At 70.2% G+C, this 56,470-nt stretch carries 56 protein-coding genes and 1 pseudogene (2 of these 57 running past the window's edge); 27 read left to right on the top strand and 30 right to left on the bottom strand.

The genetic code is table 11. From position 1 onward, the window contains the following. From mltG to SD37_RS14540, 5 genes are all read right to left on the bottom strand, one after another. A protein-coding gene (mltG, locus tag SD37_RS14560; RefSeq protein WP_236725366.1) for an endolytic transglycosylase MltG crosses the window boundary here: on the bottom strand, positions 1–548 show its start. 1,252 nt of this gene lie to the left of the window's left edge; only the first 548 of its 1,800 coding nucleotides appear in the window; the start codon lies at positions 546–548; the stop codon falls past the left edge of the window. Further along, the gene (gene ruvX, locus SD37_RS14555) at positions 545–1,048 is read right to left on the bottom strand and encodes a Holliday junction resolvase RuvX (RefSeq protein ID WP_037305990.1); all 504 of its coding nucleotides are present in this window, start codon (positions 1,046–1,048) and stop codon (positions 545–547) included. The genes mltG and ruvX overlap by 4 nt, the downstream gene beginning before the upstream one ends. Then, positions 1,041–3,704 carry an alanine--tRNA ligase gene (gene alaS / locus SD37_RS14550; protein ID WP_044850418.1) on the bottom strand — a complete coding sequence of 888 codons (2,664 nt, stop codon included), beginning with the start codon at positions 3,702–3,704 and terminating at the stop codon, positions 1,041–1,043. The genes ruvX and alaS overlap by 8 nt, the downstream gene beginning before the upstream one ends. A gap of 100 nt (positions 3,705–3,804) precedes the next feature. Beyond that, positions 3,805–4,116 (bottom strand): hypothetical protein, encoded by a 312-nt coding sequence (locus SD37_RS14545; RefSeq protein ID WP_037305987.1) that lies wholly within the window; start codon positions 4,114–4,116, stop codon positions 3,805–3,807. Further along, positions 4,113–4,511 (bottom strand): DUF948 domain-containing protein, encoded by a 399-nt coding sequence (locus SD37_RS14540; protein ID WP_044850419.1) that lies wholly within the window; start codon positions 4,509–4,511, stop codon positions 4,113–4,115. Before SD37_RS14540 ends, SD37_RS14545 begins: the two co-directional genes overlap by 4 nt. 193 nt (positions 4,512–4,704) lie before the next feature. On the opposite strand from SD37_RS14540, the gene SD37_RS14535 reads away from it, so the two are divergent. The 4 genes from SD37_RS14535 to SD37_RS14520 all read left to right on the top strand — a co-directional run bounded on the left by SD37_RS14535 (position 4,705) and on the right by SD37_RS14520 (position 11,117). Beyond that, complete coding sequence (locus SD37_RS14535) at positions 4,705–6,768, top strand: phosphocholine-specific phospholipase C (protein WP_044850420.1); 2,064 nt, start codon at positions 4,705–4,707, stop codon at positions 6,766–6,768. Positions 6,769–6,829: 61 nt separating this feature from the next. Next, positions 6,830–7,516: a VOC family protein gene (locus SD37_RS14530; protein ID WP_044850421.1), complete on the top strand. Its 687-nt coding sequence runs from the start codon at positions 6,830–6,832 to the stop codon at positions 7,514–7,516. A gap of 167 nt (positions 7,517–7,683) precedes the next feature. After that, complete coding sequence (locus SD37_RS14525) at positions 7,684–8,604, top strand: hypothetical protein (RefSeq protein ID WP_236725365.1); 921 nt, start codon at positions 7,684–7,686, stop codon at positions 8,602–8,604. Positions 8,605–8,729: 125 nt separating this feature from the next. Further along, positions 8,730–11,117: a chitinase C-terminal domain-containing protein gene (locus tag SD37_RS14520; protein WP_044850422.1), complete on the top strand. Its 2,388-nt coding sequence runs from the start codon at positions 8,730–8,732 to the stop codon at positions 11,115–11,117. A 122-nt stretch (positions 11,118–11,239) separates the two neighbouring features. On the opposite strand, the gene SD37_RS14515 is transcribed toward SD37_RS14520, so the two are convergent. The 11 genes from SD37_RS14515 to SD37_RS44105 form a co-directional block, all read right to left on the bottom strand. Then, the gene (locus SD37_RS14515) at positions 11,240–12,832 is read right to left on the bottom strand and encodes a purple acid phosphatase family protein (RefSeq protein WP_044850423.1); all 1,593 of its coding nucleotides are present in this window, start codon (positions 12,830–12,832) and stop codon (positions 11,240–11,242) included. 205 nt (positions 12,833–13,037) lie between these two features. After that, complete coding sequence (locus SD37_RS14510) at positions 13,038–14,447, bottom strand: replication-associated recombination protein A (RefSeq protein ID WP_044850424.1); 1,410 nt, start codon at positions 14,445–14,447, stop codon at positions 13,038–13,040. A gap of 43 nt (positions 14,448–14,490) precedes the next feature. Continuing rightward, positions 14,491–15,336 (bottom strand): SGNH/GDSL hydrolase family protein, encoded by an 846-nt coding sequence (locus tag SD37_RS14505; protein ID WP_044850542.1) that lies wholly within the window; start codon positions 15,334–15,336, stop codon positions 14,491–14,493. Positions 15,337–15,423: 87 nt separating this feature from the next. Continuing rightward, a complete protein-coding gene (locus SD37_RS14500) occupies positions 15,424–16,605 on the bottom strand; it encodes a hypothetical protein (protein ID WP_044850425.1) in 1,182 nt (393 codons plus the stop codon). Between the two features lie 79 nt (positions 16,606–16,684). Next, positions 16,685–17,626 (bottom strand): DUF389 domain-containing protein, encoded by a 942-nt coding sequence (locus tag SD37_RS14495; protein WP_044850426.1) that lies wholly within the window; start codon positions 17,624–17,626, stop codon positions 16,685–16,687. Beyond that, the gene (aspS, locus tag SD37_RS14490; protein WP_044850427.1) at positions 17,626–19,398 is read right to left on the bottom strand and encodes an aspartate--tRNA ligase; all 1,773 of its coding nucleotides are present in this window, start codon (positions 19,396–19,398) and stop codon (positions 17,626–17,628) included. The genes SD37_RS14495 and aspS overlap by 1 nt, the downstream gene beginning before the upstream one ends. A 128-nt stretch (positions 19,399–19,526) precedes the next feature. Beyond that, positions 19,527–20,108, bottom strand: a complete 582-nt coding sequence (gene merB, locus SD37_RS14485) for an organomercurial lyase (protein ID WP_044850428.1) — start codon at positions 20,106–20,108, stop codon at positions 19,527–19,529. 271 nt (positions 20,109–20,379) lie between these two features. Next, positions 20,380–22,290: an intein-containing Rv2578c family radical SAM protein gene (locus SD37_RS14480; protein ID WP_201788884.1), complete on the bottom strand. Its 1,911-nt coding sequence runs from the start codon at positions 22,288–22,290 to the stop codon at positions 20,380–20,382. A 131-nt stretch (positions 22,291–22,421) separates the two neighbouring features. Next, the gene (locus SD37_RS14475) at positions 22,422–23,369 is read right to left on the bottom strand and encodes a sucrase ferredoxin (protein ID WP_044850429.1); all 948 of its coding nucleotides are present in this window, start codon (positions 23,367–23,369) and stop codon (positions 22,422–22,424) included. An 85-nt stretch (positions 23,370–23,454) separates the two neighbouring features. Continuing rightward, a complete protein-coding gene (locus SD37_RS14470) occupies positions 23,455–24,636 on the bottom strand; it encodes a cupin domain-containing protein (RefSeq protein WP_065912834.1) in 1,182 nt (393 codons plus the stop codon). Next, entirely contained in the window at positions 24,637–24,768 is a 132-nt protein-coding gene (locus tag SD37_RS44105) for a hypothetical protein (RefSeq protein ID WP_005157133.1), read from the bottom strand. Between the two features lie 170 nt (positions 24,769–24,938). Between SD37_RS44105 and crcB (SD37_RS14465) the strand changes: the two genes are divergently transcribed. Both crcB (SD37_RS14465) and crcB (SD37_RS14460) read left to right on the top strand, forming a co-directional pair. Continuing rightward, positions 24,939–25,349 (top strand): fluoride efflux transporter CrcB, encoded by a 411-nt coding sequence (gene crcB / locus SD37_RS14465; RefSeq protein ID WP_044850431.1) that lies wholly within the window; start codon positions 24,939–24,941, stop codon positions 25,347–25,349. Then, positions 25,346–25,717, top strand: coding sequence for a fluoride efflux transporter CrcB (gene crcB, locus SD37_RS14460; protein WP_044850432.1), 372 nt, complete (start codon positions 25,346–25,348; stop codon positions 25,715–25,717). Before crcB (SD37_RS14465) ends, crcB (SD37_RS14460) begins: the two co-directional genes overlap by 4 nt. A gap of 1 nt (position 25,718) precedes the next feature. Here crcB (SD37_RS14460) and SD37_RS14455 read toward each other — a convergent pair whose 3' ends face one another. After that, complete coding sequence (locus SD37_RS14455) at positions 25,719–26,144, bottom strand: MarR family winged helix-turn-helix transcriptional regulator (protein WP_044850433.1); 426 nt, start codon at positions 26,142–26,144, stop codon at positions 25,719–25,721. Positions 26,145–26,230: 86 nt separating this feature from the next. Here SD37_RS14455 and SD37_RS14450 point away from each other — a divergent pair, with 86 nt between their 5' ends. Further along, positions 26,231–27,307, top strand: a complete 1,077-nt coding sequence (locus SD37_RS14450; protein WP_044850434.1) for an NAD(P)/FAD-dependent oxidoreductase — start codon at positions 26,231–26,233, stop codon at positions 27,305–27,307. An 81-nt stretch (positions 27,308–27,388) separates the two neighbouring features. Here the strand turns inward: SD37_RS14450 and SD37_RS14445 are convergent, their stop codons facing one another. From SD37_RS14445 to SD37_RS14435, 3 genes and pseudogenes are all read right to left on the bottom strand, one after another. After that, entirely contained in the window at positions 27,389–28,342 is a 954-nt protein-coding gene (locus tag SD37_RS14445; RefSeq protein WP_044850435.1) for an LLM class F420-dependent oxidoreductase, read from the bottom strand. Beyond that, entirely contained in the window at positions 28,339–30,453 is a 2,115-nt protein-coding gene (locus SD37_RS14440; RefSeq protein ID WP_044850436.1) for a S9 family peptidase, read from the bottom strand. Before SD37_RS14440 ends, SD37_RS14445 begins: the two co-directional genes overlap by 4 nt. A gap of 20 nt (positions 30,454–30,473) precedes the next feature. Then, a pseudogene (locus SD37_RS14435) lies at positions 30,474–31,328 on the bottom strand (PPK2 family polyphosphate kinase). A gap of 156 nt (positions 31,329–31,484) precedes the next feature. Here SD37_RS14435 and rocD point away from each other — a divergent pair. Together rocD and SD37_RS14425 are read left to right on the top strand one after the other, a co-directional pair. Continuing rightward, on the top strand, positions 31,485–32,687 hold the full coding sequence (rocD, locus tag SD37_RS14430) for an ornithine--oxo-acid transaminase (RefSeq protein ID WP_044850437.1): 1,203 nt from the start codon (positions 31,485–31,487) through the stop codon (positions 32,685–32,687). 31 nt (positions 32,688–32,718) lie between these two features. Further along, on the top strand, positions 32,719–34,080 hold the full coding sequence (locus SD37_RS14425; protein ID WP_044850438.1) for a DUF2252 domain-containing protein: 1,362 nt from the start codon (positions 32,719–32,721) through the stop codon (positions 34,078–34,080). A gap of 105 nt (positions 34,081–34,185) precedes the next feature. On the opposite strand, the gene SD37_RS14420 is transcribed toward SD37_RS14425, so the two are convergent. After that, positions 34,186–35,067, bottom strand: a complete 882-nt coding sequence (locus SD37_RS14420) for an FAD-dependent oxidoreductase (RefSeq protein ID WP_044850439.1) — start codon at positions 35,065–35,067, stop codon at positions 34,186–34,188. Between the two features lie 70 nt (positions 35,068–35,137). Here SD37_RS14420 and SD37_RS14415 point away from each other — a divergent pair, with 70 nt between their 5' ends. Beyond that, positions 35,138–35,746: a phosphatase PAP2 family protein gene (locus SD37_RS14415; protein WP_044850440.1), complete on the top strand. Its 609-nt coding sequence runs from the start codon at positions 35,138–35,140 to the stop codon at positions 35,744–35,746. On the opposite strand, the gene zapE is transcribed toward SD37_RS14415, so the two are convergent. Beyond that, a complete protein-coding gene (zapE, locus tag SD37_RS14410; protein ID WP_044850441.1) occupies positions 35,700–36,734 on the bottom strand; it encodes a cell division protein ZapE in 1,035 nt (344 codons plus the stop codon). The genes SD37_RS14415 and zapE overlap by 47 nt on opposite strands. Before the next feature lie 98 nt (positions 36,735–36,832). On the opposite strand from zapE, the gene SD37_RS14405 reads away from it, so the two are divergent. The 10 genes from SD37_RS14405 to SD37_RS14360 all read left to right on the top strand — a co-directional run bounded on the left by SD37_RS14405 (position 36,833) and on the right by SD37_RS14360 (position 43,572). Further along, positions 36,833–37,579 carry a pyrimidine reductase family protein gene (locus SD37_RS14405; RefSeq protein WP_044850442.1) on the top strand — a complete coding sequence of 249 codons (747 nt, stop codon included), beginning with the start codon at positions 36,833–36,835 and terminating at the stop codon, positions 37,577–37,579. Further along, positions 37,576–38,133 (top strand): RNA polymerase sigma factor, encoded by a 558-nt coding sequence (locus SD37_RS14400; protein ID WP_037303778.1) that lies wholly within the window; start codon positions 37,576–37,578, stop codon positions 38,131–38,133. Before SD37_RS14405 ends, SD37_RS14400 begins: the two co-directional genes overlap by 4 nt. Next, a complete protein-coding gene (locus SD37_RS14395) occupies positions 38,133–38,558 on the top strand; it encodes an Asp23/Gls24 family envelope stress response protein (RefSeq protein WP_044850443.1) in 426 nt (141 codons plus the stop codon). Before SD37_RS14400 ends, SD37_RS14395 begins: the two co-directional genes overlap by 1 nt. Before the next feature lie 133 nt (positions 38,559–38,691). After that, positions 38,692–39,153 carry an Asp23/Gls24 family envelope stress response protein gene (locus tag SD37_RS14390; protein ID WP_044850444.1) on the top strand — a complete coding sequence of 154 codons (462 nt, stop codon included), beginning with the start codon at positions 38,692–38,694 and terminating at the stop codon, positions 39,151–39,153. Next, positions 39,153–39,329: a hypothetical protein gene (locus SD37_RS14385; RefSeq protein ID WP_005157087.1), complete on the top strand. Its 177-nt coding sequence runs from the start codon at positions 39,153–39,155 to the stop codon at positions 39,327–39,329. The genes SD37_RS14390 and SD37_RS14385 overlap by 1 nt, the downstream gene beginning before the upstream one ends. Further along, entirely contained in the window at positions 39,326–39,691 is a 366-nt protein-coding gene (locus tag SD37_RS14380) for an Asp23/Gls24 family envelope stress response protein (RefSeq protein WP_044850445.1), read from the top strand. Before SD37_RS14385 ends, SD37_RS14380 begins: the two co-directional genes overlap by 4 nt. A 14-nt stretch (positions 39,692–39,705) precedes the next feature. Then, the gene (locus SD37_RS14375; protein WP_044850446.1) at positions 39,706–40,242 is read left to right on the top strand and encodes a DUF6286 domain-containing protein; all 537 of its coding nucleotides are present in this window, start codon (positions 39,706–39,708) and stop codon (positions 40,240–40,242) included. Continuing rightward, a complete protein-coding gene (locus SD37_RS14370; protein WP_044850447.1) occupies positions 40,239–40,826 on the top strand; it encodes a hypothetical protein in 588 nt (195 codons plus the stop codon). Before SD37_RS14375 ends, SD37_RS14370 begins: the two co-directional genes overlap by 4 nt. Before the next feature lie 28 nt (positions 40,827–40,854). Next, positions 40,855–41,934 carry an ATP-dependent DNA ligase gene (locus tag SD37_RS14365; RefSeq protein WP_044850448.1) on the top strand — a complete coding sequence of 360 codons (1,080 nt, stop codon included), beginning with the start codon at positions 40,855–40,857 and terminating at the stop codon, positions 41,932–41,934. A 72-nt stretch (positions 41,935–42,006) separates the two neighbouring features. Then, the gene (locus SD37_RS14360; protein ID WP_044850449.1) at positions 42,007–43,572 is read left to right on the top strand and encodes an alpha/beta hydrolase; all 1,566 of its coding nucleotides are present in this window, start codon (positions 42,007–42,009) and stop codon (positions 43,570–43,572) included. A 136-nt stretch (positions 43,573–43,708) separates the two neighbouring features. Here the strand turns inward: SD37_RS14360 and SD37_RS14355 are convergent, their stop codons facing one another. Beyond that, positions 43,709–43,951: a DUF2630 family protein gene (locus SD37_RS14355; protein ID WP_044850450.1), complete on the bottom strand. Its 243-nt coding sequence runs from the start codon at positions 43,949–43,951 to the stop codon at positions 43,709–43,711. A 90-nt stretch (positions 43,952–44,041) separates the two neighbouring features. Here SD37_RS14355 and SD37_RS14350 point away from each other — a divergent pair, with 90 nt between their 5' ends. Then, positions 44,042–44,398, top strand: a complete 357-nt coding sequence (locus SD37_RS14350) for a thioredoxin family protein (RefSeq protein ID WP_037303795.1) — start codon at positions 44,042–44,044, stop codon at positions 44,396–44,398. Between the two features lie 87 nt (positions 44,399–44,485). On the opposite strand, the gene SD37_RS14345 is transcribed toward SD37_RS14350, so the two are convergent. Next, a complete protein-coding gene (locus SD37_RS14345) occupies positions 44,486–45,415 on the bottom strand; it encodes a proline dehydrogenase family protein (protein WP_044850451.1) in 930 nt (309 codons plus the stop codon). An 18-nt stretch (positions 45,416–45,433) separates the two neighbouring features. Then, positions 45,434–47,071: an L-glutamate gamma-semialdehyde dehydrogenase gene (gene pruA / locus SD37_RS14340; RefSeq protein ID WP_044850452.1), complete on the bottom strand. Its 1,638-nt coding sequence runs from the start codon at positions 47,069–47,071 to the stop codon at positions 45,434–45,436. 159 nt (positions 47,072–47,230) lie between these two features. Here pruA and SD37_RS14335 point away from each other — a divergent pair, with 159 nt between their 5' ends. Further along, positions 47,231–48,802, top strand: a complete 1,572-nt coding sequence (locus SD37_RS14335; protein WP_174567907.1) for a PucR family transcriptional regulator — start codon at positions 47,231–47,233, stop codon at positions 48,800–48,802. Positions 48,803–48,876: 74 nt separating this feature from the next. Here SD37_RS14335 and SD37_RS14330 read toward each other — a convergent pair whose 3' ends face one another. From SD37_RS14330 to SD37_RS14320, 3 genes are all read right to left on the bottom strand, one after another. Beyond that, positions 48,877–49,113, bottom strand: coding sequence for a S1 RNA-binding domain-containing protein (locus tag SD37_RS14330; RefSeq protein WP_044850453.1), 237 nt, complete (start codon positions 49,111–49,113; stop codon positions 48,877–48,879). A gap of 154 nt (positions 49,114–49,267) precedes the next feature. Continuing rightward, positions 49,268–50,308, bottom strand: coding sequence for an LLM class flavin-dependent oxidoreductase (locus tag SD37_RS14325; protein ID WP_044850454.1), 1,041 nt, complete (start codon positions 50,306–50,308; stop codon positions 49,268–49,270). A 6-nt stretch (positions 50,309–50,314) separates the two neighbouring features. Beyond that, positions 50,315–50,707, bottom strand: coding sequence for a DUF6221 family protein (locus tag SD37_RS14320; protein WP_044850455.1), 393 nt, complete (start codon positions 50,705–50,707; stop codon positions 50,315–50,317). A gap of 362 nt (positions 50,708–51,069) precedes the next feature. Between SD37_RS14320 and SD37_RS14315 the strand changes: the two genes are divergently transcribed. Beyond that, complete coding sequence (locus SD37_RS14315; protein WP_044850456.1) at positions 51,070–51,927, top strand: phosphotransferase family protein; 858 nt, start codon at positions 51,070–51,072, stop codon at positions 51,925–51,927. 19 nt (positions 51,928–51,946) lie between these two features. Here the strand turns inward: SD37_RS14315 and SD37_RS14310 are convergent, their stop codons facing one another. Next, the gene (locus SD37_RS14310) at positions 51,947–52,966 is read right to left on the bottom strand and encodes a DNA polymerase domain-containing protein (RefSeq protein WP_044850457.1); all 1,020 of its coding nucleotides are present in this window, start codon (positions 52,964–52,966) and stop codon (positions 51,947–51,949) included. Between the two features lie 28 nt (positions 52,967–52,994). Further along, the gene (locus SD37_RS14305; protein ID WP_037303805.1) at positions 52,995–53,552 is read right to left on the bottom strand and encodes a GNAT family N-acetyltransferase; all 558 of its coding nucleotides are present in this window, start codon (positions 53,550–53,552) and stop codon (positions 52,995–52,997) included. 24 nt (positions 53,553–53,576) lie between these two features. Between SD37_RS14305 and SD37_RS14300 the strand changes: the two genes are divergently transcribed. From SD37_RS14300 to msrB, 4 genes are all read left to right on the top strand, one after another. After that, positions 53,577–54,263 (top strand): TVP38/TMEM64 family protein, encoded by a 687-nt coding sequence (locus tag SD37_RS14300; RefSeq protein WP_044850545.1) that lies wholly within the window; start codon positions 53,577–53,579, stop codon positions 54,261–54,263. Between the two features lie 180 nt (positions 54,264–54,443). Further along, on the top strand, positions 54,444–56,051 hold the full coding sequence (locus SD37_RS14295; RefSeq protein WP_065912833.1) for a serine/threonine-protein kinase: 1,608 nt from the start codon (positions 54,444–54,446) through the stop codon (positions 56,049–56,051). Positions 56,052–56,124: 73 nt separating this feature from the next. Further along, a complete protein-coding gene (locus SD37_RS14290) occupies positions 56,125–56,430 on the top strand; it encodes a hypothetical protein (RefSeq protein WP_044850459.1) in 306 nt (101 codons plus the stop codon). 19 nt (positions 56,431–56,449) lie between these two features. Then, on the top strand, positions 56,450–56,470 hold the beginning of the coding sequence (gene msrB / locus SD37_RS14285) for a peptide-methionine (R)-S-oxide reductase MsrB (protein ID WP_037304420.1). 402 nt of this gene lie beyond the right edge of the window; the window shows 21 of its 423 coding nt (coding positions 1–21); it begins with the start codon at positions 56,450–56,452; its stop codon lies beyond the right edge, outside the window.

Genomic DNA, 56,470 nt, shown 5'->3' with positions numbered 1-56,470 from the left:
CCGAAGATCTCGTCGTACTCCTCCTCGCTGCCCTGGGGCGGCGGAGGAGCAGCGCCGGGGCGCCGGGCCAGCGGCGCCTCCTGGACGGCGGGAAGGATGTCGGTCGGCCGCTCGTCCGGCTGCGGGCCGTCGTCCTCACGGCGACGGCGGCGGCCGGGACGCGGCTCGTCCTGCGCGTAGGCGGGCATGCCGAGACCGCGGTCACCCGGCTGGAGGGACCGCCGGGGCGGTGCGGGAGGCGGCGGGGGCACCGCGGGCTCCGGGGCCCGTCCCGGCGGGACCGGACGTCGCGCGCGGGGCGGAAGCGGTTCCTCGGCGGCCGCCCGGCGACCGCGGGACGGCGGTTCCTCGGCGGCCCGGCGGCCATGCGGGGCGGGCGGCACGGGCGGGGCCTCGGGGGCATCGTGGCGCAGGTGCCGGGTCCGGGACGGCGGCTGGGGTTCGGGCCGTCGACGGGGCGGGGCCGGTGGCTGGATGCTCTCCTCAGGCTCCCGCAGCCGTCGTCTACCGCCCTGCCGGGGTTCGGGCCGGCCGTGGGGCTCGGTCATGTGTCGCCCTTCCGTGCGCGATGTGCCGCTACCGCGTCGATCCAAGCCTGCAGGATCTCGACCGCGGCCGCCTGATCGACGACGGCACGCTGCTTACGTCCCTTCACCCCACGCTGCGACAGCATCCTGGATGCCGTCACCGTGGTCAACCGCTCGTCGGCCAGCCGCACCGGTACCGGAGCGATCCGGGCGGCGACCTTTTCGGCATAGTCGAGCGCCGCTTCGGCCGCCGGGCCGTGCCGGTCCTTGAGGGTCCTCGGCAGACCGACGACGACCTCGACCACGTCGTGTTCCGTGACGAGTTCACTGAGCTGGTCGACGTCCTTGTCGCCAGTCGCGTCGCGAGTGAGGGTAACGAGCGGACTCGCGAGGATGGGGTCGGGATCGCTGAGGGCGACCCCGACCCGGACGGATCCGACATCCACGCCAAGCCGCCTACCGCGCCCCGGATCGGATTCCCCTGGCCGATCCGGGCGCCGCTGGGGGGCGTCGTCAGCCAACTTGGGCGACCGCCGCGCGGAGGGAGGTGATGGCCTGCTCGGCCCCGGCGGGGTTGGTGCCGCCGCCCTGGGCCATGTCCGGCTTGCCACCGCCGCGGCCGCCGATCGCCTCGGCGAACGACGGGACGAGCTTGCCGGCCGCGATGCCCTTCTCCTGCGCCGCCTTGGTCGTCGCGACGACGAAGGCGACCTTCTCGCCCTGCGGCGCGAAGAGCGCGACGACGCCGGGGCGCGTCCCGAGCCTGCCTCGGATGTCGGAGGCCAGTGCGCGCAGGCCGTTCGAGTCGACGCCCTCGCCGAGCTTCTCCGCGACGACCGCGATCCCGCCGATGTCCTCGGCCTTGTCCGCGAGCGAGCCCGCCGAGCCGAGCACCTGCTGGGTGCGCAGCTGCTCGATCTCCTTCTCCGCGTTCTTGAGCCGGGTGAGCACGTCGTCGATCCGCGACGGCAGCTGGTCCGACGGCACCTTGAAGGTGCTCGCGAGCTGCGAGACCAGCAGCTGCTCCTTGCGGACGTACTTGAGCGCGTCCGAGCCGACGAGCGCCTCGACGCGGTGCACACCGGAGCCGATGGACGAGTCGCCCACCAGCTTCACCAGGCCGAGCTGGCCGATGCGGTCGACGTGGGTACCACCGCAGAGTTCGCGGGAGTACTCGCCCATGTCGACGACACGGACGTCGTTGCCGTACTTCTCGCCGAACAGCGCGACCGCGCCCAGTTCGAGGGCCTTGTCCTTCGTGGTGACGAAGGTGTTCACCTCGACGTTGGTCTGGAGGTAGTCGTTGACCTCCTCCTCGACCTCGGTCAGCACGTCGGCCGAGACCGAACCGGAGGTGGTGAAGTCGAACCGCATCCGGCCCGGCGAGTTGAGCGAACCGGCCTGCGCCGCGCGCTTGCCGTACGCGCCGCGCACGGCCGCGTGGACCAGGTGCGTCGCGGAGTGGGAGCGCTCGATCGAGAGACGGCGGTGCTGGTCGACCGAACCGGTCAGCGCGCTGCCGATGCCGACCTCGCCGTCGAGCACCTCGACGCGATGCACGAACAGGCCGGGCACGATCTTCTGCACGTCGTGGACCTTGAGTTCGACGCCGTCGCCGAGCAGGACGCCGGTGTCGGCGACCTGGCCGCCGCTCTCGGCGTAGAACGGGGTGCGGTCGAGGATCAGCTCGGCCTTCTTGCCCGCGCCGACGCTGCGGACCGGGACGCCGTCTTCGAGCAGCGCGACGACCTTCGCGTCGGCCTGCAGGTCGCTGTAGCCGAGGAATTCGGTCTCGCCGTGCTGCTCGAGCACCTTGCGGTACTCGGACAGGTCGCCGTGGCCGGTCTTGCGCGACGCCGCGTCGGCCTTCGCGCGCTGCCGCTGCTCGTTCATGAGCGTGCGGAAGCCCTCTTCGTCGACGGTCAGCCCCTGCTCGGACGCCATCTCCAGGGTCAGGTCGATCGGGAAGCCGTAGGTGTCGTGCAGCTGGAACGCCTTGTCACCGGCCAGCAGCGAACCGCCGGACCGCTTCGTCTCCTCGGCCGCGAGGTCGAAGATGCGCGAACCGCTGGTGAGCGTGGAGAGGAAGGCCTCCTCCTCGACGCGGACGACGTCCTCGATGCGGTCGAAACCGGAGACCAGCTCGGGGTAGGTCGGGCCCATGGTGTCGCGGACGACCGCGGCGAAGGCGGGCAGCACCGGCTCGTGCACGCCGAGCAGGCGCGCGGAGCGGATGATGCGGCGCAGCAGGCGGCGGAGCACATAACCGCGGCCGTCGTTGCCCGGGGTGACGCCGTCGCCGATGAGCAGGACACCGGTGCGGGCGTGGTCGGCGATGACGCGGAAGCGGACGTCGTCGGTGTGGTCGGAGCCGTAGCGACGGCCGGAGAACTCCTCGGCGCGGCCGATCACCGGGCGGACGAGGTCGGTCTCGTAGACGTTCTCGACACCCTGCAGGATCGTCGCGACCCGCTCGACACCCATCCCGGTGTCGATGTTCTTCTTCGGCAGCTCACCGATCGGCTTGTGGCCGTGCTTCGGGCTCTTGTCGCCCCGCACGTCCTGCATGAAGACGAGGTTCCAGATCTCGATGTAGCGGTCCTCATCGGCGACCGGGCCGCCCTCGCGGCCGTACGCGGGGCCGCGGTCGTAGTAGATCTCCGAGCAGGGGCCACCGGGACCGGGTACGCCCATGTCCCAGTAGTTGTCCTTGCCGTCACGGGCCTGGATGCGCTCGCCGGGCAGGCCGGTGAGCTTCTTCCACAGGCCGGCCGCCTCGGAGTCGTCCTCGTAGACGGTCGCCCAGATGCGGTTCGGGTCGAGGCCGTAGCCGCCTTCGCTCTGCGGCTTGGTGATCAGCTCCCAGGCCGCCTCGATGGCGCCTTCCTTGAAGTAGTCGCCGAAGGAGAAGTTCCCGGCCATCTGGAAGAACGTGTTGTGCCGGGTGGTCTTGCCGACCTCGTCGATGTCCGGGGTGCGGACGCACTTCTGGACGCTGGTGGCGCGCGGGTACGGCGGCGGGACCTCGCCGAGGAAGTACGGCTTGAACTGGACCATGCCTGCGTTGACGAACAGCAGGTTCGGATCGTCGAGGATCAGCGGGGCGCTCGGGACGCGGGTATGTCCCTTGCTCTCGAAATGGCTCAGAAAACGCTGGGTGATTTCGTGTGTTTCCACGGGTTCGTCCTTGGATGCGGGCTCGCGCGAAAGGCGCGGGGATCGAGGGCAGGCGGGAACGGCGGAGGGCTGGGGGTCTCCCGGTCGCGGACGCGACCGATCAGCCCTCCGCCCGGCGAGCTCGCCGGGCCGGGCGCCGCGGCGACGCCGCGTGCCTGCCCGCAGGGCCGTCGGCGGCCGTGCTCAAACCGGTGCGTTCGGACACCATGTCGTGCAGCTCCTGTTCCCGTTCGCTCATCCCGGCGCGGACCTCCGCGCCGAACGAACCGACGGCGCCCGCGAGTTCCCGCACGGCGTCGCCCAGGTTCGAGGCTAACCCCGCGGGCGTGGCCTGGCGAGCGGTTTCGGTCGCTTTGCGTGACAGGGCGACGCCGGCGACCACGCCGACGCCGAGCCAGAACAGGCGCTTCATTTCCGGCCCCGCTTCCGTGCCGGGCGTGCCGCCTTCGCCTCCGCCTTCTTGCGGCGGGCCTTGATGGCCTTGCTGAGGCCGTACGACAGCGCGGCGGTCTTGACCAGCGGCCCGCCGAGGGTCGCGGTGAACACCGACGACAGCGCGGACACGTTCCCGGTGACGGCCTGCGCGTTCGCGGTGATGCCGTCGACCCGCTCCAGCTGCGCGTTGACGTGCGTGATCGTCTCGTTCGCGCCGATCAGCAGCGGGTCGGTGTTCTCATGCGCCTTGCGGATGGCGATCGTGGCCTCGTCCAGGGTCCGGCCGAGCTTGAACAGCACGATCGCCAGCAGCACGACGAGTACGACGAATGCTCCTGCGGCGATCAGCGCGGCGATCTGCCCTGCCGACACGGGCCCTCCTCAAGGGTCTGCGGTCTTTGGTGTCCGTGAGGTTACCGCCCCGCCAGCCGTTCGGCGGTGTCACCCCGCCGGACCGTCACTCAGCGCAGTGAAGTGGGCCGGGAAGCGTGGCGAACGATGTTCGCCCTCAGAACGACCCGTTCGGTTCTTATGCCGTTCACGTTGCTCGGCCAAGGTCGCGCGCATGCCTGAACTGTCACGCCGTACGTTGCTGGGCGCCACCGGCGCCGCGGCCGCCACCACCCTCCTGCCCCCGTCCGTGCACGCCGCGATGGCCGAACCCATGCGGCGCGGCGGACTCGACGCCGTCGAGCACGTCATCGTGCTCATGCAGGAGAACCGGTCGTTCGACCACTACTACGGCAGCCTGCGCGGCGTCCGGGGCTTCTCCGACGGCCATCCGCTGGAACTGCCGTCGGGAAGGTCGGTGTTCGAGCAGCCTAACCCCGCCGGTGGCACGGTGCTGCCGTTCTCGGTGCGGAAGGCGGCCGAACTCGCCGGCCGGAAACCGGACGACATCCAGTACCTCGGCGACCTCGACCACAGCTGGAACGGCAGCGGCAAGGCGTGGGCGCGCGGCTGGAACGACGGCTGGATCGCGGCGAAGACCCCGGCCACCATGACGTACTACGAACGCCGCGACATCGCGCTGCAGTACGAACTCGCGGACACCTTCACCATCTGCGACGCCTACCACTGCTCGATCTTCGGCTCCACCAACCCGAACCGGAACTTCCTCTGGACCGGCACCACGGGTTTCGAACCGGGCGGCACCGCCCGCGCGGTCACGAACGCGGCGTACTCCTACGACCACAAGGGGTACGACTGGACGACCTACCCCGAGCGTCTCGAAGCGGCCGGGGTGCCGTGGCGGATCTACCAGGAATGGGACAACTTCACCGACAACGCGGTCGAGTACTTCCTCCCGTTCAAGAAGATCGGTACGAAAATCCTCGCCAAGGTCGACGGAAAGTTCCGTACCACCGAAGAGTTCTACGACACCCTGCCCAAGAAGACGCCTGAGGAGCGGAAGAAGCTGCAGGCGCAGTTCGACGCCGGGGTCGCCGCGCTGAGTCCCGCCGAACGGAACCTGTTCCAGAAGGCGATGTACCGCAGCGAACCGGAGACGCTGGTGACCCGGCTGAAGGCCGACATCCAGGCGCGCCGCCTGCCCGCGGTGAGCTGGCTGGTGCCGTCGGCGGTGGATTCCGAGCACCCCGGCGCGTCCACCCCGGTCGGCAGCGCGAACCTGATCTACCGCGTGCTCGACGCCATCGCCTCCGACCGCGAAACCTGGTCGAAAACGGTGCTGCTGATCAACTTCGACGAGAACGACGGTTACTTCGACCACGTCCCGCCGCCCGTTCCGCCCGGCGGCGCCGCCAACGACGCGGACCACTTCAACGGTCAGCCGCTCGGTTTCGGCCCGCGCGTGCCGATGACGGTCGTCTCGCCGTGGTCCATCGGCGGCCACGTCGACTCGACCGTGTACGACCACACCTCGGTGCTGCGATTCCTGGAGCGCTGGACCGGCATCGCCGAACCGAACATCAGCCAGTGGCGCCGGACCGTCGCGGGTGACCTCACCGGCGCCTTCGACTTCTCCCGCGCCGGTCGCCCGCCGCGCGTGACCCGGCCCGGCCCGGTACCCGCGCCGATCAGCCGCTGGCGCCCGTCCGCGCCGTCGGAGCAGGCCCTGCCCGTGGCCGAACCGGGCGACCGTCCCGCGCGTCCACTGCCGTATCAGGTTTCGGTGTCCGGCTCGGTGGACAAGTCGGGCAAGCTGGCACTGTCGCTGGTGAACAGCGGCTCGTCGTCGGCGCATTTCGCGCTGTACCCCTACAAAGGCGAATTCGCCGAGCCCGCGCACCGCGATGTCCGGGGCGAGGCCGCCGAGACCGTGGCGCTGCCGGGCGACGACTACCGCGTCGTCGTCCAGGGGCCGAACCGGTCCTGGTGGGAACTGCGCGGGAACCGCAAGGGCGCGGCGGCGGGCGTCGACGTGCGGACCCGGTTCCTGTCCTGGCGTCCGGGTGTCGAGTTCAAGCTGACGAACTCGGGCTCCTCGGCGCTGACGCTGCGGCTCTCGTCGGCGCGGCTCACGCGCGTGGTGCGGATCGGGGCCGGACGTTCGGCCACTGTGGACTGGCCGGTCTCGCAGGGCTGGTACGACGTGAAGGTCACCGCGGATGAGGACGGCGCGTTCCTGCGTACGTTGACGGGCAAGGTGGAAAACCGGAGGCGCTAGAGACTCGTGAGTGGTAATGATGGTTCTAACCGTCATTACCACTCACGAGGTGGCCCCACTTATGACCCTCACCCTGCACGCCGTCTGTTTCGACGCGAACGACCCGCTCCGCCTCGCGAAATTCTGGGCGGGCGTCCTCGGCTGGACACCGGACGGCGAAACGCTCCTGCCTGCCGACGACACCGGGTTCCGGATCCGTTTCGTCCACACGGCAGAAAAGAAGTCCGTCAAGAACCACGCGCATTTCGACCTGACGAGCACCTCTCTCGAAAACCAGCGGGAAACGGTCGCGAAGGCCCTCGAACTCGGCGGCGGGCAGATCGACATCGGTCAGGGTCCGGAAGAGGAGCACGTGGTGCTCGCCGATCCCGAAGGCAACGAGTTCTGCGTGATCGAGCCGGGCAACGATTTCCTGGCCGACTGCGGTTTCGTCGGAGCGCTCGCCTGCGACGGCTCCCAGGAGGTCGGGTACTTCTGGAGCAAGGCGCTGGAGTGGCCGCTGGTCTGGGATCAGGACCAGGAGACCGCGATCCGTTCCCCGCACGGCGGCCCGAAGATCACCTGGGGTGGCCCGCCTTTCGATGCCAAGACCGAGAAGAGGCGGGTGCGGTTCGCTTTGCGCGGCCTTCTCCCGGACGTCGATCGGCTCGTCTCGCTCGGCGCGACCCGGCTCGGCACCGGGGGAGACGGACAGGTGGAGATGGCGGACCCCGACGGCAACGAGTTTTCTGTCGTGGTGTCCGGCTAACGTCCGCGTCATGGACATGAGAGCCGTGGCCGAAGCCCTCGTCGCCGGGGAACGCTTCAGCGTCTGGGACCTGGACAAGGCCGGGCCGGACGACCTCCCCGAACTCCGCGAAATCCGGCGAACCGGGAATCCGGCGCTGCGCAACGCGGCGCGCGCTGCTGTTCGCCTTGGGCGGCCCGGAAGCACTCGGCGGGTACGACCTCGCGCTCTTCCGCCGTCTGATCCGGAGCAAGATCGACGGCGAGGTTCCGGTCGCGATGCGGGGTTGCGAGTTCTGGTACGCCCTCCCGACCACCGACCAGGCGGCCGTCCTCGACGCGTTCGGCCTGTCCGATCCGGAACCGGTGACCATGTCGCTGGGCACCGAGATCTGGAACCAGCATTACCTCGGCCCGGGGCATCAACGATGCGCCCGGGTCTACGTCAGCCCGGCCCTCGACGGATGGACGCTCGTCTTCGGCAGGCCGTCGGATGATCAGCACCCCGCGGACATCACCGAAGAAAGTTCTTGGAGCGTCGAGCCGCGCGAGCAGTATCAAGCGATGCTCGCGAACGAAAAGGTCCGGCGCGGGGTGGACCGTGAGCGCTGCGTCGAGCTGAGCCGCCGGTTCGGCGCCGCGCACCAGTACTTCCGCAGCTATGGCGACTCCATGACGTCGTGGTGCGTCGCCGAAAAGGGCGAGCTGGTCCGGTTCTACGACAACGCCGCCCCCGAGGAATCGGCCGGTGAACTCGCCGCCGAGAACGGCTATCTCCTCCCCCATGAAGACACCCCGTTGCCCGAAGGCTGGGCCGACGACATCCCCCACACCGAGAATCCCCTGGACTGGCAACGCGAATGGGTCCGGCGTTACCGGCGCCTGAAGGCGGAACTCGAAATCCCGGACCACTGCGACGCGGACACGATCGCCGAAGCCCTTTCGGTGCACCCCGGCAAGATCGGCCCGCACACCCGCGTTACGGGAAACGGCGTCATAGCACTGACAGGATGTGGCCGGGAGTATGGCCATCCGCGAACGTTGTTGAAGGGCTTGACTTACACACCGGCTCCCGAACGACCCTCGCTTCTCGACGAAGACCAGACCTGACGAAGCACAGGTACGTCCGGCAGTGCGGCACAGGATGGAAATTGGTCTACACCTATTGACGCGCGGCAGGTCAGCGGCTCAAGCTGCTGAGACCGAGGGCCATCTTCCACTGTCGGAGGTTCGGCGTGCCAAGGAGAACCAGGAAACTACTCCCCCTGCTGGCGTCGCTCATCGCGCTGGCCGGACTCATGATCGTCGTCATCACCCCGTCCACGTCGAGCGCGGCAGGCCATGAGGACTGCCGTCCCGACGGTCTCTACCGGACGCCCGGTGTCGACACCCCCTACTGCACCGTCTACGACACGACCGGCCGGGAAACGCTGGGGGGCGGGCATTCCCGCCGCGTGATCGGCTACTTCACCAGCTGGCGCACCGGGAAGAACGGCGCGCCGGCCTATCTGGTCAACAACATCCCGTGGTCGAAGGTCACCCACCTCAACTACGCGTTCGCCCATGTCGACGCGCAGAACAAGGTTTCGGTCGGGGCCCCGGGCGCGGCCAACGAGTCCATCGGCATGGAATGGCCGGGCGTCCCCGGCGCCGAGATGGATCCGTCGTTGCCCTACAAGGGACATTTCAATCTGCTGACCAAGTACAAGAAGCAGAACCCGAACGTGAAGACGCTGATCTCGATCGGCGGCTGGGCCGAAACCGGCGGCTTCCTGAACCCGGACGGCACGCGTAACGCCTCGGGCGGGTTCTACAAGATGACGCAGACCCAGGCGGGCATCGACGTCTTCGCCGATTCCGTCGTGCAGTTCCTGCGCACCTACGGCTTCAACGGCGCCGACATCGACTACGAGTACGCGACGTCGGCCAATTACGCCGGAAACCCCGACGACTACTGGATCGCGCAGGCCAACCGCGGGACCCTCTGGGCGGGCTACGAGAACCTGATGCGCACACTGCGCGAGAAGCTCGACCGGGCCGGCGCCGCCGACGGCAGGCACTACCTGCTGACCGCGGCCGTGCCCGCGTCCGGCTGGCTGCTGCGCGGCCAGGAGGTCTACGGCGTCACGCGGTATCTCGACTACGCCAACATGATGAGTTACGACCTGCACGGCGCGTGGAACCAGTTCGCCGGGCCGAACGCCGCGCTCTACGACGCCGGGAACGACGCGGAACTCGCGCATTGGCAGGTGTACACGACACCGCAGTACGACGGTCAGGGCTATCTCAACACCGACTGGGCGTATCACTATTTCCGCGGCGCCATGCAGGCGGGCCGGATCAACATCGGGGTCGGGTTCTACACCCGGGGCTGGCAAGGTGTTTCCGGCGGGACGAACGGCTTGTGGGGCAAGGCACCACTGCCGGACCAGAAACAATGTCCACCGGGCACCGGCTCCCAGGTCGGCTCGACGGTGCCGTGCGGCAACGGCGCCATCGGCATCGACAACCTCTGGCACGACCTCGGCCTGGCGGGCGGCGAGGTGCCCGCGGGCGCGAATCCCATGTGGCACGCCAAGAACCTCGAGAACGAGATCACGCCGGACTATCTGGAGGCCTACGGGCTCACGCCCAAGACCGACCCGACCGACCGGATTTCCGGCACCTACAACAGGTTCTACGACAACACGATGGTGACGCCGTGGCTGTGGAACAACGACAAGAAGGTGTTCCTGTCCACTGAGGACGAAGCGTCGATCGCCACCAAGGCCAAGTACGTCGCCGACAAGGGCATCGGCGGCATCATGATCTGGGAACTGGCCGGCGACTACGCCTTCGACGACGCCAAGGGCCAGTACTTCATGGGCGACACCCTGCTCACGAAGATCAACGACGGCCTGCGCGGCGCCGCCCCCTACGGCAACGCCAAGTCGCCGCGTCCCGCGCCTTCGTCGGTGCTCGACGTGAACGTCAACCTGACCGGGTTCGCGCTGGGCGACGCGAACTACCCGATCACCCCGCGGATGCGCGTCACCAACAATTCGGCCACCACCATCCCCGGTGGCACGAAGATCGAGTTCGACTACGGCACGAGCGCGCCCGGCAGCATGTCCGACCAGTCCGGCTTCGGCCTCGCCGTCACCAGCAAGGGCCATAGCGGACCCAACGTCGGCGGCCTGAAGGGAGACTTCCAGCACGTCGCGGTGACCGTGCCGACCTGGCAGACGATCGCGCCGGGCGCCACGGTCGAGATCCGGCTGAACTACTACATGCCGATCGCGTCGCCGTCGAACTTCACCTTCACCTTCGGCGGGACGACGTACGCGATCGCGTCGGACCACCCCCGAGGCGGTGGCGCCCCGCCGACGACCACCACCACACCCACCACCGGCACGACGACCACGACACCCACGACCACGACCAGTCCGACGACGACCCGGACGACCACCACGACCCCGACGACGACCACCTCGGCCCCGTCGGGCACCTGGGCGCCGAACACCGACTACGCCACCGGTGCCCGGGTGACGTACAACGGCGCTTCCTACGTCTGCCGTCAGGGCCACCGGTCCCTGCCCGGCTGGGAGCCGCCGAACGTGCCCGCCCTCTGGGCACCCGCCTGACAGACCCCGACAGCGCGCTCGTGAGTGGTAATGACGGTTCTGACCGTCATTACCACTCACGAGCCTTGACCGGGATCCGCAGGGGTCGGCGCACCCTGCGGAGGAGTATAGGTCGTTATACGTCAGGCATCGCCCGGATCGGCACCGAGCACCGAGGCGGCGGCGTGCCGCGAACGGTGGAGACCGGCGGTGCGACGGAGGGTGAATCGGTCGATCTCCGCGCCGTCGTTGCGCAGGGTCCGCACGGTCAGCGTCGTCCGTTGCCCGAACCAGGCGGGTTCGACGTCGATCGCGAGGAAGGAGTACCCGGTGTAGCGCACCCGGGACCACGGCACCGTTTCGGTCACCTTCTCGCCGCCCTTGACCCAGTGGTAGGACTGGAACTCCCCCGCGAACGTGTCGGGCACCGGGAAGCTGTAGAGGCTCTTCCCGCCACCACCACAGGTCGCGTACACGGTGCCGTCGCGGTCCGGCTCGACGGTGTCGCCGATCTTGACCTCGCGGGTCACCTTGCCGCCGCGAAGCGCGTCGGTGCGTTCGTAGATGTGGTTGTGCCCGTTGATGACGAGGTCGACCTGGTACTCGTCGAACAGCGGCACCCACTGCTCGCGGACACCGCCCTCGGACGCGTGCTGATTGGTCGTCGAGTAGGCGCAGTGGTGGAAGAACACCACGACGAAGTCGACGTCCGGCTGCGAGCGCAGATACCGCAGGCGCCGCTTGAGCCATGCCGTCTGGGATCCGTGCGAATACCCGAGGTTCGCGGGGATCTCGTAGGAGACGTCGTTGGCGTCGAGCGAGATCACCCCGACGTTGCCGTAGATGAACGAGTACACGCTCGGGCAGTCGTGCGGCCCGCTCTCGGGGAAGTCCCAGCGCTTGAGCTGGCCACCGTAACCGTCCGGCGAGTAGAGGGCCTCCATGTCGTGGTTGCCGGTGGTGACCATCCAGGGCACTGAAGCCGCGACGCCCTCGATCTGGCGGTAGTAGGCGTCCCAGACCTTCGGATCGAACAGGTCGTGGTCCGCGTCGGGTTTGGACCCGGGCGGTTTGCCCGCGCCACTCGGGTCGGCGTAGGCGATGTCGCCCGCCAGCAGGTGGAACCGAGGGTTTTGGCGCGCGACGGCGCCGTCCTGCGCGAGCGCCGTCGTCGAGACGCCCTGGTCGCCGAACGCGGTGAAGGTGAACTTGCGCGCCGGGACGCCTCGGGCGGGCGCGGTGGTGAAGGTCGAGATCGCGGCGGGACCGCCGTCACCCGACGCCGGGTCGAAACCCTCGTGCCCGACGGCGTACCGGTAGGTGCGGCCGGGCCACAGGTGATCGGCCTCGGCGTGCAGGTAGTACTGGTCGTACGGGGCGATGACGCCGTCGACCTCGGAATGCAGCACGCGGACCTCGGCCGGGATCCGGTGACTCCAGCCGCCGTGGCGGTCGGCGATGCGCAGGAACGGCTTCCGCACCGGCGCCGGCACCTGCCAAGCGACCCGCATCGACGTCCGCGGGTTGCGGCCGAACGCGAGATGCCGCCCCGCCGGGACGACCTTGTCGCCGTCGGCGTACGCGGTGCCCGGCAGCAGGAGCGGGCCCGCGGCGAGCAGCGCGCCCCCGGCGGCGGCACCCTTGAGCATCGAGCGGCGGCTCAGGTATTCGTGTTGTTCGGCCATCGACAGACGCGAGGCCAGCGCGTCGGGGACACCGACCCTGGGGATTTCCATGCGCGCGATACTCGCTCACGGATGTGCCCGGCTCGCGACGGTGAGGCGAACGGAGGCCGTCGAGCTGCCCAGGGCGGGCTCAAGGGCGGCTCAAGACGCCTTTACCGACGGCTCCGGCATACCGACGGTCGGCGTGCCATGAAAGGTCCTTTCCTGGCAAATTTTGCAAGGAAAGGACCTTTCATGGCACTGGGCCTGCCGGATCTCAGCGCTCTCCCCGGATCGTGCGGCGCAGCTTCGGCACCCGCTCGTGCAAAGTCCGCTCCGCGCCTCGGGCGGTCGGTTCGTAGTAGTCCCGCCCGACCAGCTCGTCCGGCGGATATTGTTGCGGCAGAACACCTTCCGGCGCGTTGTGCGGGTAGCGGTAGCCCTGGGCGTTGCCGAGTTTCTCCGCTCCCGCGTAGTGCCCGTCACGCAGATGCGGCGGCACCGTCCCGATCCGCCCGGAGCGTACGTCGCTGAGCGCGGCGTCGATCCCGGTGATGATGGCGTTCGACTTCGGCGCGGTCGCCAGGTGCACGGTCGCCTGCGCCAGCGCGAGACGGCCTTCCGGCATCCCGATGAACTGCACCGCGTGCGCCGCGGCCACGGCCGATTGCAGCGCCGTCGGATCGGCCATGCCGATGTCCTCGCTCGCGTGCACGACCAGCCGCCGGGCCAGGAACCGCGGGTCCTCCCCCGCCTCGATCATCCGCGCCAGGTAGTGCAGCGCGGCGTCCACATCGGACCCGCGGATCGACTTGATGAACGCGCTGATGACGTCGTAGTGCTGATCGCCGTCGCGGTCATAACGCACCGCCGCCTTGTCCACTGTGGACTCGACGATGGCGAGGTCGATCGTCTTGGCCTCGGTCGCGCCCGCCGCGTCCGCGGCCGCCTCCAGCGCGGTCAGCGCGCGCCGGGCGTCACCGGAGGCGAGCCGCACCAGATGCGCCCGCGCGTCCTCGGTCAGTATGAGTTCGCCGCCGAGGCCGCGTTCGTCGGTCAAGGCGCGGTCGATCAGCGCGACGATGTCCTCGTCGGTCAGCGGCCGCAGCTGCAGCACCAGCGACCGCGAAAGCAGCGGCGAGACGACGGAGAACGACGGGTTCTCCGTGGTGGCCGCCACCAGCAGCACCGTCCGGTCCTCGACGGCGCCGAGCAGGGCGTCCTGCTGCGTCTTGGAGAACCGGTGGACCTCGTCGATGAACAGGACGGTGTTCTCGGCGTTGTAGTTCCGGCGGCGCCGGGCCTCCTCGATGACGCCGCGCACCTCCTTCACCCCGGCCGACAGCGCCGACATCGCCACGAAGCGGCGTCCGGTCGCGGCCGAGACGAGGTTCGCCAGCGTGGTCTTGCCGGTCCCCGGCGGTCCGTAGAGCAGCACGGAAGCGGGCGCCGCGCCTTCGACGAGCCGCCGCAGCGGCGCGCCCTCACGCAGCAGGTGCTGTTGGCCGACGACTTCGCCGAGCGACCGCGGCCGCATCCGCACCGCCAGCGGTGAGCCCGCAGGAACAGCAGTGTTTTTCCCGCCCCCCTCTCCGAGGGACCCACCCCCCTTGAGCTCCCTCGGCTCGGCCTGCTCCGGCGGCGGCCCGAGATCGGGGTTCACGGTGAAGAGTTCGTCCTGTGCCACGGTGTCGACGGTAGCCGTTGCCACCGACGGTTCCGGCCACAGGTCAGCGCAGCCGCTCCCGGAACGAATGCCACATGATGACCGCGGCGTACGGCACGAACTCGCGGCCCCGCCGCCACACCCACGGGACGCCCTTCAGCACCAGCCAGCCGACATGCCCGGCGGTACTCGGCTCGACACCTCCCGAGCAGGTCAGGCTGACCGGACGCGGCACCGCGAACCCGGCCTCCGCGAGCCGTTCGGTGAACCCGGCCGCCAGCATCCGGTGCCCTAGTTCCGACGGGTGCAGCCGGTCGACGCTCCACGCGGTCAGGTCGTAGGCGCCGGGCAGCAGTTCGAGGTCGAGACACGGGACACCCTCGCGCTCGACGACGCCGTCGATGGCGGCGTTCAGTTCGGCCACCCGTTCGCTCAGCGCCCGCCGCAGCGATCCCGGCAGCCGGAACACCTTGCCGTGGTCGTGGTAGCGCACCGGCACCACGGTCGTGCCGACGGCGGCCAGCGAGCGGATCACCTCGGTGAGGTCCGCGGCGATCCGTTCGGCGCTGAAATCGGGCCGCAGCGTGTCGTTCATCCCCGCCACCACGAGCGCGACGTCCGGGCGATGCGCCACCGCCGCGGGAAGCTGCTTCGTCAGCACGCAGCCCATCCGCGCTCCGGTGAACGACGGGTTCAGGTAGCCGTCCGGTTCGACGCCCAGCGCCTCGGCGACGAGCGGGCCGACCCCGCGCCAGCCGCCCCGGTTCGGCAGCGGGTCACCCAGGCCCACCGCGGTGGAATCGCCGAGCACGACCAGTCTGCGGGCGGACCGGGGCACACCGGTGAGCGGCGGGAGGAGGGATTGGTCGGGTTCGGGACTCGGAGTGACTTCGACACTGATCACGGTCACGATGGACACCCTCGGCCACGCAGACTCACCTGCGGTGATGCCTGGGTAACGCGACGAGGACGGTCGAGCGAAAAGTCCGTGCGGCGGTTACCGGAACGCGGGATAGAACGCGAGATCCGCGTGCGGTCCCAGCCGGGCGCCGAGCGCCGCGGCGACCCGGGTGGCGTGCTCGGAGATGTCCGTCAGGCGGGCCCGCAGCGAGTGTTTGGCCAGCTCGCGCCACCAGGTCACCAGCGCGGCCTCCCGGCTGATCGGCGTGGCGTGCCGGTCCAGGTCCAGCTCCGGGAGGATCTCCCAGGTGATGAACCACAGCAGCAGCAACTGACCGTCCATCAGGTGTTCGGCCAGCGCGTCCTCGTCCGCGAGGGCGGGCCACACCGACACGACCTCGGCCCGCCAGGCCGCGATCATCGCCTCGCTCATCCCCGGCGGCAGCGCCAGCGCGTCCGGGCAGGACGCGAACGGCAGCCGCAGATATGCCGCGTCCATCAGCGTGCTGCGCACCCGGCCGCGTTCGAAATCAAGGAAACGCACCCCGCCGCTGGTCACGAGGTTGTTGTCCGGGCTGAGGTCGACCGGGCTGAACGCGCGATAGGACGGCGAACCGGCCCGCTCCGCGACCTCCATGACCCGTCTCTGCACCGGCTCCGGCGTCTCGACGTCGAGCAGTTCCTCCAGCAGCCCCGGGAGTTGCGCGCAGACCGCGGACAGCGGCACGTCCTCGTTCTTGACCGGGCCGCCGAGACGGCGCAGCAGCGCGTTGAAATCGGCCTCACGGCTCGCGGTGCTCGCGTGCAGCCTGCCGAGCGACCGGGCCCAGGACAACAGCGCTCGTTCGGCGCCGCGGGCGTCACGGGCATGGAGTTTGTCGTGCAGCGTCGGGACGCCGCCGAGATCCTCGATCACCAGGACGCGGTCGCGGCCGTCGTGCGCCAGCAGTTCCGGGCACATCCGGTCCTCCGGGGCGAGCGCGGTGAACAGCTGGTAGCTGACCGCCTCCTGCGCGAAGGGATCGGGCCGCCCGGCTTCGGGCGGGTCGGGGTAGTGCTTGATGACCAGGGTGCGCGGCAGCGCGAACGGCGATGTCGCCACCCGCGCCCGCACGACCGTCGCCGGCCCGCTGCCGGCGAGGTCTTCCGGGGCGACGAGGGTGATCGCGCTGCCGAAACGGCGTGAAAGAACCGCCTCACCGGCAGCGACCGCCGCCGCGACGCCCAGGGTTTCGGCTCCGACTGTCGAATCATCGGCAGAGGAGGTATCGACTGTCATTGCCACCGACCCTACTCGTGACTGAGCAACCATGACCACTGAGATCCGGGCAATCGCGCGCATTGACGCGATCTGGGACTCATCCGCGTGAAAGCGGACGTTCCGTCACCCTCGAACGTTGCCCACGACGGCGCAATGTCAGCACAATGGCCGCAGCTGCAACGATTCCGATGAGATTGACCAGCAGCTGACCGGCCGAATAAAGGCACCGTTCCCACTGACCGGCAACCGCGGCGACCACCGCGTAACCGGCCGCGGGCACCGTGGTCACCGAGATGAACACCCCCACGAGCGCGGCCGATTTGGCCGACGTCATGGAAAGCATCCCCGCCGCGCCCGCCAGCAGCGCGACGACCAGTGACGCGATCCCCACCTTGTAAACGAAATCGACTTCGTGGTTGTCCGCGAGCGTGCTCACCTCGAGCACTCCGGTCGCGTTGCCCACCAGCACCACGCCGAGCGTGATCACCATCGCGATCGGGAACCCGCCGAGCAGCGCGACCCCGCCCTGCTTCACCAGATCTCCCCGGCGCAGCACCAGCCCCACCGCGATCGCGGCCAGTGGGCCGAATTCCGGGCCCACCACCATCGCGCCGACGATGGTGACCGCCGAGTTCGTGATCACCCCCACCGACGCCAGCAGGCATGCGATGGCCAGGAACGCCTGGAAGGTCCAGGTGAGCCGGGACTCCTCGCCGCTGCGGCCGACGAGTTCCTGCCACACCACCGCGTCCGCGCCCTCACCGGGCGCGTCCTCCTCGGCCCTGTCCGCGGCGTCGGACACCGCGGTGTCCAGCGCTTCCAAGGTGATCCCGCCGGTGTGGTCGAGGTCGAGTCCGCACAGCGATTCGATGATCTCGTCGGTCGCCTCACGGGCGATGTCCGCCTCGATCAAGTCACCCTCGGGCGCGATCGCCACCCCGGGATGCACGACGAGATGCGCGGTGCCCGAATGCGCCCGCAGGATCCGGATCGCTTCCGCGGTCCGGTCCGGCGGGCACACGGCCCTGAGGTGGAGCATCAGTTCTTCACGGGCGGCACGGGCTTGGCGTCGATGCCCGCCTCCTTGCGCTGCTCCGGCGTGATCGCGGCCGGGGCCGCGGTCAGCGGGTCGAACCCGCCGCCGGTCTTCGGGAAGGCGATCACGTCACGCAGGGAATCGGCCTTGGCCAGCAGCATGACGATCCGGTCCCAGCCGAACGCGATGCCGCCGTGCGGCGGCGGACCGAAGGCGAAGGCGTCGAGCAGGAAGCCGAACTTCTCCTGCGCCTCCTCCTCGGACAGGCCCATCAGCTCGAAGACCTGCTTCTGCAGCTCCTGCTGGTGGATACGGATCGAGCCGCCGCCGATCTCGTTGCCGTTGCAGACGATGTCGTAGGCGTAGGCGAGCGCGCCGCCCGGGTCGTCGGCGAGCTTGCCGATCCACTCCGGGGTCGGCGAGGTGAAGGCGTGGTGCAGGGCCTTCCACTTGCCGCTGCCGACGCTGACGTCGTCGGACTCCTCGGCGGAGATGAACATCGGGAAGTCGACGACCCACACGAACGACCAGGCGTTCTCGTCGATCAGGCCGAGGCGGTTGCCGATCTCCAGCCGGGTGGCGCCGAGCAGCGAACGCGCGTCGGCCGGCTTGCCCGCGGCGAAGAAGACGCAGTCACCGGGCTTGGCACCAGCGGCTTCGGCGACGGTTTCCCGCTCCTTCTCCGACAGGTTCTTCGCGACCGGCCCGCCGAGCGTGCCGTCCTCGTTGACGAGGATGTAGGCGAGCCCGCGGTGACCGCGCTGCTTGGCGAAGTCCTGCCAGGCGTCGAGGGTGCGGCGCGGCTGGTCGGCCCCGCCCGCCATCACGACGGCGCCGACGTACGGCGCCTGGAACACGCGGAACGGCGTGTCGGCGAAGAACGCCGTCATGTCGGTGAGCTGGAGGTCGAAGCGCAGGTCCGGCTTGTCCGAGCCGTACTTCTCCATCGCCTCGGCGTAGGTGATGCGCCGGAACGGCCGCGGGATCTCGGCACCGACCAGCTTCCACAGCGCGGTGACGATGTCCTCGCCGAGCGCGATGACGTCGTCCTGCTCGACGAAGCTCATCTCGATGTCGAGCTGGGTGAACTCCGGCTGCCGGTCGGCGCGGAAGTCCTCGTCCCGGTAGCAGCGCGCGATCTGGTAGTACCGCTCGAGCCCGCCGACCATGAGCAGCTGCTTGAACAGCTGCGGTGACTGCGGGAGCGCGTACCAGGAGCCGGGCTTGAGGCGGGCCGGGACCAGGAAGTCGCGGGCGCCCTCGGGGGTGGAACGGGTCATGGTCGGGGTCTCGACCTCGACGAAGTCCTGCGCGTGCAGCACCTCACGGGCGGCCCGGTTGACCTCGCTGCGCAGGCGCATCGCGGCGGCGGGGCCGCTGCGGCGCAGGTCGAGGTAGCGGTGCTTGAGGCGCACCTCCTCGCCGACGTCGACCCGGTCGTCGATCGGGAACGGCAGCACGGCGGCCTCGGACAGCACCTCGAGTTCGGTGGCCAGCACCTCGATCTCGCCGGTGGGGATCTCGGTGTTGGCGTTGCCCTCGGGCCGCTTCGACACCTCGCCGACGATGCGGACGCAGTACTCCGACCGCAGCTGGTGCGCGCGCTCGGCCATCTCGCCCTCGCGGAAGACGACCTGGCTCACGCCGCTGGCGTCGCGCAGATCGATGAAGATGACGCCGCCGTGATCGCGCCGCCGGGCCACCCATCCGGTGAGGGTGACCGTCTGACCGGCGTGCTCGGCACGCAAGGTGCCGGCTTTGTGGGTGCGAAGCACTGCGGGTGCTCTCCTTCGGCATCACGTTCTGCGATTCGGCGGCGCCGCGGTTCGACTGCTCTTCGCCGACGTCAAAGGCTAACGAATCGTCCCCGCTGCCTCGCGACCAGGTACAAACCCGGCGCCGCTCAGATCGTCGGCCAGGCCTCCAGCGCGGCGACCATGCGCCGGGTGTGCGCCAGATAGTCGGGGACGGACAGGACACGGCCGTCGATGTTCTCCAGCAGCCAGCCCGCCGCGGCCTCCTTGGAAGCGAAGAACTGCGTGCAGACCAGCGCCTCGACGTAGTCCGGGCCGAGGGTGAGATCGATCCCGGGCAGCCTCGACGCGGCGACGACGGCGTGCGGCGGATCGACGCTCAGCACCCTGTCCCGGGTGAAGTGGACGCGGACGCGCGCGCCCGTCGCCGGGCAGACCGAATCCGCGTGCACGGGTTCACCGGTGGCGATGGCCAGCAGGAACAGGTCCACCCGGTACCGGTCGGAGGCCGGGCGGTCCGCCGAACCGGGACGCGGCCCGCGGTCCATGAGCACCAGGCCGTCGCGGATGACGAAACCCATCAGATCCATCAGCCGGTGTGCCTCGCCGGGATCGAGGCCGACGGTCGCGGCGAGTCTGCCGATGGCGATGGGATGCCGTCCCGCCCTGGTCAGCTTGGTCGCGGCCCAGGCGAGGCGAACAGCGGCGGTGCGATCCGTCCGGGTGGTCACAGGCACCTCCTCGCCTTCGTCCCTTCGAGATTAAGCACGAAAGGGAATTCCGCCAAGTGACTAAGCCGAACGGCCGAATTCGTTGGGAGAGAGGGAAATCTCGGTTGACAGGCTCTGTTGCGGAGGGGTGGCCATGGGTCGGGCGTGGCTGAAGGGGCCTTTCCTCTCATCGCATGCGGCGAAGGGCGCTTTCCCCGCATGCGATGAGGGGAAAGCGCCCTTCAGCCCCCACCGAAACCTCAGGGTGACAAAGGCTCAGGGGACAAAGGCGTCAGTGGAGTTTGAGCTGTTCGGCGGCCGGGGCGATGCTCCCGGGCTCCTCGGCTCGCTGCACGGGCATCGACACCTGCATCCGCTCGTCGTCCGGACGGGACCCGAAGCCGTGCCGGCGCAGCAACGGCCCGACCCGCGTGCCGAGCCGCTCCCGATAGGACTTGGGCAGATAGGCGCCGCGCGCGTACAGCTCGCGGTATTTCGGCACCAGCTCGGGATGTTCCCGGCCGAGCCAGCGCGCGAACCATTCCCGCGCGCCCGGCCGCAGATGCAACGGGAGGACGGTGACCCGGGTGGCGCCGGCGTCGGCCAGCCGGGCGAACAAGGCGTCGAGCGCCTCCGCCGTGTCGGTCAGATAAGGCAGCACGGGGGCGACGAGCACCGAACACGGGAGTCCGGCGTCCCGTGCCTTGCGGATCAGGTCGAGTCTCGCGCGCGGGCTCGGCGTCCCCGGTTCGAGACGGCGTTGCAGGTCCTCGTCCAGCAGCGCGAGCGAGATCGCCAGCCCGGCCGGCACGTCCTTCGCCACCGATTCCAGCAGCGGCAGGTCCCTGGCCAGCACGGTCCCCTTGGTCAGGATGGACAGCGGGGTGCCGGACTCCGCCAGCGCGGTGATGATGCGCGGCATCAACTTGTACCGGCCTTCGGCGCGCTGGTAGGGATCGGTGTTCGTGCCCATCGCGACGTGCTCGCGCGTCCAGCCGGGGCGCCGCAGTTGCGCGGTCAGTACCTCGGGCGCGTTGACCTTCACGACCACCTGCGTGTCGAAATCCCGGCCCGCGTCGAAATCCAGGTACGTGTGGGTGTTCCGCGCGAAGCAGTTGTGCGTGACCATGCCGTCGGCGATGAAGTCGCCGGTGCCGGTGGTGATGTCGAACAGCGGCAGCTCGATGCCGAGCGCCTCGACGGACGACACCTTCCGCCTGGTCCGGCCGATCGCGAGGCCGTCGAGCGACCGTTTCCAGCGGACGGCGGGATCGGCGAGGTGGAAGAAGCGCATCTCCTCCGCCGGGCCGCCGAGCAGCTGAACCGTCCACAACGGACGGAACTTGGGGTTTTCGCTTCGCACGTAACGGAACCCGAAGTTGTCGAGGGCGGCGCAGAAGGTCGAGACGATGTCGTGTTCGTCGTGGGTGACCCGCAGCGCGCCGTGCCGGTAGCCACCGGCGAGATCGAACAGTCCGGCCAGGAATCCGCGCTGCCAATGGGAATCCGGGGACGGCGGCACCTGCACGAAGCCGACGGACGCGCCGAAGTCGGGCAGGTAGCCGAGTGCACGGTCCGCGGCGTCCTTCTCGGCCGAGAAGCCGCCGGAGCGCAGCATTCCGCAGAGGTATCCGGCCCGGTACCCGATCGTGTCGTCGGGGGTGCGGGTGAGCTTCCCGACCCCGACGAGTTCGGTGCCCCCGACCAGATGCGGCCGTTGCGCCGCGCCGAAACGGTTGCCGGTGACGTGCTTCCACCCGCGGCCGGTGAGGAACCGGTGATCGCCACTGGCCACGATGGACGTTCCGTCGTCGAGGGTCAGGCGGTAGGCCGGTTTGAGCGTCGACCAGTGCGCGAGGACGGTGGTGGGCACCAGGCGCCGTCCCGCGCCGCGCCCGCGCGTCCCGTAGATCTCGTCGCCGGGCGCCAGTTCCGCCAGCGGCTTCGTCCGGCCGTCGGCCATCAGGACCGGCGTATCGCCCGCGAGGCAGTACGTACACGCGTGAGAACAGCCGCGGTACGGGTTCACCGTCCAGCCGAACGGGACGCCCGACCCCTCGGGCACCTTGTTCAGCACGGATTTGGCGTACACCTCGTGAAAGGTGACGCCGTCGAACTCGGGCGCGCGGACCGTGCGCAGCAACCCGTCCATTCCGGGCAGGACCGGCTCGCCGCCGTCCGCCCGCTGTCGATCCCATCGCACCCGGCCAGTCGAACACATGTTCTAGACAAGTGTCAAACACCTGTTCGAACGTGGGTGATCTTTCGCGCGTTTCGTCCTCTGGATGCGGTAGTTGCGCGCGCAACTACCGCATCCAGAGGACGAAACGCGAGTTAAAGCGGGGTGATGCTCTCCGCGACATACCCGGGGGGCTGGATAAGCCCGGCGCACCGGCTCTCCCCGCGCGGCGTCGCCGACCGGCGGCGCACCGTCACCGAGTAGAAGTCGTCGCCTCCGCGCACGGTGACCACCCGCGCGTCGGATTCGAGCAGCGGCTCCTCCTGGACGGCGACCACGTCGTCCAGCCCGGACAGATTCGTCTGCCGCCTGATCGCGATCTCCGCGAACTGCGACCACGCCGTCGGGGCGGACGTCCGCCCGCGGAGCTGCTCCGGTTCGACCTGGCCGCGCAACGCCGCCTTGGCCACGAGCGCCGCCTCGGCCGGATTGAGCTGGCCGTGCAGGAAACCGTCGGGGACCACGAGGAGGTTGCCCGCCCAACGGTCACCGCCGACGTGGCTGACCTCCCAGGCACGGCCCGGATGGTTGGTGTTGAGCGTCGAGGCCAGCGGACGGCCGAGCACGGCGCAGCACATGTCCTTGGTGCCGTGCGTGCAGACCAGGAACAGCGGGCCGTCGACCCGGGTGCCGAGTCCGCCGGCGCCGTCCGCGACCGCTTCGAGGTCCAGTTCGGCCAGTTCGCTCAGCTCCCGGATCTCCAGGCGCTCCAGCCACCGGTTACCCGGTTCGCCGCCGCCGACGTACACGCTGCGGGGGCGATCGGGGTCGCGCCGATGTTTGCCGGGACGGCGGATCAGCAGCGGGCGGAGCCCGTGCGTCCGCCTCAAGTTCTCGAGCAGCTCACGCCGTTCGGCGGGGAATGCCTCGTCGAGGGTGTTTTCCAGCGCGTCCGCGGGCCAGGGGCCCGGCTGCTCGATGAGCAGCCAGCAGCGCATTTCGGCCGCCGTGCCGGCGGGGCTCGCGCCCAGCATGCGCGCGACGGTCGCGCAGCCCGGCAACGCGGCGGGCGGCGCTGGAGTGTCCGAGAGCTGAGCGGTCATCGGCTGACCCCTCCGGACTTGACCTTAGGCATGCCTTAGCTTACCCCGCCCGGCCACCCTTCACACTTCTCGTCCCTTGTGACTTTCAACCGATCGAGAGGAGCCCCTGAGCCGTGAGCTCACCGAGGAGCGCCCGCACGGTCCCCCGATCGAGTTCCGCCAGCTCGGCGAGTCGTTTGACGGCCTGCGGCGTGCCGTCGAGCAGTGCCTTCAGCACCGGCGCCGCCGCGGCGGCGAAGACGAACCGCTTGCCGTCCGCCAGCAGGGTCACCCGGCCGTCGCCTTCTTCGAGCACCGCCCTCGGGACGAGGAACCGGACCTCGGCCTCGTCGCCGTCCGGCAGCAGGCCGGGGGTCGCCGCCCAGGGCAGCCCGACCCGCGAATGCGCCGGGGCCGACGAGTCGCGATCGGCGAGGAACCGGTCGATGACGTCGTCGGTCAGCACCGCTTCCAGTTCCCCGCGCAGGGCGGCGGCGCGGGCGGCGCGCTCCTGCGCCGTCCCGAACCGCGGGAGGTCCTGGCGGAACACGGCGCTCGCCCGCAGCTTGTCGGCGAGCCAAGTCACCAGGTCGATCCCGGTGGCCGGGCTGAAGCCGAGGGTGAGGTGCAGCGACATCTCCCCCACCGCGGTGACGTCGTGCCAATGCCCGCGCGGGACATAGAGGACGTCGCCGTCTTCGAGGATGAAGTCGTCGATCGGTTCGCCGGGCCGCTCGGGCTGTTCGACGTCGCGGTGCAGCGGGGCGGGCCTGGTCGGCCCGTGCATCCGCCAGCGTTTACGGCCGGCGACCTGGATGATGAACGCGTCGTGGTCGTCCCAGTGCACGTCGAAGCCGTGGGTCACGCCCCAGCCCGCGTACAGGTTGACCTGGACGCTCTCACGCAGGTCGTGTTCGAGGCTCCTGGCGAGGTCGCCGATCGGATCGCTGAGTTCCTGGATGGCGTCGAGCACCATCGTCGCGCCGTCGCGGAGGTGCTCGGTGAACGGAGCGGCCCTCAGCCGGGGGACGGTGCCACTGCGGCGGGGGGGGACGAGATCGGTGTAGCTCTCCATCGGGACCGGCGTCCCGTCGAGCGCCAGGCGCAGCCGCGGGAACTCCAGGCGGTGCTGCCGGAGGATCGCGTTCAGCGCCGGCCACGGCAGCAGCTCGGCGAACCGGCCCGCGCGGCCTTCGAAACGGCGATAGGTCTCGCCCTGGACTTCTTGGAAGAACTGGCTGACCCCGAGCGGAGCCACGAGGTCAGCCAGCGTCGGCGTTTCGGGCACTCAGCCGTCGTTGCCGTCGTTGTCTGCGGCGGCGCCGTTGGCCTTCCCGCGATCCACCGCTGTCGGGATCTTCTCGACCTCCAGCAGCAAACCGCTGTCGGGAGCCTGCGTACCTGACTGTTCCTGTGCCATCCTGCCACCTTTTCTGGACGAACGGACGGACCGAAAATCGGCCTGGAGCGTCGCCAAGCCTACGACACGTCCGGCGAAAAATCACCGCTCAGCAGGGAAGAACGGCCTTGCGAGCGATCTTCGACACCGTGGCGCTTCTTCACCCGGACAGCGGTTCTAAGCTGCCATCCATGGCTGATCCGGCATCCGTCCCGCGTCCGCCGTGGGACGTGCTCGCGGCCATCGGCGCGGGGGGCGCGCTGGGCAGCCTGGCCCGCTATGGGCTCTCCGCCGTCCTCCCCCATTCCCGGGACCAATTCCCGCTTTCGACCTTTGCCACCAACGTTTCCGGCTGCCTGCTGATCGGCGTCCTGATGGCGGTCGTCACCGGTGCCGCGCATCCGCACCGGCTGCTGCGCCCGTTCCTCGGCGTCGGGATCCTGGGCGGTTACACCACGTTTTCGACCTACGCGACGGAAACGCTCGATCTGGTGACGACCGGCCATCCGTTCACCGGATTGTCGTATGCGCTCGGCACGGTGGCCGCCGCGCTGGTGGCGGTCTACGCCGGACACGAGATCACCCGCTCGGTGATGAAATGACCGTTCTCTTCGTCGCGCTCGGCGGCGGCGCCGGGGCGATCCTGCGCTACCTGACCGACCTGCGGATGCGGGCGTGGCTGGGCGCCGCGCTCCCGTGGGGCACGCTCGCCGTCAATATCGTGGGCTCGGCGATCCTCGGGATGCTCACCGGCTGGGCACTGCACGGCGGACAGCCAGACGCCGTGCATTCGCTGCTGGCTGTCGGCCTCTGCGGCGGGCTCACGACGTTCTCGACCTTCGGATACGAAACGCTGCGCCTGTTCACCGGGAAGGCGCGGCTGCGCGCCGCGCTGAACGTCGGCGTCACCATGATCGCCGGGATCGTCGCCGCGGCGACCGGGCTGCTGCTCGCCGCCCTCTGGTTCTGACTCAGTCTTCGGGCAGCATCCGCCACGCGGCCTCCGCGATCGCCTCGCGCTGTTCGTCCGGGAGCCCCGCCGCCATCTCCTCCAGCTTTTCGACGACGCCTTCGTGCGCGGCGTGCGCGAGCCGGAGACCCTCTTGAGTCAGCGTGATCCTGAGTGCGCGGCGATCGCAGGAATCCGCGACCCGCTCGACGAGCGCGCGCCGCTGCACCCTGTCCACCAGGCCGGTGACGCTCGACTTCTCCAGGTTCAGCAGCCTGCCGAGCTCGGTCATCCCGACCCCCGTCTCGCTCTGCGCCAGCACACAGAGCAGCTGCGCCTGCTGCGGCGTGAGGTCGTGGGAACGGCCGACGTCGATGAAGGCCTTCTGCACCAGATGCGAGAGGCGGACGAGCGCTGTCGCGAATCCGAGGTCTTCGGCCGTGGTCATGACCGGAGTCTACTTGACGGTTGTTGGTACTGCGAACTAATGTAGTTCGCAGTACCAACATTACGTACTACGAACTAGGGGATCTCATGACCACGACCGTGGCCGTCATCGGCGGGGGATACGGCGGCACCACCGTCGCCAAGGAACTGGACTCGTTCACCGACGTCGTCCTCGTCGAGCCGCGCGAGGATTTCGTCCACCACGTCGCCGCGCTGCGCGGGCTCGTCGATCCCGAGTGGACGGACCGACTCTTCTACCCGTACACCCGGCTCCTCGAGCGCGGACGGGTCCTGCGCGATCACGCGGCGAGCGTGGACCAGAGCGGTATCACGCTCGCTTCGGGGGAACGGCTCACGCCGGACTACACCGTGCTGGCGACCGGCTCGGCGTACCCGTTCCCGGCGAAGATCGACTTCCGGGACAGCGCCACGGCGAAGGCGAAGATCCGTGCCACGCGGGAGGAACTCGCGGGCGCGGAGAAGGTGCTGCTGCTCGGCGCGGGCCCGGTAGGGCTCGAACTGGCCGGGGAGATCAAGGCGGTGTGGCCGGAGAAGGCCGTGACGATCGTCGACCCGGCGGAGGGGATCCTGCCGGGCTTCCCGGACGATTTCCGCGCCGAGATCCGGCGTCAGCTCGACGAACTGGGTGTCGAACTCCTGCTGGGGACTTCGCTGACCGAGTCGCCGGTCTCGGAACCGGGGCAGGCCAAGACGTTCACCGCCGCGCTGACCTCCGGCGGCGAGGTGACCGCCGACCTGTGGTTCCAGTGCTTCGGCGGCGCGCCGCACACGGCGTACCTCGACGGCGACCTGGCCGCCGCCCGGCAGGCGAACGGGCAGGTGGCGGTGACCGCCGAGCTGCGGCTTCCCGGCCAGGAGCGGGTGTTCGCGCTCGGTGACATCACCGCGCTGCCGGAGGGGAAACTGGCGAAGGTGGCCGGTGATCACGCCGAGGTGGTCGTGGCCAACATCCGGGCGCTGATCGAGGGCGGCGAGCTGCGGACCCACACCCCCGGCGCGCCGATGATCTCGCTCCCGCTCGGGCCGTCGGGGGGCGCGACCTACACGGTGGAGACGGGCATCCTGGACGCGGCGACGACGTCGGAGATCAAGGGGTCGCACATGATGGTGTCCCGGTTCGAGGAGCTTTTCAACGTCGCCTGAGTGCGCTCGCGCGCGCTATGAAAGGACCTTTCCTTGCAAAATTTGCAAGGAAAGGTCCTTTCATAGCAGCCGGCGACCAAGTCAGGACCGAGGCGCCAGCCCCCGAACCTGAGCGAACGGGTCCTCCCCCGTCGGCAGCAGCGCGATGATCGGCGTCGTCAGCCCATTGTCCACATAGGACTGCACCTGCTCGCGGCAGGAATCGAGGCTGCCGTGGACGATCAGCTCGTCGACGACCTCGTCCGGGATGACCTGGTTGGCCTTCTGCCGATCGCCCGCGGCCCACGCCTCGTGCATCGGCGCGAGTGCCTCGCCGCGGCCGAGCCATTCGTGGAACGCCGCGTACACCGGCACGGTCAGGTAGCTCGAGATGAGCATCCGGCCGAGCCCACGCGCCGCGGCCTTGTCCTCGGTGGGGCAGACGAAGATCCGCGCGGCCAGTTCGGCGTCCGGCCCGATCTCCTTGCGCACCTTGGGCACGTCGGAGGCGGCGAGCCAGTTGGTGATGGCGCCGTCGGCCTCCCGCGCGGCCAGCCGCAGCATGCCCGGCCGCAGCGCCGCGAGCATGATCGACGGCGGTGGGTCGGCGGGCCGCTCCAGCCGGAACTTGCCGACGGAGAAGGTCTCGTACTCCTCGGTGACCTTCTCCCCCGCCAGCGCCGACCGCAGGAAGCGCAGGGTGTCACGGGATCGCGCGAACGGGGCCTCGAACTCGGCGGCGTTCCAGTTCTTCACGATCACCGGCGACGACGCCCCGATGCCGAGCACGAACCGGCCGGGCGCCAGTTCCGCGACGGTGGCCGCGCTCATCGCCAGCAGGCCGGGGCCGCGGGTGTACACCGGCACGATCGCGGTGCCGAGCCGGAGCTCCGGCGCCCACTGCGAGGCCAGCACCAGCGGGGTGAAGGCGTCGTTGCCCGCCGTCTCGGCCGACCACGCGTCGGTGTAGCCGAGATCGGGCAGCCGCTCGACCAGCTCCTTGTGCGCCGCGAGCGGCACCCCGGTCAGCGGAATCGTGATGCCCCACCGTTTCATGCGTTCTCCTCGCTCTTCACCGCGTCACCGGACAGCTCGCGCACGATCCAGTCCACCTGCGTGCGCATCAGGTTCTCCGCGACCTCCTCGGCTTGCGGCGTCATATGCGTCGCGCCGGCCAGCGGCAGGAACACGTGCGCGCGCCCCTTGGCCAGCAGTGCCGACGACAGGCGCAACGAGTGCGCGACGAAAACGTTGTCGTCGGCGAGGCCGTGCACGATCAGCAGCGCCCTGGACAGGTCACCGGCGTCGGCGATCAGCGAGTTGTGCTCATACGCCGCCGGTTCCTCCTGCGGCAGCCCGAGATAGCGCTCGGTGTAGTGCGTGTCGTACAGCGCCCAGTCGGTCACCGGGGCGCCCGCCACACCGGCGTGGAAGACGTCGGGACGGCGCAGCACGGCCAGCGCGGACAGGTAGCCGCCGTAGGACCAGCCCCGGATCGCGACCCGTTCCAGATCCAGTTCCGGATGGAGCGCGGCCGCCGCGTGCAGGGCGTCGACCTGGTCGGCGAGGGTGACATCGGCGAGTTTGCCGGCGATCTCCTTCTCCCAGGCGGCACCCCGGCCCGGTGTGCCGCGCCCATCGGCGACCAGCACCGCGAAGCCCTGGTCCGCCAGCCACTGCGGGGTCAGGAAGGCGTTGCGGGTCTGCAGGACACGCTGGGCGTGCGGGCCGCCGTACGGATCGAGCAGCACCGGGAGCTTGCCTTCGCTCTCCTCGTATCCGGTCGGGAGCACCAGCGCGGCACGCAGGCCGCGCTCCCCCAGCGTCAGCCAGGTCAGGTTCGGCACGACCTCGGGGTCGACGGTGTGCGAACCGATACTCGCCACCGTCTTCCCGCCGGAGACGACGGTCACCACCGGGCCGCTGCGGTCCAGGCTCCACGACGAGAGCACGGCCAGCGAAGCGGTTCCGGCGCCGACGTGCACGCCGTCCTCAGTGGACAGACGGCGGAGCTCGCCGCCTTCGGTGCGGAAGACGTGGATCTGTGTCGGGTCGGCTTCCGACGCGCTGAACAGCACCTCGTCCCCGACGTGCAGGATCGAGCGCACCTGCAGTCCCGGCGGGGTGACCGCGACCCCGTCGACGATCAGCCGGTGGTCGCCGTCGGCGGCGCTCTCGCGCACCAGGCGGCCGTCGGCCGTCCACGCCGGGACGCCCGCGGCCAGCTCGACCCAGTGCCGGTCGGTCTCGGTGTGCAGCACCTCGACCGAACCGTCCGCAGGATCGACCGCCTCGATCCGGAGTTCGCGCTGGTCCCGCGTCTGCACCGAGAGCAGCGGCTTCCCCGCCGCCGACCAGTGCACCGCGGCCAGGTACTCCCAGCCCGACTTCTCGACGTCGACCCGCGAGCCGTCGAGCCCGATGATCGCCAGCGTCACGTCGGCGTTCTTCGTCCCGGCGGCCGGGTACGCGACGACGTTGGCCGGCGCCTGCGGGTTGGCCGGGTCGGCGATCGTCCAGCGCGGCACGGCCGTCCGGTCGGAGCGCTCGACCAGCAGGCTCTTCCCGTCCGGGGACCACCAATAGCCCCGGGTACGGCTCATCTCCTCGGCCGCGATGAACTCCGCGAGCCCCCAGGCGATGTCTTCGCCGTCTTCCTCGACGAGCACGCGGTCCTCGCCGGTGGCGCGGTCGATCACCCGCAGCCGCCGGTCGCGGACGTAGGCGACACTCGTGCCGTCCGGGCTGGGCCGCGGGTCGACGACCGAGCCGTCGACCAGCACCGACACCTCGCCGGTGGCCAGGTCGAGGGTGTGGAGCTTGCCCGAGAGCGAGAACGCGGCGACGGTGAAGGCGTCGTCGACCGCGTAGCCGACCACGCCGCCGCCGGTCTCCCGGCTGCGCTCGCGGCGGGCGCGCTCCTCGGCGGGCAGATCCTCTTCACCGGGCAGCAGTTCGGCCGCGTCGACCAGCTTCGTCTCCTCGCCCGACACGACGTCGAACGACCACAGGCTGTGCCGCGGGTCGGTACCGGACTCGGACCGCAGGAACAGGATGCGGGAAGCGTCGGGGGCGACCTTGAACTCTTTCGGCGCGCCGAGGGTGAAGCGCTGGGTGCGGGCCTGACGACGGAGGAACGGGAGATCTTCGAGGCTGGTGTCGGTCACGTCCGCACTCTCTCAGACACTCATCCCGGTACGCCAACGCCTTCCAGCTTCTTCAGTTCCGCGCCGGGATCGAAGTCGGCGGGCGGGAACTTCGGGTCCATCTCCTCGATCGTCTCGATCAGGAGCCGCGCGACCAGCTAGTTGCGGTACCACTTGTGGTCGGCGGGGACGGCGTACCAGGGCGCCGCCGGGGTGGAGGTCTTGGCGAAGATGTCGGCGTAGGCCTTCTGGTAGTCGTTCCATTGGGCGCGCGCGTCGAGGTCGGCGGGGTTGTACTTCCACCACTTCGCCGGGGTCTCCAGCCTCGCCTTGAGCCGTTTCAGCTGCTCCTCCGGCGAGATGTCGAGGAAGACCTTGACGATCGTCGTACCGGCCTCGGTCAGTTCCTTCTCGAACGCGTTGATCTCGGCGTAGCGCTTGCGCCACTCCGCTGCGGGCACGAGCTTCTGGACTCGCGGGACCAGGATGTCCTCGTAGTGGGAACGGTCGAAGACGCCGACCTGCCCGGGGACGGGGAGTTGCTTGCGGATCCGCCACAGGTAGTGGTGGCGTGCCTCGGCGGCGGTCGGCTTCTTGAACCCCGCGTACCGCACGCCCATCGGGTTGACCAGGCCGAGGACGTGCCCGACCGTGCCGCCCTTGCCGGAGGTGTCCATCCCCTGCAGCACCAGCAGGACGCTGCGGTTCCCGCCGCCGACGCCCTCCGCGTAAAGGGCCTCCTGCAGCTTGGCGAGCCTGTCGCCGGAGTCGGCGAGGTCCTTGAGCGCCCTCGGCTTCTTGTGCGGTCCGACCGGGAACGAGCCGGGATCGTGCCGCTCGGTCCCCTTGCCGATCCTCAGCGCGTCCCGGACGGAGCCGTGGTCCTTTTTCGCCATCCGGCGACGATAACCGCGCTCCGGCCGTCCCGCCCGTGGTGATCAAGTTCCGCCGCACACGATTTCGCCACTCGAAGGAGCCGAAACGCAACGAACAACGGGTCAAAGCAACGTTTCCCGGATGAAAGCAGACGGATGGCCATCTAACCTGAACGCATGACGACCGCCGACTTCATCGCGCTCGACGAGCAGTGGAGCACGCACAACTACCACCCGCTGCCCGTGGTGATCGCCACCGCCGAGGGCGCCTCGGTCACCGACGTCGAGGGCAAGACCTACCTCGACTTCCTCTCCGGCTATTCGGCGCTGAACTTCGGGCACCGCCACCCCGGGCTCATCGCCGCCGCGGTCGAGCAGTTCGGCCGGGTCACGCTGACCTCGCGCGCGTTCCACCACGACCAGCTCGGGCTGTTCTGCCGCGAACTCGCGGAGCTGACCGGCACCGAGATGACGCTGCCGATGAACTCCGGCGCGGAGGCCGTCGAATCCGCGGTGAAGATCGCCCGGAAGTGGGCGTACCAGGTCAAGGGCGTTCCCGACGGGATGGCCGAGATCATCGTCGCCGGATCGAACTTCCACGGCCGCACGACGACCATCGTGTCCTTCTCCACCGACGAGACCGCGCGCGCCGACTTCGGCCCGTTCACCCCGGGCTTCGTCACGGTGAAGTACGGCGACGTCGACGCGCTGCGCGACGCGATCACCGAGCGCACCGCCGCGATCCTGCTGGAACCGGTACAGGGCGAGGCGGGCGTCATCGTGCCGCCGTCGGGCTACTTCGCCGAGGCGCGGCGGCTGTGCGACGAGCACGGCGTCCTGCTGATCGCCGACGAGATCCAGTCCGGTCTCGCCCGCACGGGCACCGTCCTCGCGCTGGACCACGAAGGCGTCCGCGCCGACGTCTACACCCTGGGCAAGGCGCTCGGCGGCGGGATCATGCCGGTCTCGGCCGTGGTCGGCAGCCAGGACGTCCTCGGTGTTCTGCGGCCGGGCGAGCACGGCTCGACCTTCGGCGGGAACCCGGTGGCCTGCGCGATCGGGCGGGCCGTGGTCGGGCTGCTGAAGACCGGCGAGTTCCAGGAGCGGTCCCGGGAACTGGGCGCGCACCTGCACTCCCGGCTGGGCGAACTGGTCGGCGACGGACTGGCCGAGGTCCGCGGCCGCGGGCTCTGGGCCGGTATCGACATCGCGCCCGGCGGGCCGACCGGGCGGGAGGCGTCCACCGCGCTGGCCGAACGCGGCGTGCTGTGCAAGGAGACCCACGACCACACCCTGCGGATCGCGCCGCCGCTGGTGATCACCCGCGAGGAACTCGACCGCGGTATCGACGCGATCACGGAGGTCGTCGGGATCCGGTGAACCTTTCGGGCGGCCGGTACGTTGGCTGTCCATGGGAGACGAGCGGGAGTGGGTGGAGCGGCCGCTGGTCGGCACCGAGACGGTGACGCCGGAGGACTGGTTCGCGAGGGGTAAGGCGCTGCGGGACAAGGCGCCGACGTCCGCGCACGACCACGCGGCGGCGGGCAAGGACCGTCCCGGCGTGGCGGAGTTCTTCGCGCGGACCAACGAAGGCCGTCTCCCGGAGCTGGTGGAACTGCGGCGTGAGCGCATGCTCGCGTCGCCGTTCACCTTCTACCGCGGCGCGGCCGGGCTGATGGCCGCCGACCTGGCGGGCTCGCCGGCGTCCGGGCTCACGGCGCAGCTCTGCGGGGACGCGCACGCGGCGAACTTCGGGCTGTACGGCACGCCCGAGGGCCAGATCGTGATGGACATCAACGACTTCGACGAATGCGTGCCCGGGCCGTGGGAGTGGGACCTCAAGCGGCTCGCCGCCAGTCTCGTGCTGGCCGGGCGCGAGGGCGGGATCGGCGAGTCGGGCTGCCGTGAGGCCGCCGAGGACGCCGTGAAGTCCTACCGGCGCACGATCCGGGGGCTCGCCGAACTGCCGTTCCTGCGGTCGTGGAACGCGCTGCCGGACGCGTCGGTGCTGAACAAGGTCCGCGCGCACGACCTGATCGATGACTTCGAGGAAGCCGCGGAGAAGGCACGGAAGAACACCAGCGCCAAGGTCACCGCGAAGTGGACGCGGCGGATCGACGACCACGAGACCGGCCTCGAACGGCACCGGTTCGTCGAAGACCCGCCGGTGCTCACGCATGTGGACGACGCGACGGCGGACGCGGTGGTCACCGGGCTGGTGTCCTATGTGGACACACTGCGCGAATCGCGGCGGACGCTGATCTCGCGGTACCGGGTGTCCGATGTGGCCTTCCGCGTGGTCGGCACCGGCAGTGTCGGGCTACGGAGCTACGTCGCACTGCTGCACGGGAACAGCGGTGAAGACCTTGTGCTGCAAGTGAAGCAGGCCAATCCGTCGGCGCTGGCGCCGTACCTCGGCCTGCCCTCGCCGGAGCACGAGGGCCGCCGGATCGTCGAAGGCGCGCGGCTCGTGCAGGCCGAAACGGACATCCTGCTCGGCTGGACGACCATCGACGGTCTGCCGTACATCGTGCGCCAGTTCCGGAACCTCAAGGGCGATATCGATCCCGCGGATCTGAAGAAGGACCACCTCGACGACTACGGCCGGCTGGCCGGCGCGTTGCTGGCGCGGGCGCACGCGCGGTCGCTGCATCCGCGGATGCTGGCGGGGTACTTCGAGGACGACGAAGACCTCGACGAGGCGATCGGTGCCTACGCCGTGCGCTACGCGGATCAGACCGAAGCAGACTTCGCGGCCTTCGCTGCCCTCTAACCTCCCGCATTTAGTCCTCTAAATGCGGGGGGCTGAAAGCGTCCTTCACCGCATGCGACGCGCGGAAAGGGCCCTTCACCGCGTCACATGCGGCGAAGGGCCCTTTCAGCTCACCACCAGGGCCAGGACGTCGGCAGCGCAGCCCCAGGCCAGCGTGATCCCCGCGCCCCCGTGCCCGTAGCAGTGGATGACGTCGCCCTCGCGGTCCAGCCGCACCTCGGGACGGAACGGGCGCAAGCCCACCTTCGCCCCCAGCACCGGCGCGTCCGCCAGCTCGGGCACGAGTTCCCGGCACCGCCGGACGATGTCCGCCGTGACACCGGGGTCCGGCTCGACGGAATCGCGTCCGGGTTCCTGCGTGCCGCCGCAGACGACGTGCCGTCCATGCGGGATCACGTGCCGCAGCACCGGCGAGGACCCGTCGACGATCCACTCGGTCAGCCCCGGATCGGCGAGGTGGACGACCTGGCCACCGACCGGCACCACCGTGCTGTCCCCCGCCAGCCGCCCGCCCCCGAGCCCGGCCGCGTTCACCACGAGGTCCGCATCGAGGTCGCCGAGCCGCGCGACGGTGCGGTATTCGGTACGCGCGCCCAGTGCGGCGACCCGGTCGGCGAGCCAGGCGAGGTACACCGGCGTGTCGACCACCGCGGTCGTGAAGGCGAGCCTTCCCGGTTCGTGGTCGAGATCCGGCATGGAGAACGCCCACGACGGCACTGACGCCTCCCGCGGGACGAGGTAGGTCCCCCTGGCCGTGCGGACACCGGGCGCGCCGAGCGAGCGGTATTCGCGCACACTCGCCGCGGTCCAGCGGTCGACCCGGGCGGAGTTCGCCGCCAACGGAGGGAAGAGCACGCCCCCGGCGACCGCCGACGTCGTCTCGCCGGGGGCGGCGGCGGTCAGCACCGTGACGTCGTGCCCGGCCTCGACGAGCCGGTACGCGCAGCTCAACCCGATCACCCCGCCACCGACCACACTGATCCGCATCGAAAACCCCCTTCGTCCTCGCGAACCGTCCCTGCATGGTGACTGATCACCCGTCACGTAATCTCGCCGGATGAGCGGAAGAGCGCCGTACGGGCTCGTCGCGGTGACCTGCGCGGTCATCATGGCCGTACTCGGCTTCCTGGTCTCCGGGGAAGGGCTCGCGAGCCCCGACGTCCTCGCCCTCAGGTGGGTGGAGCGCACCTTCGGCGGCGACATCGGCCTGCTGCGGCTACTCGTCCTGCCGACCGAGGCCTACGTCCTGATCCCGGTCGCGCTCCTCGCCGCCACCCTGTGCCTGCTGGGACGTCGCAGACTCGAAGCGGTACTGACCCTCACGAGCCCGCTCGTCGCCATCGCCGCCAACACCTGGGTGCTCAAACCGCTTTTCGACCGCTGGAAGAACACCTACCTCGCCTACCCCAGCGGCCACACCGTCGCGCTGGTCGCGGTGCTGACCGTGCTCGTGCTGCTCGCCCGCCCCGGGGTCGCGACGGCCGTCATCGCGATCGTGGGCGCGGTGGTGCTCGGCGCGGTCACGATCGGCATGATCGGCCTGGGCTATCACTACCTGACCGACGTCGTGGGCGGCACGCTGTTCGCCGTCGCGGCCGTCTGCGGGACGTGGGCGCTGCTCACCTGGGCTGCACGGCGTCGCGCGCCAATGCCGTCAGACGGCTGACGGCGCGCAGGTACTTCTTGCGGTATCCGCCGTTCACCATCTCCTCGGTGAACAGCAGCGGCACCGGCTCGCCCGAGACGACCAGCGGGATCGCGCGGTCGTAGAGCCGGTCGGCGAAGGCGACCATCCGCAGTCCGACGTTCTGATCGGGGACCGGGTGGATGTCGCGCAGGTGCACGCGGGTCACGCCGTCGAGAAGCCGTCCGTACCGCGAAGGATGCAGCCCGCCCAGGTGCTCGCACAGCGCGTCGAAATCGTCCACAGTGGACTCGGGATGGGCGGCGGCGGACGCCTCCAGCTCCTCCGGGCTCGCGGGCGGCGGCGCGTCCGGGAGCCCGCGGTGGCGGTAGTCCGGGCCGTCGACCCGGCAGACGCCGAACCGGGCGGACAGCGACTGGATCTCGCGCAGGAAGTCCGCCGCGGCGAACCGGCCCTCGCCGAGTTTGTCCGGCAGCGTGTTGGAGGTCGCCGCCACGAAGACGCCCGCCGAGATCAGCTCCTGCAGCAGCCGCGTGACGAGCATGGTGTCGCCGGGGTCGTCGAGTTCGAACTCGTCGATCGCCAGGAACCGGTGCTCGGACAGCCGCCGCACCGCCTCGGCGAACCCCAGCGCGCCGACGAGGTGGGTCAGCTCCACGAAGGTCCCGTACGCCTTGGGCGACGGGGTCTCGTGCCACGTCGAGGCGAGCAGGTGCGTCTTGCCGACGCCGAAGCCGCCGTCGAGATAAAGCCCCCTCGGCCCGGACGGCGTCTCGTCCCCGCCGCCGAACAGCGCGCGCAGCTTCGACTTCGGCTTCCGATTCGACGCCTCCGCCACGCGCTTCGCGAACGCGCTACAGGTGACGACGGCCTCGGCCTGGCTCGGCTCGTCGGGGTTGGGCACGTAGGTGGAGAACCGGACCGCGTCGAACCGGGGCGGCGGGACGAGCGCGGTGATCAGCTCGTCGGCGGACAGCTCCGGACGGCGATCGATCAGGCGGGCGGGCATTCGCCGAGAGTAACGGCACCGGCGACGGCCGTTCACCCTCCCTGAACGGGCGTATCCCCCGCTCAGCGGTGTCGTCGGGCGCGTGCTGGGATAGGCGTATGCGGCTTCTGTGGCCAACGACACCGGCGGACCCCGTCTCCGACGCCGACCTGGAGCGGCTCTACGGGTATCCCGAAGACCTGACCCGTCCCTGGGTCCAGGTCAACTTCGTCAGCTCCGCGGACGGCGCGGCCGCGGTCGACGAGCTGTCCGAGGGCCTTTCGCATCCGGCCGACAAACGCGTCTTCCTGCTGGGGCGCCTGCTCTCCGACGTGATCCTGGTCGGCGCGGGCACGGCCCGCGCCGAGGGCTACCGCGGCGCGCGGATCAGCGCCGAGCGGGCCGCCCGCCGGGTCTCCCTCGGGCTGTCGGAGGTCCCGCCGATCGCCGTGGTCACCCGGTCGGGTGACCTCGATCCCGCGGGCCCGCTGTTCACCGACACGAAGGTGCCGCCGATCGTCATCACGACCGAGAAGGCCCCGCGGGCCGCGCTGGAGCGCGCGGGCGCCGAGGTGATCCTGGCCGGGACAGACGACGTGGATCTGGGCACCGCGCTCGAACTCCTCGGGAAACGGGGGCTGTACCGCGTCGACTGCGAGGGCGGGCCGACGCTGTTCGGCGACCTGATCGCGGCCGATCTCGTCGACCAGTTGTGCCTCACCGTCGCCCCTCTGCTGGCGGGCGCGGGCGCGCGCCGGATCGCGCACGGCCGTCCCGCCCCGGAGCCCCGGCGGATGGACCTCGCGTCGGTACTGTCCGAGGACGGTTTCACCATGCTGCGCTACCGCCGCCGGGAGGGCGGGTGAGCGAGCCCGCGCCGGTTCCGGACGAGGAACTGGCGGCCAGGGCCGCCGGCGGGGACCACGGTGCCTTCGACACCCTGGTGCGGCGGCACACGGCCAGGATGTACCGCGTGGCGCTGCGGATCACCGGCAGCACGTCGGAGGCCGAGGACGTCGTCCAGGAGGCCTGGCTTTCCGCGTGGCGCGCGCTGCCCGGCTTCCGGTACGAATCCGCGGTGTCCACCTGGCTCTACCGGGTGACCACCAACGGCGCGCTGGGCCAGGTCCGGCGCCGGAAACCGACGGTGCCGCTCGACGAGGGCGACGCGGGCGTCGTGCCTGGTCCGGAGGGGCATGTGGTGAGCGCGGAACAGGTCGGCGCGGTGCTGCGCGCGATCGCCGAACTGGACGTCGGCCAGCGGATCCCGCTGATTCTGCGAGAATTCGAGGGGCTGACCTACGAGGAGGTGGCCGAGGTCCTCGAAGTGAGTGTGCCCGCGTTGCGGGCCCGGCTGCACCGCGCCAGGGTGGCGCTGCTGGCGAAGCTCGGCGACAACTTCCGACCCGGGGAACGGTGATGAGCGAGGATCCGCGCGACGACCCCCGGTGGGAGCAGGTGCGCGCCGCCGCGAGCCGTCCGGTGCCGACGCCGCCCGGGCTCGTCGAACGGGTGCTCCGCTCGGTCGGCGGTGTTCGCGGGAGGCACACCACCTCGCCGCTCGATCTGCCGTCGGCGGGCGGGAAGACGCAGGTGTCGGAGCGGGCGCTGGTGCTGATGACCCGGCGGCTCGCCGCGGAGATCGGCCGCGACCTCGGCGGGGTGTACGTCTCGGCCGTCGCGCTCGAAGACGAAGTGCTCCAGGTACTCGTGACGGTCCGGTTCGGCGTCGAAGCGGCGGCCGCGGACGTGCTGCGCCACCGGGTCACCGAGGCGCTGACCCGCCAGCTGGGCTCGGCCCCGCCCGCGGTCAACGTCCACGTCGTCGACGTGCATCCCGACTGAGCACCGGACCTGATTACCCCGTTCGGGGGACATGGCGGGACGGCTCACCCTGCGCGCGTGTCCTGGTCGGTGAGAGCGTTAGGGAACGCCGCGCGCGGGTCGTGTGGCGCAGGTGCGAGAAGGAGCGAACTTCATGGCGCAGCCGAGCGTGAGCAAGCCCGACACCCGGTTGACGGGCGCCGGGACCGGGTCGGCCCTCAACGAGGAAGGAGCCGCCGGTAAGACCACGATCTCGTCGGTGGTGGTGCAGAAGGTGGCCGGACTCGCCACCCGTGAGGTGACCGGGATCCACGCGCTGGGCGGCGGGGTCTCGCGGGCCTTCGGCGCGATCCGCGAGCGCATCCCCGGTTCCGGCACGGTCACCACGTCCGGGGTCTCGGTCGAGGTCGGCGAGAAGCAGGCGGCGATCGACCTCGACGTCGTCGTCGAGTACGGCGCGCGCATCGTGGACGTGGCGCGGGCGGTGCGCCGCAACGTGATCGGCCAGGTCGAGCAGATCACCGGCCTCGAGGTGATCGAGGTCAACATCGCGGTCAACGACATCCACCTGCCCGACGAGAACGGCGGCGAGACCGAGACCTCGCGGGTCGAATGATGAACGGCACCCAGACCGGCCTGCTCGCCGGGCTCATCCTCGGCCTCGCCGCGACCCAGGGCTTCACCGCGTTCCTGGTGACACTGGCCGTCGGCGTCATCGGCCTCGTCCTCGGCCGCGTACTCGACGGCGAACTCGACCTCGGCGACCTGTTCGGCCGGGGCCGCGACAAATGACCCTCCCGCCCGAACCCGGCGACCCCGAGGACCGCGGCACCCTCACCATCGCGCCCGCCGTGGTCCGCAAGATCGCGCAGCACGCCGCGGACCAGGTCGACGGGACCACGCGGGCCGAACGGCGGATCGCCGGACTCGGGCTGGGGACACACGGCGCGAGCGCGAAGGTCGGCGGTGAGGGCAACGACGTCGACCTCGTGCTCGACGTCGCGCTGAACTATCCGGCGCCGGTGCGGCGGATCGCAGGCGATCTGCGCGCCCGGGTCACCGAGGAGGTCGAGCGGATCACCTCGTACCGGGTCCGCGACATCTCCGTCACGGTCTCCGCGCTCCTGCCCGACATCGCGCCCCGCGTCCGCTAGAAGGAGCACAAGGCATGCGTTTGTTCGTCCGCCTGCTGTCCGCCCTGATCGGGCTGGCGCTGGCCGCCGCCGGGGTCCTGCTGGTGCTGGAGGTCGGCTGGGGCTGGTGGCGGCCGGGGCGCGGCCCGCTGTTCGTCCCGTGGGACGGCTGGCGCGACAGGCTCGCGGAACTGTCCTGGGACAGTTCCCCGGTCCGGCTCACCGCGATCGTCGCCGGGGTGGTGGGCCTGCTGCTGATCCTCGCGGCGGCTTCGGCCGGACGTCGTGCCATCCGGCTGACCGATCCGGCGAACGAGGTCAGCGTGACCACGTCGCCGCGGTCGCTCGCCCGGCTGGTGGGGGTGACCGTCCGCGCGCAGGAGAACGTCGCCGGCGCGAAGGTCACCGCCACCGCCAAGAAGATCCGCGTCCGCGCGACGAGCAGGCTGGAGACCGAAGGCGAGCTGCGGCCGCGGCTGCTGGACACGGTCTCCGGTCTGCTCGACGAAGTCCCCCTCCTGCGGCGGCCGAAGGTGTCCGTCGTCGTCGACTCCCCGAAGGACCGCCGATGAGCCGTTCGGTCTCCGCCAAGGCACTCGGCCGGTCCACCGGCACCGAACGGATCCTGACCGTCCTCATCGGACTCCTCGCGCTGCTCGGCGGGGTCGCGGTACTGGTGATCGGCGCCGGCTGGCTCGGCACGTACCGCGGCCGCCGTCCGCTGGCCGACCCCCTCGCGCTCGACTGGCTCGCGCGGCACGCGCTCCCCTCCCGGGTGGGCGCACTGGTGCTCGGGGTGCTCCTGCTGTGGCTGGGACTGTGGTGGTTTTTCCGGTCGCTGCGCCCGGAAGGCCGTCCGGACCTCGAACTCGACGACGACCTCGTGGTGACCTCCTCGGCCATCTCCGACGCCGTCCGCGCCGACGCCGAGACGATCGACGGGATCGGCCGCGCCCGGGTCCGCGCGGTCGGCGACAGCGACAACCCGGCGCTGCGGATCACGCTCTGGCTGAACGAGGGCACCGACCTGAAACGCGTGTGGGAGCAGCTCGACCGCACCGTGCTGGCCCGCGCGCGCGAATCGCTCGGGGTCGACGTCCTGCCCACCGCCGTCCGGCTCGAACTCGACACGGCAGCACCGCAACGGGTGCGCTGACCGCGCCGATACGGCAAGAATGGCCGTCATGTCGCTTCCCTTGACGCCGCCGGTCAAACCGATGCTCGCCAAACCGGCGAAGGCCATCCCCGATTCCGGCGGCCTGCTGTTCGAGCCGAAGTGGGACGGCTACCGCTGCCTGGTGTTCCGCGACGGCGACGAGCTGACCCTGCAGTCGCGGTCGGAGAAGCCGCTCAACCGGTACTTCCCCGAAGTCGTCGAGCGGCTGAAGGCGACGCTGCCGGAGCGGATCGTGCTCGACGGCGAACTGGTCGTCGGCCGGGACGGGAAACTGGACTTCGACGCGCTCACCGACCGGATCCACCCCGCCGAAAGCCGGATCAAGCTGCTCGCGGAACAGACCCCGGCGGAGTTCGTCGCGTTCGACCTGCTGGCGCTCGGCGACGAGTCCTATCTGGACGAACCGACGTCGAAACGGCGGGAACGGCTGGAGAAACTGGCTTCCGACGGCATCCACCTGACCCCGGCCACGGCGGATCCGGCGGTCGCGCGGCACTGGTTCGAGCTGTTCGAGGGCGCGGGACTCGACGGCGTCATCGGCAAACCGCTCGACGAGCCGTACAGCCCCGGCAAACGCGTGCTGCTGAAGTACAAGCACTCGCGGACCGCCGACTGCGTGCTGGCGGGGCTGCGCTGGCACGTCGACGGCGAACCGGGCGAGCTGGTCGGCTCGTTCCTGCTCGGGCTGTACGACGAGGACGGCGTGCTGCACCACCCCGGCGTCGTCGGCTCCTTCCCGGTCACCCGGCGGCGTGAACTGGCCGAGGAACTGGCGCCGCTGATCACCGACGGGACCGATCACCCGTGGCTGGGCGACAACGTGCGGGAGAACCAGCGGATCCCCGGCGGCATCACCCGGTGGAAGTCCAAAGAAGCCCCGTGGGTGCCGCTGAAGCTGGAGAAGGTCGTCGAGGTCGGCTACGAGCACACGGAGGGCGGATATCCGTCGCGGTTCCGGCACACCGCGCAGTTCAAGCGCTGGCGTCCCGACCGCGAGCCGGATTCCTGCACCTACGCCCAGCTCGACGAGGTCGCCAGGTACGACCTGGACGCGGTGTTCCGCGGCGAGGTCAAACGCACCCGTTAACCGGCGCCTGACACACCACCTGCGAAGCTCACCCACGAGCTTTTGTCATGCCCGGAAAGTGAGGACCAGCCCGTGCGCCCCGCCAGCACCGTCCGCCGCAGGCCACGGCTGATCCTGACGACCGCCCTGGCCGCGACGGTGCTCGCGGGCTGCACGGCCGGGCCGTCGGTGCGCCCGGCGGTGATCGACAACGACGGCAAGACCACTCCCGGTTCCTCGACGGTCGCGCAGCAGGTGCCGCTGCCGCCGCTGAACGAGCCCCGGTCGCCGTCGCTCAAATGGGAGGACTGCGACGAGGCCACCCGGCAGCGGCTGGGCCAGCCGTCCGTGCCGGACACGCTGAAGTTCTCCTGCGCCAGGGTGCCCATCACGGTCGACGCGCCGGACCTGCCGGGGCGCGGGCTCGCCCGGATGTCGGTGGTCAAGACCGGGGACGGGCCGATCCCGCTCGTCGTGGTCAACGACGTCGACGGAGAGCCGGGTTCGCTCTACGCCGCGCGGCTGGCCGCGGCGCTGCCGCCCGAGTACTTGCAGAAGTTCTCCCTGATCGGCGTCGACCGGCGCGGGACAGGGGCGTCCTCGCCGGTCCAGTGCGTCCCGGCGCAGATCCGCGCCGACCTGCTCGGCGGCGACCCGGCGGTGGGCGACCTCGAAGCCGTGGTCGACGCGGCGCGCAAGGCAGGCCAGCAGTGCGCGATCGAACTGGACGACTCGCAGGTCGCGATGGACAGCTGGCGGGCCGCGGGTGATCTCGAAGAACTCCGGGAGCAGCTGGGCCTCGACAGGCTGCACGCGCTGGGGCGCGGTGACGGTTCGAAGGTCCTCGCCGAATACGCCGTGCGGTTCCCGGCGCAGGTGGGCCGGGTCATGCTCGACGGCCTGCCCGATCCGGGCGCCGACACGGCCGCCGTCCAGGACGCCGTCGCCGCGGGCGCACAGGCCACGCTCGACGCGTTCGGCGCCGACTGCATCGCCAGGGGCTGCCCGCTCGGTGACGCCCGCTCGGCCGTGAACGCCGTCGCGGACCGGCTCCGCGCCGCCCCCGCCATGACCACCGACGGAGTGGAGATCACGCCGGGGATCGCGCTGTACGCCGTCTATTCCGGGCTCACCCAACGCTCGCGCTGGGTGGAACTCGCCGAAGCGCTCAAGACCGCGCAGACCGGCGACGTCACGCCGCTGGCCGCGTTCGCCGAACCTGCGCTGAAGGACACCCGGGCCCGGCCGACCCGGCTGGACGGCACCCTCGCCACCAAATGCAACGACAGCGCGACCCGGCTCTCGGCCGAAGAACTCACCCGCCTGACGACGACGCTGCGCGGCAAGTACCCGCAGTTCGGTGTCTTCGCCGCGCAGCTGCTGGCGTGGTGCAGCCCCTGGCCCGTGCGCCGCGAACCGCTGCCGCCCGCCGGCGCCCCCGGCGCTCCGCCGATCCTCGTCGCGGGCACCGCGACCGATCCGGTCACGCCGGAGCAGGGCACCGGCCGGGCCGCCGACCAGATGCCGAGCGCGGTGACGATCACCTGGCAGGGCGCCGGGCACGGCGCCCTGACCCTTTCGCCGTGCGTCACCGACGCGACGCGGGCGTTCCTGATCGACGGGAAGATCCCCGCGGACGGGACCCTCTGCCCGGCCTGATCCACTCCGGCTCGCCCCCCACGGAGCGTGACGCCGTTCCACTCCTCACGCGCGCCATGAAAGGTCCTTTCCTTGCAAAATTTGCGAGGAAAGGACCTTTCCTAGCGCGCGTGAGGTGCCCGGCCGGCGCCGCCCGTTACTGCCGGTAAGACTCCACCTCGCTGATCGGCCGCGCCGAAGCCTGGTCCGGATCCTCGTCGAACTCGACCCGGGCCCGCCGCTGCCGCAGCAGGTCCCAGCACTGGTCCAGCTGCTGCTCGACACTGGCCAGGCGCGACCGGTCGTCCGAGCTGAGCCCGGTCCCGATCGCCCGCGAACGGAGTTCGTGCTCCTCGCTGACCAGTTCGTCGATCCGGCTGAGGATGTCCCCGTCGGCCATACGCACCTCCCGCGAAACGTGGGTTGCTCCATCCGAGACGCTACGCGCCCGCGCGGGAATGTGCGCCCTTCCCGATTCGTTACGCCCGGCATGAGCACAGTGGAGCTGACCGCCGCCAACTTCGATCAGGTCGTGTCCGAGAACGACTTCGTGATCATCGACTTCTGGGCGGGCTGGTGCATGCCGTGCCGCCAGTTCGCACCGACCTACGAGAAGGTGTCGGGCAACCACGACGACATCGTTTTCGCCAGCGTCGACACCGAAGCCGAGCAGCAGCTGGCCGCCGCCTTCGACGTGCGCTCGATCCCCACGCTCGCGGTGATCCGCGACAAGACGGTCATCTACTCGCAGCCCGGCGCGCTTCCGGAGAAGACGCTCGAAGACCTGATCCAGCAGGCGCGCGACATCGACATGGACAAGCTCAAGGAAGAGGCCCAGGAGGCATGACGGGCGTGAAGAAGGGGCCCTTCCCGGCGGATTTCGCCGGGAAGGGCCCCTTTGTACTTCAGCGGAACCGTGCCACCGGGAGCCGGGTCAGCCCCGGGTGGCGAGCCCGCGCAGGAAGAACGCCAGGTTCGCCGGGCGTTCCGCCAGCCTGCGCATGAAATAGCCGTACCATTCGTCGCCGTAGGGGACGTAGACGCGCATGGTCTTGCCGTCCCCCGCGATCCGGCGCTGCTCTTCGGGACGGATCCCGTACAGCATCTGGAATTCGTGGTCGTCCGCCTTGCGGTCCGCGTCCATGGCGAGCTTCTCGGCGATCGCGATCATCCGCGGGTCGTGCGAGGCGACCATCGGATAACCCTTGCCCCGCATGAGGATCTTCAGGCAGCGCACGTAGGACTTGTCCACTTCGGACTTGTCCTGGAAAGCGACCTCTTCGGGTTCGGCGTAGGCGCCCTTGCACAACCGGACGCGGGAGCCTGCACCGGCGAGGTCGCGGCAGTCCTGTTCGGTCCGCCGCAGGTAGGCCTGCAGCACCGCGCCGACCCACGGGTACTCGGTGCGCAGTTCCCGCAGGATGCCCAGGGTCGAATCGGTGGTGGTGTGGTCCTCCATGTCGAGGGTCACCGTGGCACCGACCGCCTCGGCCGCCGCGCAGATCTTGCGGGCGTTCTCCAGGGCGACCTTCTCGCCGTCGACGGGCAGGAACTGGCCGACCGCGGACAGCTTCACCGAGACGTCCGCGCCGAACGCGAGACCGTCGGCCGCCAGCGCGGACAGCAGTTCCTCGTAGGCACGGACGGTCGTCGCGGCCTGCTCGGCGTCGGTGGTGTCCTCGCCGAGGTGGTCGAGGGTCACCCGGAGGCCGTCATCGGCCAGTTCACGAACCACCCGGGCGGCGTCGGACGTCTTCGAACCGGCGACGAACCGGCTCACCACCGATCGGGTGGCGGGGACGACCTCGACCAGCTTGCGCATCCGCCGGGATCGGGCGGCGGCGAGCAGCGGGGCACGCAACATCACGGACTCCTGGGGATCTCAGCCCTGGTGGGGGTAACGGACGCCGGTCGGCGGGACGAAGGTCTCCTTGATCGAGCGCGGGCTCGTCCAGCGGAGCAGGTTGAACACCGAACCGGCCTTGTCGTTGGTGCCGGACGCGCGACCGCCGCCGAAGGGCTGCTGCCCGACGACCGCGCCGGTCGGCTTGTCGTTGACGTAGAAGTTGCCGGCCGCGAAACGCAGCGCCTCGGACGCCTTCGCGACGGCCGTGCGGTCGTTGGCGATGACAGCGCCGGTGAGCGCGTAGTCGGCGGTCTCGTCGACCAACTTCAGCACGTTGTCGAAGCCCTCGGCGGTGTCGTCGTCGTAGACGTGGATCGCGAGGATCGGGCCGAAGTACTCGGTGCGGAAGATCTCGTGCTTCGGGTTGTCCGAGACGAGGATCGTCGGGCGCACGAAGTAGCCAACGCTGTCGTCCGCGGTGCCACCGGCGATGACCTCGACCTCGGCGTCCTCGGCGGCACTGGCCAGCACGGCGGCGTGCTTGTCGAAGGCGCGGCGGTCGATCACGGCGCCACCGAAGTTGCTCAGGTCGGTGACGTCGCCGTAGGTGAGGGCCTCGGTCTCGGAGACCAGTTCGTCCTTCAGGCTCGCCCAGAGCGAGCGCGGGACGTAGGCGCGGGACGCGGCCGAGCACTTCTGGCCCTGGTACTCGAAGGCGCCGCGGATCAGCGCGGTACGCAGGATGTCGACGTCGGCCGAGGCGTGCGCGAGCACGAAGTCCTTGCCGCCGGTCTCGCCGACCAGACGCGGGTACGTCCGGTAGCCGCCGATGTTGGCACCGACGGTGCCCCACAGATGCTGGAACGTCGCGGTGGACCCGGTGAAGTGGATCCCGGCCAGGTCGCGATGGGTGAGAGCGACCTCGGAGACGGCCTTGCCGTCACCCGGCAGGAGGTTGATCACGCCCGGGGGCATGCCCGCCTCTTCGAGCAGCCGCATCAGGTGGTGCGCGGCGAAGCTCTGCGTCGGCGACGGCTTCCACAGCACGACGTTGCCCATCAGCGCGGGCGCGGTCGGCAGGTTGCCGGAGATCGCGGTGAAGTTGAACGGGGTGATAGCGTACACGAAGCCCTCGAGCGGGCGGTGCTCCATCCGGTTCCAGATACCGGGCGAGCTGGTCGGCTGCTCGGCGAGGATCTGGCGGCCGAAGGCGACGTTGAAGCGCCAGAAGTCGATCAGCTCGCAGGCGGAGTCGATCTCGGCCTGGAAGGCGGTCTTCGACTGGCCGAGCATGGTGGCGGCGTTCAGCCGGGCACGCCAGGGGCCCGCCAGCAGGTCGGCGGCGCGCAGGATGATCGCGGCGCGGTCGTCGAAGGAGAGCGCGCGCCAGCCGGGGGCGGCGGCCTTGGCCGCGGCGATCGCGTCGTGGGTGTCCTGCGCGGTCGCGCTGTGGATCACGCCCAGCACGGCCTTGTGGTTGTGCGGCTGGACGACCTCGATCTTCTCGCCGCCGCCCTTGCGCTGCTCACCGCCGATCGTCGCGGTGATGTCGATGGGGTCGGCGCCGCCCAGCGACTTGAGCGCGCCCTCGAGTTCAGCGCGCTCCGCGCTGCCCGGCGCGTAGTTCAGCACCGGCTCGTTCTTCGGGGCGGGGGTCTGGGTCACGGCGTCCACTGACTGCTCCTGACTTCACTTCGCCGGTTAGAGGTCTCTCCTCGAACGGTAGACCGGACGACCGCGTCAGGGATTGTTCGACTGGCTAGAATCAGGGTGACCGTCTTGTCCGATCGGCTTAACCTGGTGATCACCGCGACTACCGAACCGACCACGGGAGTGCCCGGCGCTTCGCTGCGGCACGTCCTCGCCACGCTCGGAGAACCGCTGGTCAGGGTGCTCGCGGCGCCGGGCGGCCTCGGTGTCGGCGTCGAGGACGTCGTCATCCACGATCCGGAAGACCCGCCGGACGCCCATCCGGGTGACCTCGTGCTGGTGATCGGGGCGCGCGGGCGGTCGGCGGCGGGGGCAATCCGGGCGGCGGGACGGTCCGGCGCGGCCGCCGTGGCGGTCAAGAACGGCTCGGCCGTCGTGCACGTCGCGGCCGACGCGGGGATCGCGCTGCTCGAAGTCGGCCACGAGGCGCGCTGGGAACAGGTCGAGGCGCTGGCCAGGGGCGTCGTCGACGCGGCCCGCGCGGGCGGCGAGGCAGACCACGGCGAGGTACTGGGCGACCTGTTCTCGCTCGCGCAGACGATCGCGACGCTGACCGGCGGCCTGGTCAGCATCGAGGACACCGCGAGCCGGGTACTGGCCTACTCGCGGGCGGGCGACGAGGTGGACGAGCTGCGCAGGCTCTCGATCCTCGGCCGCGAGGGCCCGGAGCGCTACCTCGCGATGCTGCGCGAATGGGGTGTCTACCAGCGGCTTCGCGCCGGGGAAGGCATCGTCCGCATCGAGGAGCGGCCCGATCTCGGCATCCGGCGGCGGATCGCGGCCGGGATCCACGCCGGCTCCCAGCCGCTCGGCACGATCTGGGTCCAGGAGGGCGCGCATCCGCTCACCGAAAGCGCGGAGGTCGCCCTGCTCGGTGCCAGCCGGGCGCTCGCGCCCCAGCTGATCCGGCATCGCATGCTGCCCAGCCCGGAACTCCGGCTGCGCGAGGACCTCCTGGCCGGGCTGCTCGAAGGCCGTCTCGACGTCGAATCCGTGGCCGACGACATCGGCGCGGACCCCGGGAAACCCGCCATGGTGCTGGGGTTCTCGCTCCCCCGCGACCGCGCGGCGACCGACCGGCAGCTGCGGCGTGCCGAACTGGTGCACCTGATCACCGTGCACACCGCCGCGTACCGGCGGAGCGCGCTGGTGAGCGTGATCGGCGGGCGGGTCTACGCGCTCCTTCCTGACCTTCCCGAGCACGCCGAGCCGCGGATCCTCGCGCTGGCCAAGGAGATCGTCGGCACCGCGCGACGGCATCTCGAGGTCGGGGTGCGCGCCGCGCTGGGCGGTGTCGTGCCCCGGCTCTCCGAGGCGGCGGCCTCGCGGGGTGACGCGGACAGCGTGCTGGCGGCGATGGCCCGCGGCCACGGGACCGCGGACGTCGCCTCGCTCGCCGACGTCCGCGCCGAGGTCCTGCTGTCGGAGGTGCTCGCCTTCCTCGGTGAGCAGCCGAGGATCCGCGATCCGCGGCTGACCGAGCTGGTCGCGCACGACGCCGAGCACGGCGGCATCCTCGTCCCGGCCGTACTCGCCTACCTCGACGCGTTCGGCGACGTCCGGCGCGCGGCGCGGGAGCTGAACATCCACCCGAACACGGTGCGGTACCGGGTGCGGCGCGCCGGCGAGGTGTCCGGGATCGACCTGGCCGACCCCGCGCAGCGCGTCCTGACCCAGCTCCTGTTGCGCCTCTAGAGCGCGTTCAGTCCTCTGGACGCGATGGTTCGTGACGCGAACTACCGCATCCAGAGGACGAAACGCGAGGGGCGTCAGGCCAGGGTCAGGCTGAACCGCCGGTTCTGGACGTCCAGCTTGTCGAGCCGGACCGCGACGGACGCCCCGGCGGCGAGGGGCCCGGTGCCGCCGACGGTCGGCAGCAGCCCTTCCAGCCCCTGGGCCACTTCGACGAACGCGCCGAACGGCAGCACTCGCGTGACGACGCCGTCCAGCACTCCGCCGTCCACGTTCGCGACGACGAAATCACGCCAGCTTTCCTTGTGGGACATGCGATTCACCTCCTCTCCGCGCATGGTCCACCTGAAGGGACACCTACGCGGAGGCGGGCTGCGAGCCCGCTGGGAGATCAAGCGGCGGCCGGGGAACCCGTCCGCTCACGGCACAAGGCCGACCCGGCAGTCATGGCCGTGACCCTAACAAAAATCACGACGCCGCGACGAGACTTCTCAACCCGGCGACCTCGGCGAGCCCGCGATAGGACTCCAGCCGCTCCGCCTGGTCGAAGGTGCTGGTCGTCACGAGGATCTCGTCGGCGCCGGTCTTGGCGACGAGTGCGGCCAGCCGGTCGCCCACCTCGTCCGGGGTGCCGGCGATCTGCCCGTCGAGCGCCCGGTCCAGCCGCTCCTGGTCACGTTCGGACAGCGGTCCGGCGAGGATCTCCTCCACCGGCGACAGCGGCGGGAAGACGCCGTGCGTCCGTGAGTAGACCGTCGACCACGCTTCGGGGATCAGCAACCGCCGTGCTCGCTCGGCCGTCTCGGCGACCGCGATCGCCGTGGACACCACGACGTAGGGCCGCGAAGCCTGCGCGGAGGGCTGGAAGCCGGAACGATAGCCCTCGATCGCTTCGAGCAGCGGCCCCTCACCCCGGACCGGCGCGATCACCAGCGGCAGCCCCAGTTCCGCGGCCAGCCGCGCCCCCGCGCCGGTGGCCAGCAGGTACGCGGGCACGCGCAGGCCCTCCGCCGGAATGGCGTGCACGCCCGGATACGCCGTCTGATCGCCCGCGAGGAACCCCAGCAGCTCCCGGAGCTGATCGCCGAAGCGGTCGGCGTCGTCCTTCTCGTGCCCGAGTGCCTGGCGGACCCCGCCGGTGAACCCGACCGACCTGCCCAGCCCCATGTCGATCCGGCCGGGGAACAGCGCTTCGAGCACGCCGAACTGTTCCGCGACCACCAGCGGCCGGTGGTTAGGCAGCATCACGCCGCCGGTGCCGACCCGGATCCGCCCGGTCGCCGAGGCGATGGCGGCCGCCAGCACCGTGGGCGCCGAACCGGCGACGCCGGGCACGCTGTGATGCTCGGAAACCCAGAACCGGTGATAGCCCAGCGCTTCGATCTCCCGCGCGAAGGCGACGGTGTCCCGCAGGGCGCGGGGCGCGTCACCACCGCGGCGGGTCGGGGACCGGTCCAGAACCGAAAGGGTGATCACTCCCGGGTCAACGCGCCCGGACGCGGCCGGCATTCCCGCTCAGGGGCGCCAGCGCTCGCTGTAGTCCGGGTGGTCGGCGTAGGGCAGGGCGAGAAGACGCAGGGTCAGGCACCAGTTCGTGCCGGCCTCGTCCGCGGGCACGTTGCACGTCTCGCACCAGTACTCGTTGCCGTACAGGGGGAAGCCCGGGACCTTCTCCGAGACCGTGGTGCGGTGCGCCTGCAGGAGCCGCCGGGTCGCCTCGATCTCGTTGATCATCTGGTTGATCACGTCGAGTTCGAGGTCGTTCAGCGAGCGGATCTTCTTTTCGATGACGACCTTGGTCTCACCGCGGGTGAGCGATTCGCTGATCTCGGTTTTCTTGACGGCCTGCATGATCAGCGCCTGGCGTTGCCCCACCCGCGCGGCGAGGAAGGCGATCAGGTCGTCCACGAATTCTCCTTCGTCTCCCCCAGGCTGGTGTTCGGAGGGAAATGTCGCTGGCAGGAAGCCTGGCGTTACGACCGAGTCCCACGCGTCACACAGTCTCGTATCGATCACTCCCGGAGCGGTAACAGGTTTCTGGATCGACACGAGTTCGCAATCACCTCGCGAGAAAATCGCGGAAGAGACGGATGAGAAGCCGGAATCGGTCACCGAAACCGCACGTGCCGTCACAAGACGCGTTCCCGCTCCCGGCCAGGGCTCGCCGTCGCCCTCGTACCGCCCGCGCGAGCGGCAACGGTTCATCCATCATGTCCCTGACGCACGAGAACACCGACACCAATGGCAAGTAGCTCCGAGAGCAGGACAAGGTGAAGAAGTACCGCTGGGGTGAGTTGCCGGAAGCCGTACGCGAGGGCATCCGGGAGCGCGTCGGCGCCATCGCCGAGTGCGAGGAGGTCGAGGCAGGCCAGAGCAGCAACTTCACCGCCGTCGTGCACCGCGACGGAGCGGCACCCTTGTTCGTCAAGGGGGTCGAGGGGATCTCCCCGCCGATGCGCTGGCTCCGGAATGAAGCCGGCGTCGGCGAACTGACCTCCGGCATCGCCCCGGCCGTGCACTTCTCCGCCGACATCGAGGACTGGCTGGTCGTCGGCTTCGAGTACGTGCGCGGCCGGCGTGCCCAGCTCGCGCCAGGCTCCTCCGACCTCGCACTGGTGGCCACGGCGCTCGACCGCATCGGGCGTCTCCAGGCTCCCGGGCTCCGGGCGCTGGAGCAGCGCTGGCAGCCGACATGGTGGGACCGGCTCGGCCAGGAGCGCCCTGAGGTCGTCGGCCGCTGGAACCTCGACGAGCTGGTGGCCTGGGAGCGGAAAGTCCCCGCGCTCGTCGCCGGGAACAGCCTTCTCCACACCGACCTCCACCCGGACCAGTTCCTCATCGCCGACGACGGAGAGATCCGGGTCATCGATTGGGGCTGGCCCGCACGAGGTGCCGCGTGGGTCGACCCGGCTTTCCTGGTCATCCGCCTCATCGATGCGGGCCACCCAGCGGACGAGGCGGAGACCTGGGCGCGACAGAACACCCGCTGGGCCGAAGCGGGCGATGAAGCGATCACCGCGTTCGCCGTGTACGTCGCCGGGCTCTGGAGCTACAAGGCCGCCACCACCGCCAGGCTGGCGCGTATCGCGCGTGACTACCTCGGCCGGCGTCTCCCGGCACGCGAGTAGAGGACCAAACGCGGAACGCCTAGGTGTCGTCCCGCGCCTTGCTCGGCTGGACCCGCTTCGGCTCACCCGGCATCTTCGGGTAGTCCGGCGGATACGGCATCTCGCCGAGGCCGTGGTCGCGTTCGTCCCGCGCGTACCACTCCAGCAGCGTCTCGATGCCGAACGCCCGTTCGTCCATCGGAGCGTGCAGGTCGCCGTGCTCGGCGTAGAAGGCGCCGGCGGTGAGGACGTCGAAGTCGTCCGGGTCGACCTCGGTGAGCAGGTCCCAGGTCAACGGGGTCGACACCGTCGCGCGCGGGGTGCCCCGGACCGACCAGGCCGAAGCCACCGTGCGGTCGCGGGCCGCCTGGTTGTAGTCGATGAAGACCCGGCCGCCGCGTTCTTCCTTCCACCACGCGATGGTCGCCTTGTCCGGGATCCGGCGTTCGACCTCGCGGCCGAGCGCGATCACCGCGTGGCGGACGTCGATGAAGTCCCACTCCGGCCGGATCCGCACCAGGACGTGCACGCCGCGGCCGCCCGAGGTCTTCGGGTAGCCGACGAGCCCGGCCGAGTCGAGGACGTCGCGCACCACCCCGGCGACCGCGACCGCGTCGGTGAACCCGGCCTCGTCCGGCGGGTCGACGTCGATGCGCAGTTCGTCGGGGTGGTCGACGTCGGGCCGCCGCACCGGCCACGGGTGGAAGTCGAAGGTACCCAGATTCGCCGCCCAGGCGAAGACGGCGGGCTCGGTCGGGCAGACCTCCTCGGCCGTCCGGCCGGACGGGAAGGTGATCTTCACGGTCTCCACCCAGTCGGGGGCGCCTTTCGGCACGCGCTTGGCGTAGAACCACTCGCCCTCGACGCCGTCGACATAGCGTTTCAGCGTCGTGGGCCGCTCCCCGACCGCGCGCAGCAGCGGCTCGCCGACCGCGACGTAGTGCTCCACGACCTGGCGCTTCGTGATGCCACGGGCGGGGAAGTACACCTTGTCCGGGCTGGACACCCGCACCTTGCGCTCGCCTACCGCGACCTCGATCGGCTCACCGTTCTTGGGCATGCGCCCACCGTAGCCAGTCCGGCGCCGATCAGGGCCGCGGATCGTTCTTCAAAATTGCCATCGTGATGACGTCATGCCACTCGCCGTCCCACCACAGCGCCTCCCGCTGGAGCCCTTCGCGGACGAACCCGCATTTCTCGTAGACGCGCCGCGCCCTCGGGTTGTGTTCGAAGACCTCGAGCGACACGCGGTGCAGGCCGACGACGTCGAACGCGAAGTCCAGGAGGAGCTTGGTCGCCTCGGTGCCGTAGCCCTTGCCGAAGACGTCCGGACCGGTCAACGCGATCCGGAAGGCCCCGGAGCGGTTGTGCTCGTCGATGTCGGAAAGCACGACGTCACCGAGGTAGGCGCGGTCTTCGCCGCGGAGGATCGCGTAGTCCGCCCGATCGTCGAGGCCCGGCCTGGAGGCGAGCCACTTGCGGATCTGCTCCTCGGTGAACTTCGTGTGCGTGCCGGTCAGCCTGGTCGTCTCCGGCTCCCGCACCGCCCGCCACGCGGGTTCGAGGTAGGTCTCGTCCAGCTGCGCCAGCACGACGTGCTCGCCGATGAGTTCTGGCTGCCGTCGCAGCGCGTCGGTATCGATCACAGCGGATACCGTACGGTTGACGTGGTGTCCGGCCGTACCAAATTAATGCTCGCGCTCACCGTGCTCGCCCTCTTCGTGGCCGCCGCGGTACTGCTGCCGATCCCGGGCCCGTCCGGGCTTCGGGCCTGGGCGGCCGAGACCGGCCCGGCCACCCCGCTGGTCTTCTTCCTCCTCTACGCGGTGCTCACCGTCGCGCCGATCCCGCGGACCGTGTTCAACCTGGCGGGCGGGCTCCTGCTCGGCGCCACGACGGGCATCGTCGTCGGCATCCTGGCGACCACCGTCGCCTCCGGGCTGTCGTTCGCCCTCGCGAGGGCACTGGGCCGCGACCTCGTCACCCGGCATCTGCACCGGGCCAAGGTCCGCGCGGTCAACGACCGGCTTTCCGACGGCGGCGTCCTGGCGATCACCTCCTTACGGCTGATCCCGATGGTGCCGTTCGCTCCGTTCAGTTACCTGTGCGGCGTGTCATCGGTCCGCTTCGCTCCGTATCTAATCGGGACCGCGCTCGGCAGCCTGCCGGGTACGGTCGCCGTCGTCGTCCTCGGCGACGCGCTGACCGGGGAAACGCCCCCAGCCCTGCTGATCTGTTACGCCGTGTTCGCCGCCGCGGGGGCCATCGGCCTGGTCAAGGTCTTCCGGCGGAAGGCCCGCCCGGTGCCCGAATCGAGCGCCGAGGAAGAATCGCCCGTCTCCGCACCGGCGAGCTGACGGGGATCCGAAACCGCCGCCCGCTACACTCGATCGGGTGCGCGGGACCCGTGAGGCCGCGTAACGCCACCATCACCCGGGATGTGTTCGTCAAAGAATGTGTCAGGAGCAGTCGCCATCGACACCGGTCAGCTGATCGCTGGGCACTACCGCCTGGTCGAGCAAATTGGTAGCGGTGCCATGGGGGTGGTCTGGCGCGCCATCGACGTCCGCCTCGAACGCTCGGTGGCGGTCAAGCAGATCCTCCCGCAGCCCGGTGTCTCCGAAGCCGAACGCGACAACATGCGCCAGCGCGCCATGCGCGAGGCGAAGAACGCGGCCCGCTTCCAGCATCCGAACGCGATCGTGGTGTTCGACATCGCCGAGCACGGCGGCGACCCCTGCCTGGTGATGGAGTACCTGAACGGCCCCAGCCTCTCGGCGATCATCTCCGAAGAGGGCACGCTGCCGCTGGGCCGCGTCGCGAAGATCGGTGAGCAGGTCGCGTCGGCGCTGGTCGCCGCGCACCGCGCCGGGATCGTGCACCGCGACGTCAAACCGGGCAACATCCTGATCGACGAGGCAGGCACCGCGAAGATCACCGACTTCGGCATCTCCCGCGCGGCCGGTGACATGACGCTCACCCAGACCGGCCTCATCGGTGGCACCCCGGCCTACCTCGCACCCGAGCTGGCGCGCGGCTCCGACCCGGTGCCCAGCTCCGACGTCTTCGCGCTCGGCGCGACGCTCTACCAGGCGATCGAAGGCCAGACGCCGTACGGGAACAGCTCCAACCAGCTCGCGCTGCTGTACGCGGCCGCGAACGGGCAGATCACCCCGCCGCAGCAGGCGGGTCCCGCGACGGCGCTGCTGATGAGCCTCCTGCGCACCGAACCCACCGAGCGGCCGACCATGGCCGAGGCCAGGGAACGGCTCGCCGCGCTGGCGGCGAACGAATCCGCCGCGGGAACGGCGGCTTCGCCGCGGCTCTTCGGGGCCGGTGGCGGTAGACAGCCCGCCGCGCCCGACACCCCGGGACGCGGCAACCCCGCCGGGGAACGGCCGCCCTGGCAGCGGACCGATCCCCCGGCCCAGTCCGCGACACCCCAGCTTCCGCCGCCGCCCGCCAAACAGCACACGCCGACGGCCGCGTTCATGCCCATGCGCTCGCAGGCGGCTCCGCCGAACACGCCGCCGCGCCCGGTCGCCGCGGCGACCCCGCCGCCGTCCGCGGCCGCCCCGATGCGGCCGTCGCAGGGAAAGCCCGCCGACGGCAAGCGCAAGGCCGCGCTGTTCGCGGGCGCGGGCGCCGCGGTCGTGGTGATCGCCGTGATCGTGTTCCTGGTGCTCAATTCGGGTAACGGGGCGAACACCCAGGGCGGTACCGGCGACAACCCCCAGGCCCAGCCGGGCACCTCGGTGTCGAAATCGAATTCGCCCTCGTCGTCGCGCGCGGCCCCGGCGGGGCTGGGCCAGGCCCAGACCGAGAAGATCACGAACTTCTCGAGCGTGGGGGTGTTCGTGCTCGACTTCTTCGACACGGGCAAGATCGGGACCGAAGCGAGCTGGAACAAGCTCACCGAGGGCGCGAAGGCCGTGTACGGCTCTCCCGAAGCGTTCGCCGAATACTGGTCGACGCACAAGGTCACCGGTTCCAAGCAGGCGCACGCGGACAGCGGCGGCGGGAACCCCGACGGCTCGATCGACATGAACGTGACGATCAACAACGGCCCCCGCCCGGCACTCCGCGTCGTCCAGGTCGGCGGCCAGTACTTCATCGACGCCGACACGCGAGTACTCGGTCCCTGACCCAGCGTGGTGGTGGTGAGACCCGCCTCGCTGGTGGTAGGCCAATCGCCGCTCGTGGCTTACTGTTGCTTCCATGGCCGATAGCGGACCTTTCGGACCTGGCCAGCACCCTCGTTTCGACGAGGACCTGGTAGGCCTCGACCCGTACGATCCCGAAGCGCGCGCCTTCGCCGAGCATCTGGACCGCATCGAACGCTGCGGCCCCAACTTCACCGTGGAAGCCTGCCTCGACGGTGTCTCCGACTTCGCCGATTCCAGTAACCGCCTCGGCGGCCTGCGCTGGTGGGTCTCCGCACTGGTCGTGGTCCTCATCGTGCTCGGCGTGATGGTCACCGCATGGGACATCATCGGCCGGGCCATCACGTGGCTCGCGGGGTAACGTGGAACCGGTGAAAGGCATGAAACCCGTTGTCGGAGCC

The organism is Amycolatopsis orientalis (genome assembly GCF_000943515.2).
Taxonomy (GTDB): domain Bacteria; phylum Actinomycetota; class Actinomycetes; order Mycobacteriales; family Pseudonocardiaceae; genus Amycolatopsis; species Amycolatopsis orientalis.
The sequence above is the reverse complement of the archived record's forward strand: the minus strand, read 5'-3'. Positions and strand labels throughout refer to the sequence as shown.

Excerpts from the sequence above, each read along its gene's own strand:
- SD37_RS14375 (WP_044850446.1), top strand. The coding sequence starts at position 39,706 with ATGCGTTTGTTCGTCCGCCTGCTGTCCGCCCTGATCGGGCTGGCGCTG.
- SD37_RS14390 (WP_044850444.1), top strand. The coding sequence starts at position 38,692 with ATGGCGCAGCCGAGCGTGAGCAAGCCCGACACCCGGTTGACGGGCGCC.
- SD37_RS14370 (WP_044850447.1), top strand. The coding sequence starts at position 40,239 with ATGAGCCGTTCGGTCTCCGCCAAGGCACTCGGCCGGTCCACCGGCACC.
- SD37_RS14450 (WP_044850434.1), top strand. The coding sequence starts at position 26,231 with ATGACCACGACCGTGGCCGTCATCGGCGGGGGATACGGCGGCACCACC.
- SD37_RS14380 (WP_044850445.1), top strand. The coding sequence starts at position 39,326 with ATGACCCTCCCGCCCGAACCCGGCGACCCCGAGGACCGCGGCACCCTC.
- SD37_RS14330 (WP_044850453.1), bottom strand. The coding sequence starts at position 49,113 with ATGTCCCACAAGGAAAGCTGGCGTGATTTCGTCGTCGCGAACGTGGAC.
- SD37_RS14425 (WP_044850438.1), top strand. The coding sequence starts at position 32,719 with ATGGGAGACGAGCGGGAGTGGGTGGAGCGGCCGCTGGTCGGCACCGAG.
- crcB (WP_044850431.1), top strand. The coding sequence starts at position 24,939 with ATGGCTGATCCGGCATCCGTCCCGCGTCCGCCGTGGGACGTGCTCGCG.
- SD37_RS14310 (WP_044850457.1), bottom strand. The coding sequence starts at position 52,966 with ATGCCCAAGAACGGTGAGCCGATCGAGGTCGCGGTAGGCGAGCGCAAG.
- SD37_RS14535 (WP_044850420.1), top strand. The coding sequence starts at position 4,705 with ATGCCTGAACTGTCACGCCGTACGTTGCTGGGCGCCACCGGCGCCGCG.
- SD37_RS44105 (WP_005157133.1), bottom strand. The coding sequence starts at position 24,768 with ATGGCACAGGAACAGTCAGGTACGCAGGCTCCCGACAGCGGTTTGCTG.
- SD37_RS14290 (WP_044850459.1), top strand. The coding sequence starts at position 56,125 with ATGGCCGATAGCGGACCTTTCGGACCTGGCCAGCACCCTCGTTTCGAC.
- zapE (WP_044850441.1), bottom strand. The coding sequence starts at position 36,734 with ATGCCCGCCCGCCTGATCGATCGCCGTCCGGAGCTGTCCGCCGACGAG.
- SD37_RS14445 (WP_044850435.1), bottom strand. The coding sequence starts at position 28,342 with ATGAAACGGTGGGGCATCACGATTCCGCTGACCGGGGTGCCGCTCGCG.
- SD37_RS14325 (WP_044850454.1), bottom strand. The coding sequence starts at position 50,308 with ATGCCGGCCGCGTCCGGGCGCGTTGACCCGGGAGTGATCACCCTTTCG.
- rocD (WP_044850437.1), top strand. The coding sequence starts at position 31,485 with ATGACGACCGCCGACTTCATCGCGCTCGACGAGCAGTGGAGCACGCAC.
- SD37_RS14405 (WP_044850442.1), top strand. The coding sequence starts at position 36,833 with ATGCGGCTTCTGTGGCCAACGACACCGGCGGACCCCGTCTCCGACGCC.
- SD37_RS14385 (WP_005157087.1), top strand. The coding sequence starts at position 39,153 with ATGAACGGCACCCAGACCGGCCTGCTCGCCGGGCTCATCCTCGGCCTC.
- SD37_RS14355 (WP_044850450.1), bottom strand. The coding sequence starts at position 43,951 with ATGGCCGACGGGGACATCCTCAGCCGGATCGACGAACTGGTCAGCGAG.
- SD37_RS14415 (WP_044850440.1), top strand. The coding sequence starts at position 35,138 with ATGAGCGGAAGAGCGCCGTACGGGCTCGTCGCGGTGACCTGCGCGGTC.
- SD37_RS14295 (WP_065912833.1), top strand. The coding sequence starts at position 54,444 with ATGGGGGTGGTCTGGCGCGCCATCGACGTCCGCCTCGAACGCTCGGTG.
- SD37_RS14475 (WP_044850429.1), bottom strand. The coding sequence starts at position 23,369 with ATGACCGCTCAGCTCTCGGACACTCCAGCGCCGCCCGCCGCGTTGCCG.
- SD37_RS14495 (WP_044850426.1), bottom strand. The coding sequence starts at position 17,626 with ATGCTCCACCTCAGGGCCGTGTGCCCGCCGGACCGGACCGCGGAAGCG.
- SD37_RS14420 (WP_044850439.1), bottom strand. The coding sequence starts at position 35,067 with ATGCGGATCAGTGTGGTCGGTGGCGGGGTGATCGGGTTGAGCTGCGCG.
- SD37_RS14455 (WP_044850433.1), bottom strand. The coding sequence starts at position 26,144 with ATGACCACGGCCGAAGACCTCGGATTCGCGACAGCGCTCGTCCGCCTC.
- SD37_RS14395 (WP_044850443.1), top strand. The coding sequence starts at position 38,133 with ATGAGCGAGGATCCGCGCGACGACCCCCGGTGGGAGCAGGTGCGCGCC.
- SD37_RS14530 (WP_044850421.1), top strand. The coding sequence starts at position 6,830 with ATGACCCTCACCCTGCACGCCGTCTGTTTCGACGCGAACGACCCGCTC.
- SD37_RS14545 (WP_037305987.1), bottom strand. The coding sequence starts at position 4,116 with ATGAAGCGCCTGTTCTGGCTCGGCGTCGGCGTGGTCGCCGGCGTCGCC.
- SD37_RS14345 (WP_044850451.1), bottom strand. The coding sequence starts at position 45,415 with ATGTTGCGTGCCCCGCTGCTCGCCGCCGCCCGATCCCGGCGGATGCGC.
- SD37_RS14350 (WP_037303795.1), top strand. The coding sequence starts at position 44,042 with ATGAGCACAGTGGAGCTGACCGCCGCCAACTTCGATCAGGTCGTGTCC.
- SD37_RS14515 (WP_044850423.1), bottom strand. The coding sequence starts at position 12,832 with ATGGAAATCCCCAGGGTCGGTGTCCCCGACGCGCTGGCCTCGCGTCTG.
- SD37_RS14500 (WP_044850425.1), bottom strand. The coding sequence starts at position 16,605 with ATGACAGTCGATACCTCCTCTGCCGATGATTCGACAGTCGGAGCCGAA.
- crcB (WP_044850432.1), top strand. The coding sequence starts at position 25,346 with ATGACCGTTCTCTTCGTCGCGCTCGGCGGCGGCGCCGGGGCGATCCTG.
- SD37_RS14365 (WP_044850448.1), top strand. The coding sequence starts at position 40,855 with ATGTCGCTTCCCTTGACGCCGCCGGTCAAACCGATGCTCGCCAAACCG.